64 protein-coding genes (1 of these 64 only partly in view) are annotated in these 55763 nt (G+C 69.4%); 59 read left to right on the forward strand and 5 right to left on the reverse strand.

Features of this window, described 5'->3' with window-relative positions:
• Positions 1-86 precede the first annotated feature (86 nt).
• From EDF42_RS19330 to map, 40 genes are all read left to right on the forward strand, one after another.
• Positions 87-536 (forward strand): type II secretion system protein, encoded by a 450-nt coding sequence (locus EDF42_RS19330; protein WP_301952675.1) that lies wholly within the window; start codon positions 87-89, stop codon positions 534-536.
• A 74-nt stretch (positions 537-610) separates the two neighbouring features.
• Positions 611-1987, forward strand: coding sequence for a prepilin-type N-terminal cleavage/methylation domain-containing protein (locus EDF42_RS02930; RefSeq protein ID WP_185040731.1), 1377 nt, complete (start codon positions 611-613; stop codon positions 1985-1987).
• A complete protein-coding gene (locus EDF42_RS02935; protein ID WP_185002961.1) occupies positions 1984-2694 on the forward strand; it encodes a type II secretion system protein J in 711 nt (236 codons plus the stop codon). The genes EDF42_RS02930 and EDF42_RS02935 overlap by 4 nt, the downstream gene beginning before the upstream one ends.
• Positions 2691-4532, forward strand: coding sequence for a hypothetical protein (locus EDF42_RS02940; protein WP_123339463.1), 1842 nt, complete (start codon positions 2691-2693; stop codon positions 4530-4532). The genes EDF42_RS02935 and EDF42_RS02940 overlap by 4 nt, the downstream gene beginning before the upstream one ends.
• The gene (locus tag EDF42_RS02945) at positions 4529-5371 is read left to right on the forward strand and encodes an A24 family peptidase (protein ID WP_260212652.1); all 843 of its coding nucleotides are present in this window, start codon (positions 4529-4531) and stop codon (positions 5369-5371) included. The genes EDF42_RS02940 and EDF42_RS02945 overlap by 4 nt, the downstream gene beginning before the upstream one ends.
• A 50-nt stretch (positions 5372-5421) precedes the next feature.
• A complete protein-coding gene (gene pilM / locus EDF42_RS02950) occupies positions 5422-6474 on the forward strand; it encodes a type IV pilus assembly protein PilM (RefSeq protein WP_123339464.1) in 1053 nt (350 codons plus the stop codon).
• Between the two features lie 137 nt (positions 6475-6611).
• A complete protein-coding gene (locus tag EDF42_RS02955) occupies positions 6612-7235 on the forward strand; it encodes a hypothetical protein (protein ID WP_123339465.1) in 624 nt (207 codons plus the stop codon).
• Between the two features lie 2 nt (positions 7236-7237).
• Entirely contained in the window at positions 7238-7969 is a 732-nt protein-coding gene (locus tag EDF42_RS02960) for a hypothetical protein (RefSeq protein WP_123671422.1), read from the forward strand.
• Between the two features lie 175 nt (positions 7970-8144).
• On the forward strand, positions 8145-8738 hold the full coding sequence (locus EDF42_RS18810; protein WP_185040736.1) for a hypothetical protein: 594 nt from the start codon (positions 8145-8147) through the stop codon (positions 8736-8738).
• Positions 8739-8765: 27 nt separating this feature from the next.
• Complete coding sequence (locus EDF42_RS02970) at positions 8766-9251, forward strand: DUF6121 family protein (protein WP_123671423.1); 486 nt, start codon at positions 8766-8768, stop codon at positions 9249-9251.
• Positions 9252-9287: 36 nt separating this feature from the next.
• Positions 9288-10481 carry a hypothetical protein gene (locus EDF42_RS02975; RefSeq protein WP_123671424.1) on the forward strand — a complete coding sequence of 398 codons (1194 nt, stop codon included), beginning with the start codon at positions 9288-9290 and terminating at the stop codon, positions 10479-10481.
• A 229-nt stretch (positions 10482-10710) separates the two neighbouring features.
• Entirely contained in the window at positions 10711-11079 is a 369-nt protein-coding gene (gene rpsL / locus EDF42_RS02980) for a 30S ribosomal protein S12 (protein ID WP_017885540.1), read from the forward strand.
• Between the two features lie 5 nt (positions 11080-11084).
• Complete coding sequence (rpsG, locus tag EDF42_RS02985) at positions 11085-11555, forward strand: 30S ribosomal protein S7 (RefSeq protein WP_055950927.1); 471 nt, start codon at positions 11085-11087, stop codon at positions 11553-11555.
• A gap of 87 nt (positions 11556-11642) precedes the next feature.
• Positions 11643-13760, forward strand: a complete 2118-nt coding sequence (gene fusA, locus EDF42_RS02990) for an elongation factor G (protein ID WP_111083473.1) — start codon at positions 11643-11645, stop codon at positions 13758-13760.
• A 147-nt stretch (positions 13761-13907) separates the two neighbouring features.
• On the forward strand, positions 13908-15095 hold the full coding sequence (gene tuf, locus EDF42_RS02995; protein ID WP_123293136.1) for an elongation factor Tu: 1188 nt from the start codon (positions 13908-13910) through the stop codon (positions 15093-15095).
• 205 nt (positions 15096-15300) lie between these two features.
• Complete coding sequence (locus tag EDF42_RS03000; RefSeq protein WP_123293138.1) at positions 15301-16278, forward strand: DNA topoisomerase IB; 978 nt, start codon at positions 15301-15303, stop codon at positions 16276-16278.
• A 79-nt stretch (positions 16279-16357) separates the two neighbouring features.
• The gene (locus EDF42_RS03005) at positions 16358-17185 is read left to right on the forward strand and encodes a DarT ssDNA thymidine ADP-ribosyltransferase family protein (protein ID WP_123293140.1); all 828 of its coding nucleotides are present in this window, start codon (positions 16358-16360) and stop codon (positions 17183-17185) included.
• A 510-nt stretch (positions 17186-17695) separates the two neighbouring features.
• Positions 17696-18004 carry a 30S ribosomal protein S10 gene (gene rpsJ / locus EDF42_RS03010; RefSeq protein WP_017885534.1) on the forward strand — a complete coding sequence of 103 codons (309 nt, stop codon included), beginning with the start codon at positions 17696-17698 and terminating at the stop codon, positions 18002-18004.
• 12 nt (positions 18005-18016) lie between these two features.
• Positions 18017-18673, forward strand: a complete 657-nt coding sequence (gene rplC / locus EDF42_RS03015) for a 50S ribosomal protein L3 (protein ID WP_027466731.1) — start codon at positions 18017-18019, stop codon at positions 18671-18673.
• A gap of 2 nt (positions 18674-18675) precedes the next feature.
• A complete protein-coding gene (gene rplD / locus EDF42_RS03020; RefSeq protein ID WP_111083469.1) occupies positions 18676-19335 on the forward strand; it encodes a 50S ribosomal protein L4 in 660 nt (219 codons plus the stop codon).
• Positions 19332-19631, forward strand: a complete 300-nt coding sequence (rplW, locus tag EDF42_RS03025; protein ID WP_111083468.1) for a 50S ribosomal protein L23 — start codon at positions 19332-19334, stop codon at positions 19629-19631. Before rplD ends, rplW begins: the two co-directional genes overlap by 4 nt.
• 18 nt (positions 19632-19649) lie before the next feature.
• Positions 19650-20489, forward strand: coding sequence for a 50S ribosomal protein L2 (rplB, locus tag EDF42_RS03030; RefSeq protein ID WP_111083467.1), 840 nt, complete (start codon positions 19650-19652; stop codon positions 20487-20489).
• Positions 20490-20500: 11 nt separating this feature from the next.
• Entirely contained in the window at positions 20501-20782 is a 282-nt protein-coding gene (rpsS, locus tag EDF42_RS03035; protein ID WP_017885529.1) for a 30S ribosomal protein S19, read from the forward strand.
• Between the two features lie 25 nt (positions 20783-20807).
• A complete protein-coding gene (rplV, locus tag EDF42_RS03040; protein ID WP_111083466.1) occupies positions 20808-21200 on the forward strand; it encodes a 50S ribosomal protein L22 in 393 nt (130 codons plus the stop codon).
• Positions 21200-22012 carry a 30S ribosomal protein S3 gene (gene rpsC / locus EDF42_RS03045; protein WP_017885527.1) on the forward strand — a complete coding sequence of 271 codons (813 nt, stop codon included), beginning with the start codon at positions 21200-21202 and terminating at the stop codon, positions 22010-22012. The genes rplV and rpsC overlap by 1 nt, the downstream gene beginning before the upstream one ends.
• A 2-nt stretch (positions 22013-22014) precedes the next feature.
• A complete protein-coding gene (gene rplP / locus EDF42_RS03050) occupies positions 22015-22434 on the forward strand; it encodes a 50S ribosomal protein L16 (protein ID WP_111083465.1) in 420 nt (139 codons plus the stop codon).
• Positions 22434-22754: a 50S ribosomal protein L29 gene (gene rpmC, locus EDF42_RS03055; RefSeq protein ID WP_111083464.1), complete on the forward strand. Its 321-nt coding sequence runs from the start codon at positions 22434-22436 to the stop codon at positions 22752-22754. The genes rplP and rpmC overlap by 1 nt, the downstream gene beginning before the upstream one ends.
• Positions 22754-23038 (forward strand): 30S ribosomal protein S17, encoded by a 285-nt coding sequence (rpsQ, locus tag EDF42_RS03060; protein ID WP_111083463.1) that lies wholly within the window; start codon positions 22754-22756, stop codon positions 23036-23038. The genes rpmC and rpsQ overlap by 1 nt, the downstream gene beginning before the upstream one ends.
• A gap of 31 nt (positions 23039-23069) precedes the next feature.
• A complete protein-coding gene (gene rplN / locus EDF42_RS03065) occupies positions 23070-23438 on the forward strand; it encodes a 50S ribosomal protein L14 (protein ID WP_111083462.1) in 369 nt (122 codons plus the stop codon).
• 3 nt (positions 23439-23441) lie between these two features.
• Positions 23442-23801 (forward strand): 50S ribosomal protein L24, encoded by a 360-nt coding sequence (gene rplX / locus EDF42_RS03070; RefSeq protein WP_111083461.1) that lies wholly within the window; start codon positions 23442-23444, stop codon positions 23799-23801.
• Positions 23801-24394 (forward strand): 50S ribosomal protein L5, encoded by a 594-nt coding sequence (gene rplE / locus EDF42_RS03075; RefSeq protein WP_111083460.1) that lies wholly within the window; start codon positions 23801-23803, stop codon positions 24392-24394. The genes rplX and rplE overlap by 1 nt, the downstream gene beginning before the upstream one ends.
• A gap of 153 nt (positions 24395-24547) precedes the next feature.
• Complete coding sequence (gene rpsH / locus EDF42_RS03080) at positions 24548-24946, forward strand: 30S ribosomal protein S8 (protein ID WP_017885519.1); 399 nt, start codon at positions 24548-24550, stop codon at positions 24944-24946.
• A gap of 6 nt (positions 24947-24952) precedes the next feature.
• Complete coding sequence (gene rplF, locus EDF42_RS03085) at positions 24953-25489, forward strand: 50S ribosomal protein L6 (RefSeq protein WP_111083459.1); 537 nt, start codon at positions 24953-24955, stop codon at positions 25487-25489.
• Between the two features lie 2 nt (positions 25490-25491).
• Positions 25492-25866: a 50S ribosomal protein L18 gene (gene rplR, locus EDF42_RS03090; protein ID WP_031259041.1), complete on the forward strand. Its 375-nt coding sequence runs from the start codon at positions 25492-25494 to the stop codon at positions 25864-25866.
• Entirely contained in the window at positions 25863-26729 is an 867-nt protein-coding gene (gene rpsE, locus EDF42_RS03095; protein WP_123339469.1) for a 30S ribosomal protein S5, read from the forward strand. Before rplR ends, rpsE begins: the two co-directional genes overlap by 4 nt.
• The gene (gene rpmD, locus EDF42_RS03100) at positions 26729-26914 is read left to right on the forward strand and encodes a 50S ribosomal protein L30 (protein WP_173168934.1); all 186 of its coding nucleotides are present in this window, start codon (positions 26729-26731) and stop codon (positions 26912-26914) included. The genes rpsE and rpmD overlap by 1 nt, the downstream gene beginning before the upstream one ends.
• Positions 26911-27375, forward strand: a complete 465-nt coding sequence (rplO, locus tag EDF42_RS03105; protein ID WP_027466723.1) for a 50S ribosomal protein L15 — start codon at positions 26911-26913, stop codon at positions 27373-27375. The genes rpmD and rplO overlap by 4 nt, the downstream gene beginning before the upstream one ends.
• 147 nt (positions 27376-27522) lie before the next feature.
• The gene (gene secY, locus EDF42_RS03110) at positions 27523-28845 is read left to right on the forward strand and encodes a preprotein translocase subunit SecY (RefSeq protein WP_111083457.1); all 1323 of its coding nucleotides are present in this window, start codon (positions 27523-27525) and stop codon (positions 28843-28845) included.
• A complete protein-coding gene (locus EDF42_RS03115) occupies positions 28842-29432 on the forward strand; it encodes an adenylate kinase (protein WP_123339470.1) in 591 nt (196 codons plus the stop codon). The genes secY and EDF42_RS03115 overlap by 4 nt, the downstream gene beginning before the upstream one ends.
• Before the next feature lie 60 nt (positions 29433-29492).
• The gene (gene map, locus EDF42_RS03120) at positions 29493-30272 is read left to right on the forward strand and encodes a type I methionyl aminopeptidase (protein WP_243692395.1); all 780 of its coding nucleotides are present in this window, start codon (positions 29493-29495) and stop codon (positions 30270-30272) included.
• A gap of 223 nt (positions 30273-30495) precedes the next feature.
• Here the strand turns inward: map and EDF42_RS03125 are convergent, their stop codons facing one another.
• On the reverse strand, positions 30496-31779 hold the full coding sequence (locus EDF42_RS03125) for an LCP family protein (RefSeq protein ID WP_123339472.1): 1284 nt from the start codon (positions 31777-31779) through the stop codon (positions 30496-30498).
• A 293-nt stretch (positions 31780-32072) separates the two neighbouring features.
• Between EDF42_RS03125 and infA the strand changes: the two genes are divergently transcribed.
• The 8 genes from infA (at position 32073) to EDF42_RS03165 (ending at position 39796) form a co-directional block, all read left to right on the forward strand.
• Complete coding sequence (gene infA, locus EDF42_RS03130) at positions 32073-32294, forward strand: translation initiation factor IF-1 (protein ID WP_017885509.1); 222 nt, start codon at positions 32073-32075, stop codon at positions 32292-32294.
• A 70-nt stretch (positions 32295-32364) separates the two neighbouring features.
• Positions 32365-32481: a 50S ribosomal protein L36 gene (gene rpmJ, locus EDF42_RS03135; RefSeq protein WP_071276701.1), complete on the forward strand. Its 117-nt coding sequence runs from the start codon at positions 32365-32367 to the stop codon at positions 32479-32481.
• 186 nt (positions 32482-32667) lie between these two features.
• The gene (gene rpsM / locus EDF42_RS03140; RefSeq protein WP_058728274.1) at positions 32668-33042 is read left to right on the forward strand and encodes a 30S ribosomal protein S13; all 375 of its coding nucleotides are present in this window, start codon (positions 32668-32670) and stop codon (positions 33040-33042) included.
• Positions 33043-33051: 9 nt separating this feature from the next.
• Positions 33052-33450 carry a 30S ribosomal protein S11 gene (gene rpsK, locus EDF42_RS03145; RefSeq protein ID WP_017885507.1) on the forward strand — a complete coding sequence of 133 codons (399 nt, stop codon included), beginning with the start codon at positions 33052-33054 and terminating at the stop codon, positions 33448-33450.
• A gap of 190 nt (positions 33451-33640) precedes the next feature.
• Complete coding sequence (locus EDF42_RS03150) at positions 33641-34636, forward strand: DNA-directed RNA polymerase subunit alpha (RefSeq protein WP_066656999.1); 996 nt, start codon at positions 33641-33643, stop codon at positions 34634-34636.
• Positions 34637-34699: 63 nt separating this feature from the next.
• Positions 34700-35269 (forward strand): 50S ribosomal protein L17, encoded by a 570-nt coding sequence (gene rplQ / locus EDF42_RS03155; protein ID WP_123671425.1) that lies wholly within the window; start codon positions 34700-34702, stop codon positions 35267-35269.
• 160 nt (positions 35270-35429) lie between these two features.
• Entirely contained in the window at positions 35430-36548 is a 1119-nt protein-coding gene (locus EDF42_RS03160; RefSeq protein WP_123339474.1) for a hypothetical protein, read from the forward strand.
• A 41-nt stretch (positions 36549-36589) separates the two neighbouring features.
• A complete protein-coding gene (locus EDF42_RS03165; RefSeq protein WP_123671426.1) occupies positions 36590-39796 on the forward strand; it encodes a BTAD domain-containing putative transcriptional regulator in 3207 nt (1068 codons plus the stop codon).
• 10 nt (positions 39797-39806) lie between these two features.
• Here EDF42_RS03165 and EDF42_RS03170 read toward each other — a convergent pair whose 3' ends face one another.
• Both EDF42_RS03170 and EDF42_RS03175 read right to left on the reverse strand, forming a co-directional pair.
• A complete protein-coding gene (locus EDF42_RS03170; protein ID WP_123671427.1) occupies positions 39807-40640 on the reverse strand; it encodes an ABC transporter permease in 834 nt (277 codons plus the stop codon).
• Positions 40637-41650, reverse strand: coding sequence for an ATP-binding cassette domain-containing protein (locus EDF42_RS03175; protein WP_123671428.1), 1014 nt, complete (start codon positions 41648-41650; stop codon positions 40637-40639). Before EDF42_RS03175 ends, EDF42_RS03170 begins: the two co-directional genes overlap by 4 nt.
• Before the next feature lie 175 nt (positions 41651-41825).
• Here EDF42_RS03175 and truA point away from each other — a divergent pair, with 175 nt between their 5' ends.
• The 5 genes from truA to glmM all read left to right on the forward strand — a co-directional run bounded on the left by truA (position 41826) and on the right by glmM (position 48574).
• Positions 41826-42713, forward strand: coding sequence for a tRNA pseudouridine(38-40) synthase TruA (truA, locus tag EDF42_RS03180; protein ID WP_260212653.1), 888 nt, complete (start codon positions 41826-41828; stop codon positions 42711-42713).
• Positions 42714-42794: 81 nt separating this feature from the next.
• On the forward strand, positions 42795-45878 hold the full coding sequence (locus EDF42_RS03185; protein ID WP_123671429.1) for an ExeM/NucH family extracellular endonuclease: 3084 nt from the start codon (positions 42795-42797) through the stop codon (positions 45876-45878).
• A 330-nt stretch (positions 45879-46208) separates the two neighbouring features.
• The gene (rplM, locus tag EDF42_RS03190) at positions 46209-46655 is read left to right on the forward strand and encodes a 50S ribosomal protein L13 (protein ID WP_123671430.1); all 447 of its coding nucleotides are present in this window, start codon (positions 46209-46211) and stop codon (positions 46653-46655) included.
• Positions 46656-46692: 37 nt separating this feature from the next.
• Positions 46693-47178: a 30S ribosomal protein S9 gene (rpsI, locus tag EDF42_RS03195; protein ID WP_111083442.1), complete on the forward strand. Its 486-nt coding sequence runs from the start codon at positions 46693-46695 to the stop codon at positions 47176-47178.
• Between the two features lie 22 nt (positions 47179-47200).
• The gene (gene glmM, locus EDF42_RS03200) at positions 47201-48574 is read left to right on the forward strand and encodes a phosphoglucosamine mutase (RefSeq protein WP_123671431.1); all 1374 of its coding nucleotides are present in this window, start codon (positions 47201-47203) and stop codon (positions 48572-48574) included.
• 354 nt (positions 48575-48928) lie between these two features.
• Here glmM and coaA read toward each other — a convergent pair whose 3' ends face one another.
• Positions 48929-49873, reverse strand: coding sequence for a type I pantothenate kinase (gene coaA, locus EDF42_RS03205; RefSeq protein WP_123671432.1), 945 nt, complete (start codon positions 49871-49873; stop codon positions 48929-48931).
• A gap of 105 nt (positions 49874-49978) precedes the next feature.
• Positions 49979-50464 (reverse strand): glutathione peroxidase, encoded by a 486-nt coding sequence (locus EDF42_RS03210; protein WP_111083439.1) that lies wholly within the window; start codon positions 50462-50464, stop codon positions 49979-49981.
• A gap of 70 nt (positions 50465-50534) precedes the next feature.
• Here EDF42_RS03210 and glmS point away from each other — a divergent pair, with 70 nt between their 5' ends.
• The 6 genes from glmS to tsaB form a co-directional block, all read left to right on the forward strand.
• Entirely contained in the window at positions 50535-52382 is a 1848-nt protein-coding gene (gene glmS, locus EDF42_RS03215) for a glutamine--fructose-6-phosphate transaminase (isomerizing) (protein WP_123671433.1), read from the forward strand.
• Between the two features lie 7 nt (positions 52383-52389).
• Positions 52390-52764 (forward strand): holo-ACP synthase, encoded by a 375-nt coding sequence (locus EDF42_RS03220; protein WP_123293157.1) that lies wholly within the window; start codon positions 52390-52392, stop codon positions 52762-52764.
• The gene (gene alr, locus EDF42_RS03225) at positions 52761-53864 is read left to right on the forward strand and encodes an alanine racemase (protein ID WP_123671434.1); all 1104 of its coding nucleotides are present in this window, start codon (positions 52761-52763) and stop codon (positions 53862-53864) included. The genes EDF42_RS03220 and alr (EDF42_RS03225) overlap by 4 nt, the downstream gene beginning before the upstream one ends.
• Positions 53861-55027 (forward strand): alanine racemase, encoded by a 1167-nt coding sequence (gene alr / locus EDF42_RS03230; RefSeq protein WP_185040738.1) that lies wholly within the window; start codon positions 53861-53863, stop codon positions 55025-55027. Before alr (EDF42_RS03225) ends, alr (EDF42_RS03230) begins: the two co-directional genes overlap by 4 nt.
• Complete coding sequence (tsaE, locus tag EDF42_RS03235) at positions 55024-55536, forward strand: tRNA (adenosine(37)-N6)-threonylcarbamoyltransferase complex ATPase subunit type 1 TsaE (RefSeq protein ID WP_260235030.1); 513 nt, start codon at positions 55024-55026, stop codon at positions 55534-55536. Before alr (EDF42_RS03230) ends, tsaE begins: the two co-directional genes overlap by 4 nt.
• 74 nt (positions 55537-55610) lie before the next feature.
• On the forward strand, positions 55611-55763 hold the 5' end (the start) of the coding sequence (gene tsaB, locus EDF42_RS03240) for a tRNA (adenosine(37)-N6)-threonylcarbamoyltransferase complex dimerization subunit type 1 TsaB (RefSeq protein ID WP_123671435.1). The gene runs 483 nt beyond the window's last position; the window shows 153 of its 636 coding nt (coding positions 1-153); its start codon is at positions 55611-55613; the stop codon falls past the right edge of the window.

Here is a 55763-nt window from a genome sequence, read left to right on the forward strand (position 1 = left end):
CCGAACCTCGTGTGAATACGCTCGTCACCGGCGGCCGAGCAAGCCGGACACTTTCCCCATCACATTCCCGAAAGAATGGAAACACCATGTACTTCGCTCTCATGGGCAAGCTGAACGCTCGCCGCAAGGGTCTTCTCGAAGAGAACGAGAAGGGCTTCACGCTCATCGAGCTCCTCGTCGTCGTGATCATCATCGGTATCCTCGCTGCGATCGCCATCCCGGTGTACCTGGGCGTGCAGAACAACGCGAAGGACTCCAGCGCAAAGTCGGATGTGTCGAACTTCAAGACCGCTGTGGTGGCGATCCAGTCGTCGACGGGTTCCCTTCCTGCCGCTGGTACGTACAGCGCCTCGGCTGCGCTGACCGATGCTCTGAAGTCCAACGGTGCCAGCCTCAGCGGGAACACGACCTCGATTGTCTACACGACCGGTGGCTCCGCCGCGGCCCCGACCTTCAAGGTGGTCGGTGTCAGCTCCACCACCGGCAAGTTCTGCGCTTCCGACAGCTCGGGTGTCGTCACCGGCGACGCCTGCTGACCCTCCCCGACAACGGGCCGTGACGACCGTCACGGCCCGTTGTCACAGCCATCGATCCGACAGAGAGGCAGAACGTGTTGCTGCGCATCGTCGACCGCCTCCGGGCGGCCCGTGAGTCCGAAGAGGGCTTCTCGATCATCGAGGTGATGGTCGCGATGACCGTCTTCGCGATGATCGCCGCGGGTGTCGCAGCGGGTATCGTCTCCACGCTCTACCTCACGCAGGACAACCGTTCGCGCGAAGCTGCGCTCAACCTGGCGAACCAGGCGCTCGACGCGGCACGCAGCACGAAGGACGTCTTCACGCTCGACGACGACACGACGCTGCAGTCGGTCGGCAACCAGGCGTACACGATCAAGCAGACCACCAACTGGATCAACTCGGACGGCTCCGACAACTCGTGCGGCGCGGGTTCAGGGGTCCTCGCCTACAAGCGCGTGTCGATCACCGTCTCCTGGACGAGTGGGACGTCGCCGCGCCAGAAGAACGTCGTGCTCGACACCCTGATCTCCCCTTCCGCCGCGGTGTCGAGCGCGAGCGCGTCCACGATCGTGGTCGGGGTCCGGACCGCGACGGGCGGACCGAACTCCGGCGTCGCGGTGACGATCACGCCCGTGTCCGGCGGCGCGACCGGTTTGTCGAACCCGCCAGCGGTGACCGACACGAACGGCTGCAGTTACGCGGTCGGGGTCGCACCGGGAACCTACAAGGTGACGATCGCCAAGGCCGGGAACATCGACAAGGACGGAGCGACCGCTCCGTCGTCGTCGGTGGCCACCACCGCCGGTGGCGTCGGCAACGCGACCTTCCTGTACGACCAGGCGATCACCGTCACGGCCGGCGCCCCCCTGAACCTCAAGGACGGCGTCACGGCGAAGCTGCCCACCTCGCTCCCGATGACCTACCGCTACGACGACACGGTGAAGACGTTCACCACCACGTCCACCGTGCTCTTCCCCTACCAGTGGACCGCGATCGCCGGCGCGTACACCTCGACGTGCAAGGACGTCGACCCGACGGCGTGGCCCACGGCGAGCAACCTGACGACGTCACCGAACATCTTCAACGCGGCCGACGGCTCCACCCCGGGCTACAACCCGACGACCGCGCTCACCGCCACCGCGCGAGCTCCCATGGGGGTGTTCGACGTGAAGATGGGCGGCGTGGACACCGTCCTCGTCGCGACCGTCAAGAACACGGCAGCGGTGACCAACGGTGATCCAGGGTGCGCACCGTCGACGACGTACACCTTCACCGGTATGACGCCCTCGGCCGCGACGACGATCGCGCTGCCGTTCGGTACGTGGACGCTGCGCGGGACGACCGTGCTCGGTGGCGTGTTGAGCAGCAACACCCAGACCATCGCCTCGAACCCGAGCGTGTCGAACCTCAAGGTCTCGTCGAGCGGCAACGTCGTGACGCTCGACCCGCGAACGGTGCCGACCTCGTGATCGGCAGGATCCGCCGAGTGCTGGGTCGCGCCCGGACCGACCAGCGGGGCATCACGCTCGTCGAGCTCATCGTGGGCATGAGCCTCTCACTCCTCGTGCTGACGATCGCGGGCTCCTTCCTCGTCGCATCCCAGAAGGCGTCCGTGACGGCGAGCTCGATCAGCCAGAACACCCGAGCTGCCTCGACGGCTATGAACGAGATGGGCCGCATGCTCCGGGCGGCGACTGACAACCCGGTGCCGACCGGCGATGACTCGCAGTTCGCCTTCCAGTACGCGAGCGCGACGTCGATCCGGTTCTTCGCCTACGTGAACCTCGACTCGACGCTCTCCCAGCCGGTCCAGGTCCAGCTGACGCTCGACCCGGTCACGAAGCGGATCACCGAGACGACGTGGAACGGCACCGCGGTGTCCGGGAACTCCTCGTACTTCTCGTTCCCCCTTGCCCTCGGAGCGACGCTGCCGTCGTCTCCGACGTCGAAACGCACGCTGGTGTCCTCAGCAGTGAACAGCGTCGCGTTCTCGTTCACCGACGCGTCGAACAACGTGCTCGGAACGCCGACGTCGCCGGTCGCGGTGACGGACCTGCCGAACATCCGTTCGGTCAGCGTGACACTGACGGTCGGGTCGAGTGCGACGGACCCGAACGCCGTGACCCTGACCAACAGAGCCAGCATGCCGAACATCGTGATGGGAGCCTCCTCGTGATCCGACTCCTCCGCGCGATCCGTTCCCGGGATGACGAGCGTGGTGTCGCTCTCGTCGCCGTCGTGGGGATCGGCATGGTCGTGATGATCCTGGTCGCGACGATGGTCGCGATCGCCACGTCCGGCGCGAGGGTCACCTCGACGGACCGGTCGTGGAACCGGGCGATCGCGGCGGCGTACGCCGGCGTCGCCGACTACCAGTCGCGGCTCAACGCCGACAACACGTACGGCAACTACGGGCAGTCGAGCGCGCCGTTCAGCGCCGCATCGAGCAGTACCTTCAGCAAGGGCACCGGCGGCAACGCGGCGTTCAACTACCAGTCCGGTCAGCAGTGGGTGTCCGTTCCCACCGGCGACGGCTCCGCCGGCGACTCGTCGTTCCGGTACGCCGTCGACAACAGCAAGCTCTCGTCGCAGGGTGTGATCCGGGTGCAGTCGACCGGGCGCTCCGGCACCACGACCAGGACCGTCGTTGCCAACGTGCGGCCGGACGGGTTCTCGAACTACCTCTACTTCACCAACTTCGAGTCCGGCGACCCGACCGTCACGAACGAGAAGGGCGTCGGGACGCTGCCGTGCACCTCGGTGTACCGACCGGTCGCGACGTCGGCGACCTGCGACCAGATCCAGTTCGGCGGCGGCGACGTGCTCGAGGGGCCGGTGCGGTCGAACGACCAGCTCAAGGTGTGCGGCGCGCAGTTCAAGAGCACGGTCCAGAGCGTCTACGGCGTGAGCAGCAGTGGGTGCACGCTCGGGCGGTACGCCTCGAACCCGACGACGTCCTCGACGTTGACCCCGCCGGCCACGATCGGTGACCTGCGCGACTACACGCGATCCGATCTGCCCTCGACCACCAGCACCGTCGAGGGAGCCGGCTGCGTCTACACCGGTCCGACGAAGATCACGTTCAACGGCGACGGCACGATGACGGTGCGCTCGCCGATGACCATCGCGACGCAGGTCACCGGAGCGACCGCGACACCCGGGGCGCAGATCACCGGCGTGAACAGTGACACGTCGGCAGCCGCGGCCAAGTGCGGCGCTCCCACCGACCTCCGGAGCACCAGCGGTGCTCGCGTCACGATCCCGAAGAACAACCTGATCTTCGTGCAGAACGAGCCGAGCGCACGTGCGGCCGGGACGACGCCGGACCCGAACTACTGGAAGGGCAACGCCACCCTCAAGAACGTCGCGACGGCCTGCGACGCGACCTCGGCCGCGAGCACCGCGACCACCCTGAAGCCGAACGGTGTCGGTTTCCCCCTCGTCGGTTCCTCGGCGAGCAACTCCGAGACGGACCCCACCGCTGGCGGTGGCACCTCGGTGACGGCGCCGTACGGCTGCGATCGCGGCGATGCGTTCGTGCAGGGAACGGTCGACAAGGCGGTGACCATCGCCGCCGAGAACTACCTCTACGTCACCGGCGACATCCGTTACCCGACGACCCGGTCCGCGTCCACGGTCCTCGGGCTGATCGGTCAGCGTGCGGTCTGGGTGTGGAACCCGATCAACACGAACAACGCTGCGATCCTGTCGAACGATCGCGAGATCGACGCAGCGATCCTGTCGAACACCGGCACGTTCGTCGTGCAGAACTGGACGCGGGGTTCGTCGAACGGCCGGGGGACCCTCACGGTCAGCGGATCGATCGCGCAGAACTTCCGCGGTGCGGTCGGTCTGGCGAGCGGGCAGGGCTACACGAAGGCGTACACGTTCGACTCGAGCCTGGCGACCTACACGCCGCCGAAGTTCCCGCAGCCGACCGTGACGACGTACCGCGTCGCCACCCAGGTCGAGTCGAAGACGGCGTACGACTCGAACGGAGCGCCGATCTCGTGATCAGCGCAATCCCGGCCCTCGCGGCGTTCGTCGCTGCGTTCGGAGCGGTCTTCGGGCTCGCCGTCGGTTCGTTCCTCAACGTCGTCGTCCACCGGGTCCCGGCCGGCATGTCCGTCGTCGCGCCCGCGTCCGCGTGCCCGAAGTGCGGGCGCGCGATCCGGGGGTTCGACAACGTTCCACTGGTGTCCTGGCTGGTGCTCCGTGGCCGGTGCCGTGACTGCGCCGAACCCATCTCGGTCCGCTACCCGGTCGTCGAGGCGTCGACGGCGGTGCTGTTCGTCGCGGTGATCGTCCGGTTCCTGCCGCAGGCCGGTGCGCCCGGTGCGGTCATCGCAGGCCAGACGGTCCTGCTCGTCGCCCTGCTCTTCGTCATGGCGGTGAGCGTCGCGCTGGCGCTCATCGACATCGACACGCACACGTTGCCGAACCGGATCGTCCTGCCGATGTACCCGGTGCTGGTCGCGCTGCTCGCCGCTTCGAGCGTCCTGACCGGCGATTGGGCTGCGATGCTCCGCGGGCTGCTCGGTCTCGTGATCCTCGGTGGCGTGTACCTGGTCCTCGCGATCGCGGCACCACGGGGAATGGGGTTCGGGGACGTGAAGCTCGCCGGAGCCCTGGGACTCCTGCTCGCGTACCTCGGATGGGGACCCCTCACTGTGGGTGCTTTCGGAGCGTTCCTCCTCGGCGGTACCTTCGGGATCGTCCTCCTCCTGACCAAGCGTGCGGGTCGCTCGACGGGGATCCCGTTCGGCCCGTGGATGCTCCTCGGCGCGTGGGTGGGCGCGTTCTTCGGGGTCCCGGTCTGGAACGCCTACCTCCAACTCCTCGGCCTCGCCTGACGAACCGGGCTGACACCTACTGAGCCCGGCTCGACCGGAAGGAACACGACATGACGAAGAACATCGTCGGCATCGACATCGGTGCCGAGACGATCCGCGCGGTGGAGGTCGCCGACGCCGAGAAGGCGAACCCGACGATCGTCCGTGTCGCCGAGGTGCCGGTCCCGAAGGACGCGACGAAGCAGGGCGAGGTCCTCGAAGCGAACACGGTCGCGGCGGCACTCCGTGAGCTCTGGTCGATCGGCCGCTTCCGGACCAAGGACGTCGTCCTGGGCATGGGGAACCAGCGCGTCCTCTCACGTGACCTCACCGTGCCCAAGGCGCCGCTCGCGCAGATCCGCGAGTCGCTCCCCTTCCAGGTCCAGGACATGCTCCCCGTCCCGGTCGTCGACGCGATCCTCGACTTCTACCCGGTGTCCGAGGGGGTCGGTGAGTCCGGACCGGTCGTGCACGGCTTGCTCGTCGCTGCGATCAAGGACGCGGTCCTCGCGAACGTCCGCGCTGCGGAGCTGGCCGGGCTGCGCCCGGTGGGTGTCGACCTGATCCCGTTCGCCCTTTCACGGGTCTTGGCACCCCGGGTCGCCGGCGCCGGGACGGTCGCGATCGTCGACTGTGGCGGCAACACGACGTCGGTCGTGATCGCCAACGACGGGGTCCCCACCTTCGTGCGCATCATCCCGACGGGCGGCGACCACGTGACCAAGACGATGGCCACCCGGCTCGAGGTCTCCCTCGCCGAAGCCGAGGCGATCAAGCGGCACTTCGGTCTGGTCGGACGAGCGCAGACGCCGGACGACGCCCGCGCCGTGGCCGTCACGCGTGAGACGGTCGGCGAACTGCTCACCAGTGTCCGGAACACGGTGACCTACTACGCGAACACCCGACCTGCCGATGTCGTGCGGGGCATCGTGCTCGTCGGTGGCGGTGCGGCTCTCCCCGGCTTCCGGGAGAGCCTCGGCGACGTCTCCGGCCTGCCGGTCGCCGTCGGGGACCCGTTCGTGTCCGCGCGGACCGCGCGGGGCATCACGCCGGAACTCCTCCGTGAGCGGTCGGCTTCCATCTCGGTCGCCTGGAGCCTGGCGGTCGGAGGTCGAGCAGCATGACCAGGATGATCGACACCCGCTCGACCGACCGACGTCGACCATCCCGGGCGACTCCCGGCCGCAGTGCAGACGCCACCCCCCGCACGCCGAGAGCCGGCGCGAAGACTCGCGTCCTGGTGGTCGGAGGACCGCCGCGTGTGGACCTGCTTCCCACCGAGGTCCACGTCAGCCGGCGGCAGCGCGCCACGGTCCGGCGTGCGTGGGCGGGCGTGCTGGTCGTCGCGGTCGCGGTCGGACTGGCGACGGGCTGGGCGATGACGGATCGCATGTCTGCCGAACAGGACTTGGCTGCGGCCCAGAGCGAGACGGCGACGCTCGCCAAGCAACAGGGGCAGTACCGCGACGTGCGTGTGGCCGAATCCGAGAGCGCGTTGCTGCAGAGCGCGCAGACGGTCGGCGGGTCGACGGAGATCGACTGGGCGACGACGCTCGCGTCGGTGCGGTCGAGACTGCCGGCCGGGGTGCAGATCACCGGACTGACGATCGACTCCGCCGGGGCCGAGGAAGCGTACGCGCAGTCGGATGACCCGCTGCAGGGGCAACGCATCGCGACGCTCACCTTCGACGCCACGAGCGACGCCCTGCCCTCGATCCCGGACTGGCTCACCGCCGTCGGCGGGGTCACCGGGTTCGTCGATGCGAACGCCAACTCGGTCGCACGGTCGCAGGACGGCGGCGGGTACGCGGTCAACATGACCATCCACCTCGACGAGAAGGCGTTCGACGGTCGGTACGCCGTCGACAACGCGAAGAAGGACTGATCATGTCTCGAAACCGCCTGAGCCTCTTGCTCGCAGTCCTCGCGATGGCGGTCGTCGCCGTCGGCGGGTTCTTCCTCGCGGTCCAGCCGCAGCTCGCACAGACGGCCGCGGCACACACCCAGACTGCGTCCGTCGAGCAGACGAACGACACCAGCCGGAGCGAGCTCGCACGCCTGCGCGAGCAGGCGGCGGACCTGCCAGCCATGAAGCGCGAGCTGTCGACCCGCGCGACCTCGGTACCGGACAGCGCTCGGCTGTCGGCGTTCATCGACGAGCTCAACGCGACCGCCGCGGCTGCCGGGATGCAGGTCTCCTCGTTCACGGCGAGCGACGCGACGGCGTACTCGCCAGCGGTCGCGGCGGAGCCCGCGGCTGCGGGACAGGGCGGTGCGACGCCCTCGGCATCGCCGTCCGCGACGGCCGGAGCGGCGCCGTCCGCCCCACAGGCACCGAGCCTCGTCACGGATGCGGCGGTCACCGGCCAGAACTTCTCGGTGATCCCCGTGACCGTTGCGGTCGACGGCTCGTTCGACCAGGCGCTGCAGTTCGTCAAGGGGGTTCAGAGCGGCGATCGACTGTTCCTCATCACGACCGTCTCGTCAGCAGAGAGGAGCGGGGATGACGGAGCTGCCAGCAGCAGCAGTTCATGGACCTTCGGCGGATCGATCTACGTGCTCGACCGGTCCCCTGACGCGGCTGCCGACACCGCAGCCGCGGCCTCGACCAAGGGCTGATCCGACCCCTCCCACTGGGGTGTGACGCGCCACGCCGACCCCTCTTCCGCGACACCCGTCGGTGTGCGTACGATGCTCACGACGCCGTGATCGCGGCTGTTCATCCCCCTCTCGAACGGTCGGCTCGAACCGGCCGTTCCCGTCGTGCCCGGAGTCGCGCGTGTTGGTCGGAATCGTGGAATTCCTGGGTTGGTTCGGCGCTGTAACCGTGCTGGCTGGTTACATTCTCTTCTCCACGGGGAAGCTCCCGAACGGGCCGGTCTACCAGCTCTTCAACCTCGTCGGCGGGCTGGCGGTCGCCGTCAACGTGGCCGCGCACCACGCGGTGCCGTCGACCATCGTCAACGGCATCTGGGCGATCGTGGCGGTGGTCGTCCTGGTGAAGATGGGACGCGCCCGTCGCGCGGCGAAGCGCGGCGAGCCGGCGGCCTCCGAGGCGACCGTCCTGCACGCCGAACCGGCGTCCACCACCGGCGTCCTGCCGATCATCGGCCCGGCCCTGCGGGACCACGAGCCGGAGGAGCCCTCCGAGGCGGACGCAACCCCGGGCCTCCAGGCAGAGCCCACCACCAACACGACGCAGGCCGCACCGACCACCAGCACGACGCAGGTCGCTCCGATGACCGAGACCGTCCCGATCATCACCGCGACGATCGCACTCGCCCTGGTCGCCGCAGCGCAGGGGCACGTGGAGCGCGCGGACAGCGCGGACAGCGCAGGCGCCACCGAAGGCGCCGACCACGCGGAGCGGACCGAAGCCACCCGCTGACCGTCCCGTCGGCGATACGATCACCTCATGTCCCGGTGGTTGATCGCGACGATGACGTCCGTCCTCTTCATCGCGCTCGTCGTCGCCGTCGCGGGGTTCGAAGCGCTCCTCGCCGACGTCGAGGCGATCGCGCAGCCGGACGCGACCCCGTACCTCGGCCCGGCCATGGTGATCGGCCCCGCCGTGGTGGTGTTCCTCGCGACCGCGGTCGGCGCGCGAGAGGGCAACCCCGGTGTCACCGGCCTGGTCGCCGCCGCGACCGCCTACCTGGTGATGCTCGGCGTCGGCGCCGTCGGGTACGCGGCGATCCGCCGCGACCTGACCGAGCTCCTCGTCTTCCCGGCCGGCTACGCACTCGGGCCGTTCGTGGTCGGGTCCGTCGTGGTCGCGCTCCTGTCGGTGATCGGCGGGATCTCCGTGGCCCGGCACCAGGCCCGGACGACGGACCGGACGCCCGCTGCCGGGCAGCGGCAGGAGACCACCGCCGCGGGGGACGACACCGTCGGGCGGTAGTCTTCCCGGGCACGACGCACACGCAACGGGGGAACGATGAGCGACCAGCACACGCCGGATCCGGACCAGCAGGACGGCTGGGGAGCCGTGCCGTCGGTGGCGTCGATCCGTGGGACGCAAGGAACGCCAGCGACCGCGCAGAACGCGCAGGCCGGGACGACCGCGCACGGCGCGCAGTACACCCCGACCGTGTCGCGCGCTCCGCGCCGGAAGCTCCGCCGAGGCCAGCTCATCGGGATCATCGCCGGCGGCACCGCCGTCGTGCTGCTGCTCGTCGCCGGTGTCGTCGGGTACTCCGTCGGCTCCGCCACCCACTCGGCCGACCGACCGGTGCGGGCGTTCCTCGACGACCTGACCGCGGGCAAGGTCGCCGATGCCCTCGACGCAGCGGGCATCGACCGGACGAAGGCCGACGTGCTCCTCACCGACGCCGCGTACGCGAAGGCGACCGCGAAGGTCACCGGCTACCGGGTGGCCGCGACGCGCACGGACGGCGACACCGCCACCGTCCGCGCGTACCTGCGCCAGGCCGGCCGTGACGTCGCGGCGACCTTCACGCTCGACAAGACCGGCACCGACTGGGGCGTGTTCCCGGTCTGGGAGCTGCAGGCGCCGGAGCTCGGCAGCGTCGACGTCAGCGTCCGGGGTCCGTCCGGCGCCTCGGTGCAGGTCGCGGGCACGTCGACGAAGACCCCGAAGGACGGCACGGTCGGTCTCCGCGCCCTTCCCGGCACCTACGCGGTCACGTACGACGGCGGCAAGTGGACGAAGGCCACGGGTGGCAGCGCCGTCGTGGGCGGGTTCGGTGGCAGCGCCTCGACGCCCGTGCAGATGACCGCGACGCTCACGGACGCGGGGGAGCAGGCGGCGAAGCGAGCCGTGGACGCCTGGGTGGACGGCTGCATCGCCTCGAACGACGCCGCGCCGGCCGGGTGCAGCTTCTACGCGTACGGCGAGAACCCCGCGTACACCTACACGAACGAGAAGTGGACGCTCGAGTCGCGGCCCACCGTCGCCGTCGGCAGCTGGACCACGAACGGCTGGCTCGTCTCCACCACCACCTTCGGCCGTGCCACCTTCACGGCGGACATCGCCGGCGCGGGCGGTACCGGGACGGCTACGGCCGGACCGCTCAACGTCAACGCGAGCGGGTACATCACGGGGTTCTCGAGCTCGGGTGCGACGTTCCGGTCGGCGGTCGGCAACGGGTCCTCGGACACCGGCTCATGACGGTGTCCGGCGTGGTGCCGGCCCGGATTGATTTCGTCCCGTTACGCGGGTAGTCTCTTCTGGGTGTGCGCCCTCGGGCGCGCCCGAAAAGTCCGGCGAGCGAGATCGCCCAGTCGGACCACTCCGTCCCCCCGCAGGTTCCTCCGCCGTCAGGCGGTCATCAGCGTGGGACGAGGAAGCCGGCGGATCGCGCCGGCCAGAGAGCACGAGCGAAGAACCAGGAGAACAGTTGCCTACTATTCAGCAGCTGGTTCGCAAGGGTCGTACGCCGAAGGTCACCAAGACCAAGGCGCCCGCCCTGAAGGCGAACCCCCAGCAGCGTGGTGTGTGCACCCGCGTCTACACCACCACCCCGAAGAAGCCGAACTCCGCACTGCGCAAGGTCGCTCGTGTGAAGCTCTCGAACGGCACCGAGGTCACGGCGTACATCCCCGGTGAGGGCCACAACCTCCAGGAGCACTCGATGGTGCTCGTCCGTGGCGGTCGTGTGAAGGACCTCCCCGGTGTGCGGTACAAGATCATCCGTGGCGCCCTGGACACCCAGGCCGTGAAGAACCGTAAGCAGGCTCGTAGCCGCTACGGCGCGAAGAAGGGTTGAGTTAGATGCCTCGTAAGGGTCCCGCTCCCAAGCGTCCCGTCGTCGCCGACCCGGTCTACGGTGCGCCGATCGTCAGCCAGCTCGTCAACAAGATCCTGCTCGACGGCAAGAAGGGCCTCGCCGAGCGCATCGTCTACGGTGCACTCGAGGGCGTCACTGCCAAGAACCAGCAGGATGCTGTCGTCACGCTCAAGAAGGCGCTCGACAACGTCCGTCCGACCCTCGAGGTCCGCAGCCGCCGTGTCGGTGGCTCGACCTACCAGGTCCCGGTCGAGGTCAAGCCGCACCGCGCGAACACCCTCGCGCTCCGCTGGCTGACCTCGTACGCCAAGGCCCGTCGCGAGAAGACGATGACCGAGCGTCTCATGAACGAGATCCTCGACGCGTCGAACGGTCTCGGTGCCGCGGTCAAGCGCCGCGAGGACACGCACAAGATGGCCGAGTCGAACAAGGCCTTCGCCCACTACCGCTGGTAGTCCCGGCACCGTCCGGGCACCGGTGGTCAAGAACCCCGGCGCCCGGACGGCCGCCAACCTCTCCTACAACTCTTCCGGAGGAACCCTGTGGCACAGGACGTGCTCACCGACCTGAACAAGGTCCGCAACATCGGCATCATGGCGCACATCGATGCCGGCAAGACCACGACGACCGAGCGCATCCTGTTCTACACGGGCATCACGCACAAGATCGGTGAGGTCCACGACGGCGCTGCCACGATGGACTGGATGGCGCAGGAGCAGGAGCGCGGCATCACGATCACGTCGGCCGCGACGACCTGCTTCTGGGACAACAACCAGATCAACATCATCGACACCCCCGGTCACGTGGACTTCACGGTCGAGGTGGAGCGTTCGCTCCGCGTCCTCGACGGTGCGGTCGCCGTCTTCGACGGCAAGGAGGGCGTCGAGCCCCAGTCCGAGACCGTGTGGCGTCAGGCGGACAAGTACAACGTCCCGCGCATCTGCTTCGTCAACAAGATGGACAAGCTCGGCGCGGACTTCTACTACACCGTCGACACGATCATCAACCGCCTCGGTGCGGAGCCCCTCGTGCTCCAGCTGCCGATCGGTTCGGAGAGCTCGTTCGAAGGCGTCGTCGACCTCGTCCAGATGCGTGCACTCACCTGGCGCGGCGACGCCAAGGGTGACGTCGCGATGGGTGCGAAGTACGAGATCGAAGAGATCCCGGCTGACCTGCAGGACCGCGCCGCCGAGTACCGCGAGAAGCTCATCGAGCGCGTGGCCGAGGCGGACGACGTCCTCATGGAGCGTTACCTCGAGGGCGACACCGACTTCTCGGTCGACGAGATCAAGGCCGCGATCCGCGCCCTCACCGTGAGCAGCACGCTCTACCCGGTGCTGTGCGGTTCCGCGTTCAAGAACCGCGGTGTCCAGCCGATGCTCGACGCCGTCATCGACTACCTCCCGTCCCCGCTCGACGTGCCGCCGATGATCGGCCACGACGTCAAGGACGAGGAGAAGGAGATCATCCGCAAGCCCGACGCGTCGGAGCCGTTCTCGGCTCTCGCGTTCAAGGTCGCGGTGCACCCCTTCTTCGGTCGCCTCACCTACGTCCGCGTGTACTCCGGCTCGATCGAGTCCGGCGCACAGGTCATCAACTCGACCAAGGGCAAGAAGGAGCGCATCGGGAAGATCTTCCAGATGCACTCCAACAAGGAGAACCCGGTCGCCAACGTGACCGCTGGCCACATCTACGCGGTCATCGGCCTCAAGGACACCACCACCGGTGACACCCTGTGTGACCCGACCAACCAGGTCGTCCTCGAGTCGATGACGTTCCCGGAGCCGGTCATCGAGGTCGCGATCGAGCCGAACACGAAGGCTGACCAGGAGAAGCTCTCCACGGCCATCCAGAAGCTCGCCGAAGAGGACCCGACGTTCCGCGTCGAGCTCAACGCCGAGACCGGTCAGACGACGATCAAGGGCATGGGCGAGCTCCACCTCGACATCCTCGTCGACCGCATGAAGCGCGAGTTCCACGTCGAGGCGAGCGTCGGCAAGCCCCAGGTGGCCTACCGCGAGACCCTCACGAAGATCGTCGAGCGCTACGACTACACCCACAAGAAGCAGACCGGTGGTTCCGGCCAGTTCGCGAAGGTGCAGATCGCGCTCGAGCCGATGGAGGTCACGAGCGAGAAGGTCTACGAGTTCGTCAACGCGACCTCCGGTGGCCGTGTCCCGCGCGAGTACATCCCCTCGGTCGACGCCGGTATCCAGGACGCCATGCAGGTCGGCATCCTCGCGGGCTACCCGACCGTCGGCGTGAAGGCCATCCTCAAGGACGGCGCGGCGCACGACGTCGACTCGTCCGAGATGGCGTTCAAGATCGCCGGTTCCATCGCCTACAAGGAAGCGGCCCGCAAGGCCGGTCCCGCGATCCTCGAGCCGATCATGGCCGTCGAGGTCCGTACTCCTGAGGAGTACATGGGCGACGTCATCGGTGACCTGAACTCCCGTCGTGGCCAGATCGCCTCGATGGAGGACGCCTCGGGCGTCAAGGTGGTCCGCGCGAGCGTGCCGCTGTCCGAGATGTTCGGCTACGTCGGCGACCTGCGGTCGAAGACCTCTGGTCGTGCGGTCTACTCGATGACCTTCGAGACCTACAGCCAGGTCCCGGCCAAGGTCGCCGAGGAGATCATCGCGAAGAACGCGGGGGAGTAGCGCTCAGCGCTTCTCCACAGGCGGGGGTGCCCGGCGACGGGCCCCTCGCCACCAAGTAAAGTACAGACACACACCGCGCATCAACGGTCGCGAGCCCATCCAGGGCCGGCCGGGGATGACGCTTCCGAGTCCTGAGGAGGACCCACAGTGGCCAAGGCCAAGTTCGAGCGCACCAAGCCGCACGTCAACATCGGAACCATCGGTCACGTCGACCACGGCAAGACCACGCTCACGGCGGCGATCACCAAGGTTCTGCACGACCAGTACCCGGACCTCAACGAGGCCCGTGACTTCGCGCAGATCGACAACGCTCCCGAGGAGCGCCAGCGCGGCATCACGATCAACATCTCGCACGTCGAGTACCAGACCGAGAAGCGTCACTACGCGCACGTCGACGCCCCCGGTCACGCCGACTACGTGAAGAACATGATCACGGGTGCGGCGCAGATGGACGGCGCGATCCTCGTGGTCGCCGCCACCGACGGCCCGATGCCCCAGACGCGTGAGCACGTGCTGCTCGCCCGCCAGGTCGGCGTCCCCTACATCGTCGTCGCGCTGAACAAGTCCGACATGGTGGACGACGAGGAGATCCTGGAGCTCGTCGAGCTCGAGGTCCGCGAGCTCCTCGGCTCGCAGCAGTTCGACGAGGACGCCCCCGTCGTGCAGGTCTCGGCGCTCAAGGCGCTCGAGGGCGACGAGAAGTGGGTCAAGTCGGTCCAGGAGCTCATGGCCCAGGTCGACGAGCACGTGCCGGACCCGGTGCGCGCCACCGACCAGCCCTTCCTGATGCCGATCGAGGACGTCTTCACGATCACCGGTCGTGGAACGGTCGTCACCGGTCGTGTCGAGCGTGGAACGCTCAACCTGAACGCCGAGGTCGAGATCGTCGGCATCCGCGCGACGCAGAAGACCACGGTCACGGGCATCGAGATGTTCCGCAAGCTGCTCGACCAGGCGGTCGCCGGTGACAACACCGGTCTGCTCATCCGTGGCCTCAAGCGCGAGGACGTGGAGCGCGGCCAGGTCGTCGTGAAGCCGGGTTCGGTCACGCCGCACACCGAGTTCCAGGCGAACTCCTACATCCTGACCAAGGAAGAGGGCGGGCGTCACAACCCGTTCTACGCGAACTACCGTCCGCAGTTCTACTTCCGCACCACGGACGTCACCGGCGTCATCACGCTGCCCGAGGGCACCGAGATGGTCATGCCCGGTGACACCGTCGCCATGACCGTCGAGCTGATCCAGCCGATCGCCATGGAAGAGGGCCTCCGTTTCGCCATCCGTGAGGGTGGTCGTACGGTCGGCGCCGGTACGGTCGAGAAGATCCTCAAGTAACTCCGGTTACCTGCTTCAGCGGGGTCGAGCCTTCGGGCTCGGCCCCGCTGTGTCGTTGCACCGGTCGACATGGCAGCGCTCGGAGCCACTGTCGGCCGCTCACGGCCCTGGCGGGCGGCGGACGGGAGGCCCGGGGTACGCCCGCCACGACGGCGTCCGTCCGCCCCGTACGGCGTCCCAGGCACCGGGGAGTTGGCTCGGCCGGGTGACTCGTCTGCGCCGTTCCACGACCTCCGGTCGTGGCTACCACCGTGTCCGGAGCGGCCGCGGCTTCTCGTACCGCGACCCCGACGGTGCGACCGTCACCGATGCTGCAGTGCGTCAGCGGCTCGAGGACCTCGTCATCCCGCCAGCGTGGGACGACGTCTGGATCTCGCCGTACGAGAACGGGCACGTCCTCGCGACCGGCATCGACGGAGCCGGACGCCGCCAGTACATGTACCACCCGTCGTGGCGCGAACGGATGGACCGGATCAAGTACGACCGGGCGCTCGCCCTCGCCGAGTCCCTGCCGGTCGCACGGCGCGGGGTCACGCAGGACCTCCGACGACCGGAACCCGATCGCCGCCGAGCGCTGGCCGCAGCGTTCCGGATGCTCGACCAGGGATCGCTGCGGGTCGGTTCGGAGCGGTACGCCAGCGAGCACGGCAGCCGCGGACTGTCGACCCTGCTGTGCGCGCACGCCCACGTCTCCGGTGACGACATCGAGCTCGACTTCCCCGGCAAGAGCGGGCAGGAGTGGTCGTCGTCGATCCACGACGCGGACCTCGCGACCGTGATCGCCGGCATGAAGCGCCGCGGGCCGAACGCTCGACTGCTGTCGTTCCGCGAACGCCGCGGTGACGAGTGGGAGCCGCTGTCAGCCGAGGACATCAACGCCTACGTCAAGGAGCGTGCGGGTGACGACTTCACGGCGAAGGACTTCCGTACCCTGCACGGCACGGTGGCCGCCGCCGTCGACCTGGCGCAGACCGGTCCGCTGTCCTCGCAGGCGAAGCGGAAGCGTGCGGTGTCCCATGCCGTGAAGGCCGCGAGCGACGAGCTCGGCAACACCCCGACGGTGTGCCGGCAGAGCTACATCGACCCGCGGCTGCTCGATGCCTACGAGCACGGCGAGACCATCGATCCGGCCCGGATCCACGCCGCCGAGTCCGAGGTACGGGCACTGCTCTACCGACAATGACCCCGGGAGCGTCCGGATGACGTAGCGTTGGTCGACGTGCCGGACCACCCCACACGGCACGGAAGGACCCACAACAGTCGTGACTGACGAGTGCATCCACGGTTTCCCCACCGAGCTCTGCGACATCTGCGCGCCCCGGCAGCGTGAGGAGTCGGCGATCCCAGCCGCTCCGGCGCCACGGCGGACCCGCATCACCACCAACCTGCGCGTCGACCCGCCGGCCTCCGGCCCCGGGACGTCGCTGCGTTCACCGACGTCGCTCCGGTCGTCGTCGGCCGACCTGCCCGAGGCTCGTGTGTTCGCGTCGCTGCGTGCGCACCACGTGACCCACATCGACAACCTCGACGGCATCGTCGGGTCCGGCGCCATCCTGGCGGCCGACCAGGCGGAGCCCGCCGTCGACGTCAGCAGCCCCGAGACCCGAGCCGCACGCGCCGAGGCCGAGGCGCCCGACGGCAGCACCATCGCGAGCCACGTGCCGTTCACCCTGTCGCCGGATGCCGTCCGGTGGGACGAACTCCGCACCGGCGCCGTCGGGGAGCGGTGGTCCGACGCTGCCCGACGCACGCGCGCGGTGGACTACGTCGTGCTCGTCGTCCCGGTCTCGGCGTTCGGTGACTCGGTGGTCGTCGCCGACCAGGACGCCGACGCCGACGACGTCCGGTTCGCCGTCGGCCCCGACGCCGGGACGAACCTGATCCGCCGCACCGACTTCTCCGACCCCGAGATGCTCGGACTCGAGCTCCTCGCGGGGCCGAGCGTGCCGTTCTCGTCCGTCGCGGTGATCGGTGTCCCGAACGACAAGGCCCGTCAGACGGTCCGTGCGGTGCTCGCCGACCACGGCGGCCACGCGCCGCGCGTGGCGGTCTTCCCGCCGTGGTTCGTCCCTCCGGTGACGGCCGAGTAGACGTCTCCACGAGCGCCCTCCGGACCATGTCCGGAGGGCGCTCCGCGTTGCGGCGGCGACCCGTGCCTCCAGGCCGTCCGATCCGCGTGGATCCGGGGAAGCGAGCCGGTGTCGACACGCCCGGCACATCGCGACACGCCCGGGTTGCACGTGGGCTCGGGACATGCGAGACTTGTCCGGTTCCGAATTCCCCGCGGGTGCGAGTCCGCAGGATCACTGCTCTGGCAGTGCACAACCCCCCTGTTCAGCAGGGCTGGGTTGGGCCGCAGGCAGCAGAACACGACTCCCCGAGGTCATGACGGACGCGACACTGTTGCGCCCGGAGTGCGAGGAAGTCGATTGCCCACGCTGGACGGCCAAGGTCGCCCGCGCGGTTGACAGGTGAACAGCGGTCATCCCCAGCGGATGCGGCCGGTTGGTTCAGGAAAACAGCACGGTCTGCAGCAATGCGGAGCCGAGCGGCGTCAGGCGGCCTGCGGGTGCGCGGCGCAGAGAGAGGACAAGAGACACATGGCGGGACAGAAGATCCGCATCCGGCTCAAGTCGTATGACCACGAGGTCATCGACACGTCGGCCCGGAAGATCGTCGACACGGTGACCCGTGCCGGTGCAACCGTGGTCGGCCCGGTGCCACTCCCCACCGAGAAGAACGTGATCGCAGTGATCCGTTCCCCTCACAAGTACAAGGACTCGCGCGAGCACTTCGAGAAGCGCACGCACAAGCGGGTCATCGACATCGTCGACCCGACGCCGAAGGCCGTTGACTCGCTCATGCGACTCGACCTGCCGGCAGACGTCAACATCGAGATCAAGCTGTAAGGGGGCTGACCAATGGCGAACTCAACCAAGACCGTCAAGGGCCTCCTCGGCAAGAAGCTCGGGATGACCCAGGTGTGGGACGAGAACAACAAGTTCATCCCCGTCACCGTGATCGAGGTCGGCCCGAACGTGGTCACCCAGATCCGCAACGCTGAGCGCGACGGCTACGAGGCGATCCAGATCGCCGCCGGTGCCATCGACCCGCGCAAGGTCAACAAGCCGGCCGCTGGCCACTTCGAGGCCGCTGGCGTGACCCCGCGTCGCACCCTCACCGAGATCCGGACCAACGACTCCGCTGAGTACACGCTCGGCCAGGAGCTCACCGTGGACGGCACGTTCACGGCGGGCCAGAAGGTCGACGTCGTCGGTACCTCCAAGGGCAAGGGCTTCGCCGGTGTCATGAAGCGCCACGGCTTCCACGGCGTCGGCGCCTCGCACGGTGCACACCGCAACCACCGCAAGCCCGGCTCGATCGGTGCTTCCTCGACCCCGTCGCGTGTCTTCAAGGGCATGCGCATGGCCGGTCGTATGGGTGGCGACCGCGTGACCGTCCTCAACCTCACGGTGCACGCCGTCGACGCCGAGAAGGGTCTGCTGCTCGTCAAGGGCGCCGTCCCCGGTGCTCGTGGCCGCTCCGTCTTCGTCCGCACCGCCGTGAAGGGTAAGTGATCATGGCCACCACGACCGCAACCACGATCGACGTCCTCGACGCATCGGGTGTCAAGTCCGGCACCGTCGAGCTGCCCGCAGCTCTCTTCGACGTCGAGACCAACGTCCCGCTGATCCACCAGGTCGTCACCGCGCAGCTCGCAGCCGCGCGTCAGGGCACCCACAAGACCAAGAACCGCGGCGAAGTCCGCGGTGCCGGTCGCAAGCCGTTCAAGCAGAAGGGCACCGGCCGCGCCCGTCAGGGTTCCGTCCGTGCTCCCGAGCACACCGGTGGTGGCGTCGTCCACGGACCGACCCCCCGCGACTACTCGCAGCGCACCCCCAAGAAGATGATCGCCGCAGCGCTGCTCGGCTCGCTCTCGGACCGCGCCCGCGGTGGCCGCATCTCGGCTGTCGACGGCTTCGTCGAGGCCGATGTGCCGTCGACCAAGGTCGCTCGCACGCTCCTCGAGAAGGTCGCGCCCGTCAAGCACGTGCTGATCGTGCTCGAGTCGAACGACGAGCTGACGCTCAAGTCGATCCGCAACCTGCCGAACGTCCACGCGCTCTCGTACGGCCAGCTGAACGCCTACGACGTCCTCAAGTCGGACGCCGTCGTCTTCAGCAAGAGCGCCCTCGACGCCTTCATCGCGTCGAAGACCGCGAAGGAGATCACCGCATGAGCGGCTTCAACAAGGACCCGCGCGACGTCATCATCTCGCCGGTCGTCTCGGAGAAGAGCTACGCGCTCATCGACCAGGGCAAGTACACGTTCATCGTGGACCCCCGTTCGAACAAGACCGAGATCAAGCTCGCCATCGAGAAGATCTTCGAAGTCAAGGTCGCGAGCATCAACACGCTGAACCGCCCGGGCAAGACCCGTCGCACCAAGTTCGGTCTCGGCAAGCGCAAGGACACCAAGCGCGCCATCGTGACGCTCAAGTCCGGTTCGATCGACATCTTCACGGCTGTCGGCTGAGGACCAGAGGGATAAATCATGGCTATTCGTAACTACAAGCCGACGACCCCCGGTCGTCGCGGCTCGTCGGTCGCCGACTTCGCTGAGATCACCCGTTCGACTCCGGAGAAGTCCCTGCTTCGTCCGCTGCCGAAGACCGGTGGTCGCAACAGCTCCGGCCGCATCACCACGCGTCACATCGGTGGTGGCCACAAGCGCCAGTACCGCGTGATCGACTTCCGTCGCTCCGACAAGGACGGCGTGGACGCCAAGGTCGCTCACATCGAGTACGACCCCAACCGCACTGCGCGCATCGCGCTCCTGCACTACGTGGACGGCACGAAGCGGTACATCATCGCGCCGAACAAGCTCAAGCAGGGCGACGTCATCGAGCAGGGCCCCGGCGCCGACATCAAGCCCGGTAACAACCTGCCGCTGCGCAACATCCCCGTGGGTACCGTCGTGCACGCCATCGAGCTCCGCCCCGGTGGCGGCGCGAAGATGGCCCGCTCGGCTGGCGCCTCGGTGCGTCTCGTCGCCAAGGACGGCCCCTACGCGCAGCTCCGTCTGCCGTCGGGCGAGGTCCGCAACGTCGACGCACGCTGCCGTGCCACGATCGGCGAGGTCGGCAACGCCGAGCAGTCGAACATCAACTGGGGCAAGGCCGGCCGCATGCGCTGGAAGGGCGTCCGCCCGACCGTGCGTGGTGTCGCGATGAACCCGGTCGACCACCCCCACGGTGGTGGCGAGGGCAAGACCTCCGGTGGTCGTCACCCGGTCAGCCCCTGGGGTCAGGCCGAGGGTCGCACGCGCAAGCCGAACAAGCCGAGCGACAAGCTCATCGTCCGTCGCCGTAACGCCGGCAAGAAGCGCAAGTAGGAGTTCAGAAGATGCCACGCAGTCTGAAGAAGGGCCCCTTCGTCGACGAGCACCTGCTCCGCAAGGTCGTCACGCAGAACGAGGCCAACACCAAGAACGTGATCCGTACCTGGTCGCGACGGTCGATGATCGTCCCGAACATGCTCGGTCACACCATCGCGGTGCACGACGGCCGCAAGCACATCCCGGTGTTCGTCACCGAGTCGATGGTCGGTCACAAGCTCGGCGAGTTCGCGCCGACCCGCACCTTCCGTGGTCACGTGAAGGACGACAAGAAGGGCCGTCGCCGCTAACGCGGGGACGCAGAGGAGGAACGAAATGGTGGAGTCGATCGCACGCGTGCGACACATCCGCGTCACGCCTCAGAAGGCCCGTCGCGTCATCGAGCTGATCCGCGGCAAGCAGGCCCACGAGGCGCTCGCCATCCTGAAGTTCGCCCCGCAGGGCGCTTCGGAGCCCGTGTACAAGCTGGTCGCCTCGGCGATCGCGAACGCCCGGGTGAAGGCTGACTCGACGAACAGCTTCCTCGACGAGCGCGACCTCTACGTGAGCCGTGTCTTCGTCGACGAGGGAACGACCCTGAAGCGGTTCCAGCCGCGCGCCCAGGGCCGGGCCTTCCGCATCAACAAGCGCACCAGCCACATCACGGTCGTCCTCGCGACGCCGGAAGAGGCCGAGGCTGCCGCGACGAGCAAGAAGGCGAGCAACTAATGGGCCAGAAGGTCAACCCGTACGGCTTCCGTCTCGGGATCACGACGGACCACGTCTCGCACTGGTTCACCGACAGCAAGAAGGCCGGTCAGCGCTACGCCGACTACGTGGCCGAGGACATCAAGGTGCGCGAGTACCTGAAGAAGACCCTCGACCGCGCCGGTGTTGCTCGCATCGAGCTCGAGCGCACCCGTGACCGTGTCCGCGTGGACATCCACACGGCGCGTCCGGGCATCGTCATCGGCCGCCGCGGCGCCGAGGCGGAGCGCGTTCGCGGTGAGCTCGAGAAGCTCACCAAGAAGCAGATCCAGCTGAACATCCTCGAGGTCAAGAACCCCGAGACCGAGGCCCAGCTCGTCGCGCAGGGCATCGCCGAGCAGCTCTCCGCTCGTGTCGCGTTCCGTCGCGCCATGCGCAAGGGCCTGCAGGGTGCACAGCGCGCCGGCGCCAAGGGTGTCCGCATCCAGGTGTCGGGCCGTCTCGGCGGCGCCGAGATGTCCCGTTCGGAGTTCTACCGCGAAGGCCGTGTGCCGCTGCACACCCTCCGCGCGAACATCGACTACGGCTTCTACGAGGCCCGGACCACGTTCGGCCGCATCGGCGTGAAGGTCTGGATCTACAAGGGCGACATCACGAACAAGGAGCTCGCTCGCGAGCAGGCGAACCAGCGTTCGTCGCGCCCCGAGCGTCGTGGCGGCCCGCGCGGTGAGCGTGGCGACCGTGGCGGCGACCGTCGTGGCGGCGACCGCGGTGACCGCCGCCCGCAGCAGGCCCCGCAGGACGCGCCGGCCGGCGCAGGAGTTGAGGCGTAACCATGCTTATTCCCCGTCGAGTCAAGCACCGTAAGCAGCACCACCCGAAGCGTTCGGGTCAGGCAACCGGTGGTACCAAGGTCAGCTTCGGCGACTACGGCATCCAGGCCCTCACCCCGGCGTACGTGACCAACCGTCAGATCGAGTCCGCTCGTATCGCCATGACGCGTCACATCAAGCGTGGCGGCAAGGTCTGGATCAACATCTACCCGGACCGTCCGCTCACGAAGAAGCCGGCTGAGACCCGCATGGGTTCCGGTAAGGGCTCGCCCGAGTGGTGGGTCGCCAACGTCAAGCCGGGTCGTGTGCTCTTCGAGCTCTCCGGCGTCACCGAGGACATCGCCCGTGAGGCGCTGACCCGTGCAATCCACAAGCTGCCCCTCAAGGCACGCATCATCAAGCGCGAGGAGGGCGACGCATAATGGCGATCGGTTCCAAGGAGCTCCGTCCGACGGAGCTCGACACGTTCGAGAACGAGCGTCTCGCTGACGAGCTGAAGAAGGCCAAGGAGGAACTCTTCAACCTCCGCTTCCAGTCGGCCACCGGCCAGCTGGAGAGCCACGGTCGTCTCCGTGCCGTCAAGCGCGACATCGCTCGCATCTACACCGTCCTCCGCGAGCGCGAGCTCGGCATCCGTGCCACTCCCGCGCCCGTCGAGACCGCCACCAAGGCCAAGAAGACGACGAAGAAGGCTGACAAGCCGGCTGAGTCGACCGAGGCCGAGACCGCCGAGGAGAAGTAATGGCGAACGAAGAGAAGACCTCCGCCGCCCTCACTCGCGGCTACCGCAAGACGCGTCGCGGCTACGTGACCAGCGACAAGATGGACAAGACCATCGTGGTCGAGGTCGAGGACCGCGTGAAGCACGCGCTCTACGGCAAGATCATCCGTCGCACGTCCAAGGTGAAGGCCCACGACGAGCTCGGCACCGCTGGTGTCGGCGACCTCGTCGTGATCAGCGAGACCCGTCCCCTCAGCGCTTCCAAGCGCTGGCGCCTGGTCGAGATCCTCGAGAAGGCCAAGTAGGCCTCGGCCTGCTTCGGAATAGGAGACAGCAGTGATTCAGCAGGAATCCCGCCTGAAGATCGCCGACAACACGGGTGCCAAGGAGATCTTGACCATCCGCGTGCTCGGTGGTTCGGGTCGTCGCTACGCCGGTCTCGGTGACGTCATCGTCGCCACGGTGAAGGACGCCATCCCCGGCGGCAACGTGAAGAAGGGTGACGTCGTCAAGGCGGTCATCGTTCGCACCAAGAAGGAGACCCGTCGTCAGGACGGCTCCTACATCAAGTTCGACGAGAACGCGGCAGTGATCCTCAAGGCCGACGGCGACCCGCGCGGTACGCGCATCTTCGGTCCGGTCGGTCGCGAGCTCCGTGACAAGAAGTTCATGAAGATCATCTCGCTCGCGCCGGAGGTGCTGTAAGCCATGGCGAACATCAAGAAGGGTGACCTCGTCCAGGTCATCACGGGCGCGACGCAGGAGCGTGGCGGCGACCGTGGCAAGCAGGGCAAGGTCATCGAGGTCCTCAAGGACAAGCAGCGCGTCGTCGTCGAGGGCGTGAACTTCGTCACGAAGCACGTCCGCGTCGGCCAGACCCAGCGCGGCTCGAAGACGGGTGGCATCGAGAAGCACGAAGCCTCGATCCACGTGTCCAACGTCGCCCTCGTCGACCCGAAGACGAAGAAGCCGACCCGCGTCGGCTTCCGTACCGAAGAGGTGGAGAAGGGCGGGGTCAAGAAGACCGTCCGTGTCCGCTACGCCAAGAAGTCAGGTGAAACGCTCTGATGACTGACACGACTGCAACGACTGAGGCCCCCAAGGCCCAGCCGCGCCTCAAGCAGAAGTACAAGGACGAGATCAAGGCCACGCTCACCGAGCAGTTCGGCTACGCGAACGTCAACCAGGTCCCCGGCCTGGTCAAGGTCGTCGTGAACACCGGTGTCGGCGAGGCCGCTCGCGACTCGAAGATCATCGAAGGGGCCATCAAGGACCTCACGGCGATCACGGGTCAGAAGCCCCAGGTCAACATCGCTCGCAAGTCCATCGCGCAGTTCAAGCTGCGCGAGGGTCAGGCGATCGGTGCGCACGTCACCCTCCGTGGTGACCGCGCCTGGGAGTTCCTCGACCGCCTGATCTCCCTCGCACTGCCCCGCATCCGCGACTTCCGCGGTCTCAGCGACAAGCAGTTCGACGGGAACGGCAACTACACGTTCGGTCTCTCGGAGCAGTCCGTGTTCCACGAGATCGACCAGGACCGCATCGACCGTGTCCGCGGCTTCGACATCACTGTCGTCACCACCGCGAAGACGGACGACGAGGGACGCGCGCTGCTCCGTCAGCTCGGCTTCCCGTTCCGCTCCAACGAGCAGACGGTCTAAACTACTTCGGGCGGTGCGGGCCGGAGGATTCACGTCCTCCGGCCCGCACGCACGAACACACCGATCCTGGGGAACCGCCCCGGGATCACTCGATCGCTCAGGTCGGCATTCGTGGAACGGGTGTCGAAACCAGGCGAGAAATGGACGAACATCATGACGATGACCGATCCGGTCGCAGACATGCTGACCAGATTGCGGAACGCGAACTCCGCGCACCACGACGCCGTCGCGCTCCCGAGCTCCAAGCTCAAGAAGAACATCGCCGACATCCTCAAGCGTGAGGGCTACATCAGCGAGTGGAAGGTGGAGGACGCCCGAGTCGGGCAGACCCTCACCATCGACCTGAAGTACGGCCCCGAGCGCGAGCGTTCGATCGCCGGCATCAAGCGCGTGTCGAAGCCGGGCCTCCGGGTCTACGCGAAGTCGACGGAGATCCCCCAGGTCCTCGGTGGCCTCGGCGTGGCGATCCTCTCGACCTCGTCCGGCCTGCTGACCGACCGCGAAGCCGAGCAGAAGGGCGTGGGTGGGGAAGTCCTCGCCTACGTGTGGTGATCGACAATGTCACGAATCGGACGTCTTCCCATCGACATCCCCGCCGGCGTGACCGTCTCCGTTGACGGTCAGAGCGTGGCGGTCAAGGGCCCGAAGGGCGAGCTCGCGCTCGTCATCGCGGAGCCCATCCAGGCCAAGGTCGAGGAGAACCAGGTTCTCGTCACCCGTCCGGACGACGAGCGCGAGTCGCGTTCGCTCCACGGCCTGACCCGTACCCTCATCGCCAACAACATCATCGGCGTGACCCAGGGCTACACCAAGGGCCTCGAGGTCGTCGGCACCGGTTACCGCGTGCAGGCGAAGGGCTCGAACCTCGAGTTCGCGCTCGGGTACTCCCACTCGATCACGGTCGAGCCGCCCGCGGGCATCAGCTTCGCGGTCGAGGGCAACAACAAGGTCACGGTCGCCGGCATCGACAAGCAGGCAGTCGGCGAAGTGGCGGCGAACATCCGGAAGCTCCGGAAGCCCGAGCCGTACAAGGGCAAGGGTGTCCGTTACGCCGGCGAGAACGTGCGCCGCAAGGCCGGAAAGTCAGGTAAGTGATCATGGGACTCCTCAAGACACGAGGCAAGAGCAAGGCGGCCGCCAAGGCGCGTCGTCACAACCGTCTCCGCAAGAAGATCACCGGCACCGAGGCTCGTCCCCGTCTCGCCGTCACCCGCTCGTCGCGTCACGTGTTCGTGCAGGTCATCGACGACGCGAAGGGTCACACCCTCGCAAGCGCCTCGACGATGGAGGCAGACCTCCGCTCGTTCGACGGCGACAAGACCGCCAAGGCCCGTCGCGTCGGTGAGCTCCTCGCCGAGCGCGCGAAGTCGGCTGGCGTCGAGGCCGTGGTCTTCGACCGCGGTGGCAGCAAGTACGCCGGTCGCGTCGCCGCGATCGCCGATGGTGCCCGTGAAGGAGGGCTGAACCTGTGAGCGACAACGCGAACACCAACGAAGACGCCAAGACCGAGGCCGTCGAGGCCACGGACGCCGTCGAGACCACCGAGGCGAGCACGGAGGCCACCGAGGCCACCGCTGAGGGCACCGAGGCAACTGCTGAGGGCACCGAGGCAGCCGCTGAGGGCACCGACACCGCCGCGAAGGGCAAGGAGGCGGAGGCACCTGCCGTCGCCGAGCGTCCCGTCGAGACCGCTGCCGGTTCCGCATCGAACAACCGCGACTCCGCTGACAACCGTGGCCGTCGTGGTGGCGGTCGTGACCGTCAGCAGGGCCGCGACCGCAACAACCGCGGTGGCGACAGCCAGTTCCTCGAGCGCGTGGTGACCATCAACCGCGTGTCGAAGGTCGTCAAGGGTGGTCGTCGCTTCAGCTTCACGGCGCTCGTCGTCGTCGGTGACGGCAACGGCCTCGTGGGCGTCGGCTACGGCAAGGCCAAGGAGGTCCCCACGGCGATCTCCAAGGGTGTCGAAGAGGCGAAGAAGAACTTCTTCCGCGTCCCCCGCGTCGGCAACACCATCCCGCACCCCGTGCAGGGTGAAGCCGCTGCTGGCGTCGTCCTCCTGCGTCCGGCCGGCCCGGGTACCGGTGTCATCGCCGGTGGTCCCGTCCGCGCCGTGCTCGAGTGCGCGGGCATCCACGACGTCCTGAGCAAGTCGCTCGGTTCGTCGAACACCATCAACATCGTGCACGCGACCGTCGAGGCTCTGAAGCAGCTCGAGGAGCCCCGCGCCGTCGCGAGCCGTCGTGGCCTCGACGTCGAGCGGGTCGTCCCGGCTCGTCTGCTCCAGGCCGAGGCTGCAGCACTGCGTGCCGCGACCGAGAAGGCAGGTGCGTGATGGCGACGCTGAAGATCACGCAGATCAAGTCCGTTATCAGCGAGAAGCAGTACCAGCGCGACACGCTCCGCAGCCTGGGTCTCAAGCGCATCGGCCGTACGGTCGAGCGTGAGGACAACGCCCAGAACCGCGGGTACATCGCAACGGTGGCGCACCTCGTGAAGGTCGAGGAGGTCGACGCATGAGCGACGAGAAGAACGAGCGCGTGCAGGTGCTGAAGCTGCACCACCTCCGCCCCGCAGAGGGCGCCAAGAAGGACCGCACCCGTGTGGGTCGCGGTGAGGGCTCGAAGGGCAAGACCGCTGGGCGTGGTACCAAGGGCACGAAGGCCCGTTACCAGGTCCGGGTCGGCTTCGAGGGTGGGCAGATGCCGCTGCACATGCGCACCCCGAAGCTCCGCGGGTTCAAGAACCCGTTCCGGGTCGAGTACCAGGTCGTGAACCTGGACAAGATCTCGGAGCTCTACCCCGATGGTGGCGACGTCACCGTGGCGGGCCTGGTCGCCAAGGGCGCCGTCCGCAAGAACGAGAAGGTCAAGGTTCTCGGTCAGGGTGACATCACCGTGAAGATCACGGTCACGGTCGACAAGGTCTCGGCGTCCGCCGCCGAGAAGATCGTGGCTGCTGGCGGCACCGTCTCCCAGTAACCCCCGTCGGCGGCCCGTGCGTTTGCGCACGGGCCGCCGTTACGGTTTCCTTGACAGTGGCCGGCATCCGCCAGCCTGGTCGGCCCTGCCGACCGACACCGGAACGGCCGCGATCGACGGCCCCGGTCCCAGAAGTTCGGAGTCCTCGTGTTCAGAGCGGTCGCGCGCATCATGCGCACCCCTGATCTTCGCAAGAAGATCGGCTTCACCCTCGCGATCATCGCGCTGTTCCGCCTCGGGTCGTACATCCCGGCACCGTTCGTCGACTACGCGGCCGTGCAGAGCTGTCTCGCCAGCGCCTCGTCGTCCGGCGGTCTCTACGACCTGATCAACCTGTTCTCCGGCGGCGCGCTGCTGAAGCTCTCGGTCTTCGCGCTCGGCATCATGCCGTACATCACGTCGTCGATCATCGTGCAGCTCCTGCGCGTGGTCATCCCGCACTTCGACTCCCTCTACAAGGAGGGCCAGTCCGGTCAGGCGAAGCTGACGCAGTACACGCGCTACCTCACGATCGCGCTGGGCGTGCTGCAGTCCACCACCCTGATCACGGTCGCCCGCTCAGGTGCCCTCTTCGGAACGAACGCGTCGTCCTCCTGCTCGTCGATCATCTCGAACGACAGCTGGTACGCGATCATGCTGATGGTCGTCACCCTGACCGCCGGTACCGGCCTCATCATGTGGATGGGCGAGCTCGTCACCGAGCGCGGCATCGGCAACGGCATGTCGCTCCTCATCTTCACGTCGATCGCGGCGCAGTTCCCGTCGGCGCTCTGGGCCATCGAGCAGTCGCAGTCGTTCGAGCTCTTCCTGTTCGTCATCCTGGTCGGACTGGTCATCATGATGGCCGTCGTGTTCGTCGAGCAGTCACAGCGGCGGATCCCGGTGCAGTACGCCAAGCGCATGGTCGGCCGGCGCACGTACGGCGGCAACAACACGTACATCCCGATCAAGGTGAACATGGCCGGCGTCGTGCCCGTCATCTTCGCGTCGTCGCTGCTCTACCTGCCGGCCCTGGTCGCGCAGTTCAACAAGCCCTCGGACGGCTCCGAGCCCGCAGCGTGGGTCACCTGGATCGAGAACAACCTCGTCTCCGGCGACAACCTGTTCTACATGGTGCTGTACTTCCTGCTCATCGTCGGGTTCACGTACTTCTACGTGGCGATCACCTTCAACCCCGAAGAGGTCGCCGACAACATGAAGAAGTACGGCGGGTTCATCCCCGGCATCCGTGCCGGTCGTCCGACCGCCGAGTACCTCGACTACGTCCTCACCCGGGTGACGCTGCCCGGCTCGCTCTACCTCGGTTTCATCGCGCTCATCCCGCTGGCAGCACTGGCGCTGTTCGGCGCGAACCAGAACTTCCCGTTCGGTGGCGCGAGCATCCTGATCATCGTGGGTGTCGGTCTCGAGACCGTGAAGCAGATCGACTCGCAGCTGCAGCAGCGTCACTACGAAGGGCTTCTCCGTTGAGCGCACGTCTCATCATCGTCGGACCCCCCGGAGCGGGGAAGGGCACCCAGGCCGGACGGATCGCCGAGTCCTTCGGGATCCCGGCCGTCTCGACGGGCGACATCTTCCGCAAGAACGTCGCAGAGGGCACGCCGCTCGGTGTGCAGGCCAAGGCGATCATGGACGCCGGCGACTACGTGCCGGACTCCCTGACGAACGAGCTCGTGAAGTCCCGCCTGAACGAGGCGGACGCTGCCGAGGGGTTCCTGCTCGACGGGTACCCGCGCACGGTCGGACAGGTCGAGTACCTCGACGCGCTGCTCGCTGAGCAGGGCACCGGCATCGACGCGGTCGTGCAGCTCGTCGCCGACCAGGACGAGCTCGTCGGCCGGCTGCTCAAGCGCGCCGAGCAGCAGGGCCGCAGCGACGACAACGAGGAGACGATCCGTCGTCGCCAGCAGGTCTACACCGAGCAGACCGCTCCGATCGTCGGTGCCTACGGCGAACGCGGCCTCGTGCTCGACGTCGACGGCCTCGGCGCGATCGACGAGGTCGGCGACCGCATCCAGGCCGCGCTGTCGGCTCGCGGGCTGACCGCGGGCGTCTGACCCGGCGTGGTCCGTTTCCGCAAGCCCTCGATCTACAAGACGCCGGACGAGCTCCGCTCCATGGTGCGCCCCGGGTTGCTGACCGCTGAGGCGCTCGACGCAGTGCGTGCGGCGATCCGTCCCGGCATCACGACGGGTGAGCTCGACGCGATCGCCGAGCGGACGATCCGCGACGGCGGCGGGATCCCGAACTTCCAGCTCGTGCCGGGCTACCGGCACACGCTGTGCGTGTCCGTGAACGACGAGATCGTGCACGGCATCCCCGGTGACCGCGTGCTCGCTCCCGGTGACATCGTGTCGGTGGACGCCGGTGCCGAGGTCGACGGCTGGAACGGCGACAGCGCGTTCACCACGGTCGTCCCCGGTGGTGACGCCGAGGTGTCCGCAGCGCGCCAGACCCTCTGCGACACCACGGAGCGATCGCTCTGGCACGGCATCGCGGCGCTCGCCCACGCGAAGAACCTGCACGAGGTCGGTTCCGCGGTCGAGGACGCCATCGACGAGACCGGTGCCTGGGGCATCGTCGAGGACTACACGGGGCACGGCATCGGTCGCTCCATGCACGAGGACCCGCCGGTCTTCAACTACCGCGTCCGCGGTGCCGGTCCGGCGGTGAAGCCCGGCCTGGTGGTGGCCATCGAGCCGATGGTCACCGCGGGCACGATCGACAGCTCGACGGACGACGACGACTGGACCGTCCGCACGATGGACGGCAAGGACGCCGCGCACTGGGAGCACAGCGTCGCGGTGCACGCCGACGGCGTGTGGGTCCTGACGGCCGCCGACGGCGGCGCTGCGGGCCTGGCCCCGCTGGGCGTGACGCCCGTCCCGATCCCGTAGGACGGGCCTCCAGTCCGACACGCCACTGCCGGCCGTGCACCCCGACCGGGAGGCTCGGCGCGGCTCCGTCGCGCAGCGCGCGCCTGGCGGTCCCACGTCCACGGCCGCGCGAGACGCCGTCGTCGTGCGGAGACGCCGGCAAGACGCCGAGACGCCGTCGGATTCGGCGGCGTCTCGTGCGTTCGGGGGTGTCGTGCCAGGACGACGGCGTCTCGCGACGCGGTCAGTTGCCGACGGAGCAGGTCTGCTCGGAGGCGCTCTGTCCGGTGATCGACGAGGGCAGCGGGGTCGACGTCGCCGTACTCGTGGCGGACGAGCTCGCCGAGGACGAGGTGCCCGATGGTGCCCCGCTCGACGCCGACGACGACGTGTCGGACGGCGTGGTGCCGGTCGACGGTGCCGTCGTCGCGGCGCCCCCGGCGGTCGGCGACTCCTCTGACGCGCGCCCGGTGCTCGAGTCGCTCAGCGAGGACTTCACGTCGTTCTGCAGCGCCACGTTGAGCGTGTGGGCGGTCTCCTGGTCGACGATCACCCGCGCGCTGTCGTCGGGGTCGTCGGCGACGGGGTACTGCACGAAGAGCATGTTGGCGGTGCTCATGCCGCGCAGTGCGGAAGCGAGGCCGACGAGGGTGCGGGTCTGGGCCAGGCCGTCGGACAGCGTCATGTTCGACAGGGCTGCGCCGGCGAGCTTGTAGAGCGTGATGGGGTTCGACAGGGTGCCGTCGGAGGTGACCTTGCGGAGCAGCGCCGACAGGAACACCTGCTGCGAGCTGATCCGGGCCAGATCGCTGCCGTCGCCGACGCCGTGGCGGGTGCGCAGGAACGCGAGGGCGTCGGAGCCCTCGAGGTTGTGCGAGCCGGCGGTGAGGTGCAGGCCGGTGAAGGTGTCATCGATGGGCTCCGCGACGCAGACGTCGACGCCGCCCAGGGCGTTCGACATCTCGATCACGCCGTCGAAGGTGATGAGACCGGCGTAGGGGATGCTGAGGCCGGTGAGGTTCTCGACGGTGTCGACGACGCACGAGACGCCGCCGTTGCCGAGTGCCGTGTTGAACATCGCCGAGGTCGACGCGGGGTACGTCGTGCCGGTCGCGGGGTTCGTGCACGCGGGGATCGGGACCATCAGGTCGCGGGGGAAGCTGACCGCGGTGAGCTGCTGGTGGTCCTGCGAGACGTGGATGAGCATCGTGACGTCGTTGCGGGCGCCCTCGACGTCCTCGTCGGAGTCGAACTGGCCGACGCGGGTGTCGCTGCCGATGAGCAGGATGTTCGCGCCGCCCTTGATGGCCGTGATGTCGGCGGTCTTCGCGGTGCTCTGGTCGTCGGTGCTGAGCTGCACGGTCTGCGGCGCGGTCGCCAGCTGGGCGCCGGCGATGGCGGCGACGCTCGTCCCGCTCACGAGCACGACGGCCAGCGCCGAGGCCACGACGGTCACCAGCGTGGTCCAGCCGCGACGGCGGGCCTGCTTGCCGTGTGCGGCGAAGGGGCGTCGTCTGGCGTCGGGCACGTGGTCTCCGTTCGGTGGTCCGCGCGGGGTACTGGGCGGCGGACGTGGCTGCGGAGCAACGCTACGGTCCGGGCGGGGGCGTCGGCCCTGAGCGCGCCGTCAAACCACTGTGGAACACTCAGGCACGCCCCCGGAAGCCCCAGGTGAGGGGGCGTGCCGAGCGCGCACTTGGCAATTGCGGGTTTACCACATAGGATCGATCTTTGGTGTGTCATGCCCTCTCGGGTGTGGCGACCGACCCGCAGACCGGTTCGGGGATCACACCTGTTCCACAACCAAGCGACAGTGAGGCTATGGCCAAGAAAGACGGCGTCATCGAGATCGAAGGCTCGGTGCTCGAAGCTCTGCCCAACGCGATGTTCCGCGTTGAGCTGACGAACGGACACAAGGTCCTCGCGCACATCTCCGGGAAGATGCGCCAGCACTACATCCGCATCCTCCCCGAGGACCGCGTGATCGTGGAGCTGAGCCCGTACGACCTGACCCGCGGCCGGATCGTCTACCGCTACAAGTGATCCGCGAGCTGGAAAGGAACGGCTCGGCAATCCTGCCGCGCACGAAGCCAGCGAGCACGAGGAAAGAACAATGAAGGTCAACCCCAGCGTCAAGCCCATGTGCGAGCACTGCCGAGTGATCCGCCGCAAGGGCCGCGTCATGGTGATCTGCAAGAGCAACCCGCGTCACAAGCAGCGCCAGGGCTAGTCCCGGGCGCGTGACCGGCGCCGACGCTGTCCCTCGGACAGCAGGCTGCTCGAGCACGACCCACAACTGAAGATCGACAACGCAGTACCAGAACCCGGTCGCACGACGACCGGGGGACACCTCGGGTCGGAGGCCCGGGCACCGGTACTGCTCCACACCTCCATCGACAACAGGAGCAGCCATCACATGGCACGTCTAGCAGGCGTCGACATCCCGCGCGAGAAGCGCGTGGAGATCGCACTCACGTACATCTACGGCGTCGGCCGTACCCGCGCGGTCCAGGCACTCGCCGAGACCGGTATCTCCGGTGACATCCGCGTCAAGGACCTGACCGACGACCAGCTCGTCGCCCTCCGTGACTTCATCGAGGGCAACTTCAAGGTGGAGGGTGACCTCCGCCGCGAGGTGGCAGCCGACATCCGTCGCAAGGTCGAGATCGGTAGCTACGAGGGTCTTCGCCACCGTCGTGGTCTCCCGGTGCGCGGTCAGCGCACCAAGACCAACGCGCGTACCCGCAAGGGACCGAAGCGCACCGTGGCAGGCAAGAAGAAGGCTCGATAGGAGACCCCGATGGCTACCCCCAAGACTGCCGCGCGCAAGCCGCGCCGCAAGGAGAAGAAGAACGTCGCAGTGGGCCAGGCCCACATCAAGAGCACGTTCAACAACACGATCGTCAGCATCACCGACCCGTCGGGTGCCGTCCTCAGCTGGGCGTCCTCGGGTGCCGTGGGCTTCAAGGGTTCGCGCAAGTCGACGCCGTTCGCGGCGCAGCTCGCCGCCGAGTCCGCTGCGCGTCAGGCGCAGGAGCACGGCGTCAAGAAGGTCGACGTCTTCGTGAAGGGTCCGGGTTCGGGCCGCGAGACCGCGATCCGTTCGCTCCAGGCCGCTGGCCTCGAGGTCGGTTCGATCAACGACGTCACTCCGCAGGCGCACAACGGTTGCCGCCCGCCGAAGCGTCGTCGCGTCTGACGCGAGGAGCAACCGGCCGCGCCCTGCTCGTCCCCTGACGGGGTCGGGCAGGGCCCGCGGCCATTCCTGGTCGTTCGATCGCGCACATCGGTGCGCGTGATCACAACTCAACAGACCCGTCGGGGCCCACGCGGCCCCGTCGTACCGCCAAGTGTCATATAGCGGACACTTCGCCGAAAGGAATCCCACAGTGCTCATTGCACAGCGCCCCACCCTGACCGAGGAGTCGATCTCCGAGCACCGCTCGCGCTTCGTCATCGAGCCGCTCGAGCCGGGCTTCGGTTACACCCTCGGCAACTCGCTGCGCCGCACGCTCCTCTCCTCGATCCCCGGCGCGGCTGTCACCAGCATCCGCATCGACGGTGTCCTCCACGAATTCAGCACCGTTCCCGGTGTGAAGGAAGACGTCACCGAGATCATCCTCAACATCAAGAGCCTCGTCGTCTCCAGCGAGCACGACGAGCCGATCACCGCGTACCTGCGCAAGCAGGGTGCCGGTCAGGTCACCGCAGCGGACATCTCCGCTCCGGCCGGCGTCGAGATCCACAACCCGGACCTCGTCATCGCGACCCTGAACGACACCGCGCGGTTCGAGCTCGAGCTCACGATCGAGCGCGGCCGTGGCTACGTCTCGGCCACGCAGAACCGTTCCGAGTTCTCCGAGGCCGGTCAGATCCCGATCGACTCGATCTACTCGCCGGTCCTCAAGGTCACCTACCGCGTCGAGGCGACGCGTGCCGGTGAGCGCACGGACTTCGACCGCCTGGTCGTCGACGTCGAGTCGAAGCCGGCGATCACGCCGCGCGACGCCATCGCGTCGGCCGGTCGCACGCTGGTCGAGCTGTTCGGGCTCGCTCGCGAGCTCAACACGGCCGCAGAGGGCATCGAGATCGGCCCCGCGCCGGTCGACGCTGTCCTGTCGAACGAGCTGCAGACCCCGATCGAGGACCTCGACCTGTCGGTCCGCAGCTACAACTGCCTGAAGCGCGAGGGCATCAACACGGTGTCCGAGCTCGTCGCCCTGTCGGAGACGCAGCTCATGAACATCCGCAACTTCGGTCAGAAGTCGGTGGACGAGGTCAAGGACAAGCTCACCGAGCTCGGCCTGTCCCTCAAGGACACCGTCCCCGGATTCGACGGCGCCCACTTCTACAGCGGGTACGACGAGGACGAGTCCAACAACTGATCTCGCGCTCACGCGCAAGCGCGCTGACACCGCGCGCACCACTTTCACCACTGGAGAACTGACATGCCGAAGCCCACCAAGGGCCCCCGCCTCGGTGGCGGTCCCGCTCACGAGCGCCTGCTCCTGAGCAACCTCGCCAACGCCCTCTTCACGCACGGTCGCATCACGACCACCGAGACGAAGGCCAAGCGCCTCCGTCCGGTCGCCGAGCGGCTCATCACGTTCGCGAAGCGCGGCGACCTGCACGCTCGTCGTCGGGTCATCGCGACCCTGCGCGACAAGTCCGTCGTGCACACGCTGTTCACGGAGATCGCCCCGCAGGTCGAGGACCGTCAGGGCGGCTACACCCGCATCACGAAGCTCGGCTTCCGCAAGGGCGACAACGCCCCGCTGGCGTCGATCGAGCTCGTCCTCGAGCCGGTGGCGGGCACGCCCGCCCCGGTGAAGCGCACCGCGGCTCCGGCCGCCGCCGCTCCGGTCGAGGAGCCGGCCGCCGACGAGACCACCGAGGAGGCCCCGGTCGAGGAGACCGAGACCACCGAGGAGTCCGCGCCGGTCGAGTCGGAGACCGAGACCGAGGCTGCCGCCGAGGTCGAGGCCGACGCCGCCGAGAAGAGCGACGACACCAAGTAGGACCCCGCGTCACCACGACGAAGCCCCCGCGACCCAGGTCGCGGGGGCTTCGTCGCGTTCGAGAGCGCTCCCCCTGCACCCCGACGTCCGGAGAACGCAGGACCGTCGCCTTCCCAGTGCGTGCCCCGTAGCGTGTCCGCCCGACAGGGAGAGTCACCACATGGAGTTCCAACACATCGCGGGCGTCGGTCGCCGCGCGTGGCGGTGGAGCCGCACGTCCGGCACACAGCCGCGACTGCTGCACGCAGCCAAGGCCGCCGGCGCCGCGGCACTGGCCTGGTTCATCGCCAGGCACGTGCCCGGGGTCGCGTCCGACTACCCGTACTACGCACCGCTCGGGGCGATCGTCGCGATGCAGACGACGGTCTACGCGGGGCTGCGCAACGGCATCCAGACGCTCGTCGGCATCCTGCTCGGCATCGCCGTCGCGGGCTTCACGATGCTCGTGGGCGACCCGGGGATCCTCGCCGTGGCCCTGGCTGTCGGCGTCGGCGTGCTCGTCGGCGGGTTCCGGGTGCTCGGCGAGGGCAGCACCTGGGTCTCGACGGCGGCGTTGTTCGTGCTGCTCGTCGGCGGGGCGAACGCCGAGGGCTACTCGTTCGGGTACCTGGTGCAGATGGGCGTCGGCGTCGTCGTCGGGCTGCTCGTGAACTTCCTGGTGTTCCCACCGCTGCACTTCTGGGACGCCGAACGTCGGATCGACGAGGTGAACGCCGTGTTGGCCGAGCACCTCGAGGGGCTCGCGCGCGTGCTGGAGACCGGCAAACGCGACGAGGACGCCTGGAACCGGCAGCAGGACAAGCTCGACCGTGCGATCGCCGACGTGCGCGCGCGGGTGTCCGTCGCGCACGAGAGCCGGAAGATCAACCCTCGCGGGGCGCTCCGCGGGTCACGGGCCCGGCTCCAGCAGGACGGGGCACGCTTCCGCGCGCTCGAACGGGTCGCCTGGTACACGACGGACCTCACCGAGCTCGTCGCCCGGTCGGGTCCGGTGTCGGCGAACATCGGGCGTCCGGATCCGGCGTTCACCGAGCCCCTCACGGAGGCGCTCCGTCAGCTCGCGTGCATGATCCGCGGGGAGTGCCCCGAGGACGAAGGCGACAAGGCGATCGAGCGACTCGAGCAGGCGCTCGACGCTTCGCGCGAGAACCCCTCGCACGTCGCGGTGACGGCGTCCGCGCTCGTGGCGCTCCGCGGCATCGTGGAGTCCGAGCGCCGTGCGACGGACAACCTCGACACCCGCACGGGGCCGTCGGCGTTCCACCGTCCGCGCGGCTGACACGAGGACGCCGTGACACCGGCGCTCCGTAGACTCGCACCGTGACCGTCCCGACCCGAATCAACGTCCTCGGACCGGTCACGGTGACGGGTGCGGACGGCCGGCAGTCGCCCGTGCCCGGAGCGCTCGCTCGGGCGTTCCTGACGGCGCTGGTGCTCGCGCGCGGCCACGCCCGGACCACCGAGTCCCTGATCGACGACCTCTGGCCGGACGCGCGGCCGCGGGGTGCCCGTGCAGCGCTGCAGACGCTCGTGTCCCGACTGCGCCGGAGCGTGGCGGACGGCCTCGTGGTGTCGACGAGCACCGGGTACGCGTTGGGCGGCGACCCCGAGGACGTCGACCTCGCCCGTGCCGAGCATGCGGTGGGCGAAACGGAGCCGGCAGCGGTCCGTGCGGCCCTCGACCTCTGGCGTGGTGACCCGGGCGCGGACGTCGACGGCGACCTGGGCGCGGCACTCGCAGACCGTGCGGCAGCGCTCCGGCGGACGCTCCGGCGCGCGCTCGGCGGTGCACTGCTCGACGAGGGCGACGCCGACGAGGCCGCCGCACTCTGGGCGGCAGAGGCCGTCGCCAACCCCTACGACGAGGTCGCGGTCGCCGGTTCGATGCGCGCCCTTGCCGCAGCCGGCCGCACGAGCGAGGCCCTGGCCGCCTTCGCGGCGCACCGTGACCGCCTCGCCGACGAACTCGGCGCCGACCCCTCGGCCGACCTGGTCCGCCTCAACGCCGAGTTGCTGCGCCGGTCCGGCCCCGCCACGGGCAGCGTCCGCCGCGTCGGCCTGCGTGCTGCGCCGAACACGTTGGTCGGGAGGGAGGCCGACCTCACCGCCGTCTCGGACCTGCTGTCCTCCGGACGGCTGGTCACGATCCTCGGTGCGGGTGGGCTGGGGAAGACCCGCCTCGCGCAGGCGGTCGCCGCCGGCCTGCCGCCGACACAGGGCGTCGTCGTGTTCGAGCTCGCGCCGCTCGCCACGGCTGACGACATCGTGCCGGCCCTCGGCGCGCTGCTCGGGATCGCCGAGTTCCGCTCCACCAGATCGCTCCGGGACGCCGTCGCGGCCGACCTGCGCACCCGGGTCGTGCGGGCGCTCGCCGACGGGCCGACCGTGCTCGTCCTGGACAACTGCGAGCACCTGGTGGCCGAGGTCGCCGCCTTCGCCGCGGACCTGCTCGCGACCGTGCCCGCCCTGCGGATCCTGACGACGTCGCGCGCGCCGCTCGCCATCGCCGGCGAGGTCGTGGCTCCCCTCGCGCCCCTGCCCGTCGAGGCCGACGGGGCGGCCGTCCGGCTCTTCACCGAGCGGGCGCGGGCCGCGCGACCCGGAGCCGTGCTGCCGGTGGACACGGTGCGCCGGATCTGCACGCGGCTCGACGGGTCACCGCTGGCCATCGAGCTCGCGGCCGCACGCATCCGGGGGATGAGCGCCGACGAGATCGAGCGCCGGTTGGACGACCGGTTCGCGCTGCTGCGCGGCGGTGACCGGAGCGCCCCGGAGCGGCACCGCACCCTGCTCGCCGTGATCGAGTGGAGCTGGCGCCTGCTCGACGACGGGGCCCAGGACCTGCTGACGCGCCTGGCGCTCTTCCCGGACGGACTCGCGGTCGACGCCGTCGAGGCCGTCGCCGCCCCGGACCGCAGGGCCGACGCGCTCGACGACCTCGCCGAGCTCGTGGAGCAGTCGCTCGTGCAGCTCGTCGAGCACGAGGGCGAGCCCGTGCGGTACCGGCTGCTCGAGACGGTGCGGGAGTTCGGTGCGGCCCGGCTGGGGGACCGCGGCGCCACCGAGGCCGTCCGTGCGGCCATGATCGGCTGGGGCCGGGGGTTCGCGGCCGAGCGCAACCTGCTCACGATCACGGGTTCCGCCCAGCTCGAGCGGTTCCGCGAGGTCGCCCGCGAATCCGACAACCTCGTCACGCTGCTCCGCTGGAGCCTGGCTGCCGACGACACCGCGGCGGTCGCGCACCTGTTCGCGGCCCTCGGCGGCTACTGGTCGCTGCGCGGGGCCCACGGTGAGGTCGTCGCACTCGGCCCCGAGGTCGTCCCGGTCCTGCGCCGTACCGGACCGGCGACCGAGGACCGTGCCGCGACCGTGCTCGGACTCGTCGTCACCGGCGGGTCATCCGCGTTCAGCGACAAGCGCACCGCAGCCCTCGCCGTGTCGACCCTGCGCCGCGTGATGCGCGACGGCACCACCGGGTTCGCGGTGCTCGACGCCCAGGCAGCGCTGCTGCTCACCCTGGGGCGACCGGCCGACGGGTACGCCCTGCTCGCCCGCTACCGCGACGACCCGGAGCCCGGTGTCGCCTGCCTGGCGAACATGCTCAGCGCGCCGCTCGCCGAGAACGACGGGGAGTCCGCTGTCGCCCTGCGGTACGCGACCCGCGCCGAGACGCTCTCACGGTCGAGCGACGACGCCTGGACCACCGGGTCGATCGCCGTCACCATGACCCAGCTCCTGGCGCAGACCGGTCGGCACGCCGACGCCCTGCGGTCCGCCGAGGTCGCCCGCGAGCAACTCGAACGGTTCGGGGCCGACGACGACCTGTACGAGATCGGCTGGACCGTCGGCCTCTGCGCCGCGAGCACCGGCGACGTCGTGCGCGCCCGGCAGGTCGCCGACGACCTGCAGCACCGTCCGGTCGAGGCCCGCGGCGGGTTCGACGAGGACCGGGTGCAGATCGGCGTGCTCGCGATGGCCATCGGTGCGGAGTGCTCGCGCTGGGAAGAAGCCCTCGACGACGCTGCGGCGGAGTACGCCCGCGCCTGGGACTCCGTGCTGCCCATGCGGAAGCAGACGCCGCACTGGACGCTCATGGCGGGCTCGGCGCGGATCGCGGCGCGGGACGAGGCGGCGGTGCACCGGTCCGACGGAGCCGCGCCGGGCCTCCCGGTCGACGACGTGGCGGTCGCGAGACGCCTGCGCGTCGGTGCGCTCGTGATGCTGCGCGTCCACCCGTGGTGGCTGGACCTGCCCGTGATCGGGACCGCCCTGCTCGGCCTGGCGCTCGCCGCCGCCCGTGACGGACAGCCAGAGCACGCCGCTCGCTGCTGGGGGCTGGCGACCCGACTCGGTTCGCGGCAGGACTTCGGCGTGCTCGCGCACCCACGGATGCGGTCGGTGCTGGCCGACGCCCTCGGCGACGCGGTGCTGGCCGACGCCGAGACGGCCTCGGCCGGATCGAACCGGACCGAGGCCGTCTCGCAGGCGCGGCTCCTGCTCGAGGAGCTGCGGTTCCGCGTGCGCTGACCGGCGCCCGTCAGGCCTTCCGCATGTACGCGCGGACCGTCAGCGGTGCGAACACCGCGACCACGACCGCTGCGCCGAGCAGGCTGATCCAGAGGTCGACACCCACCGTGCCGTGGTTCACGAGCTCGCGGACCGCCGTGATCAGGTGCGAGATCGGGTTCACCTCGGAGAACCAGCGCAGCCAGTCCGGCAGGGTGTCCGCCGGCACGAACGCGTTCGACAGGAACGTCAGCGGGAACAGCACCATGTTGGAGATGCCGGAGACGCTCGACGCCGTCCGCGCGACGACGCCGAAGTAGGCGAAGATCCAGCTGATCGCCCACGCGACGACGATGACCAGCAACCCGGCCAGGACGACCGCACCGAAGCCGCCGGCCGGACGTAGCCCCATGATGATGCCGACCGTGAAGGTGATCGTCGTGGCGATCGCGTACCGGACGGTGTCGGCGAGCAGCGCACCCGCGAGCGGGGCGATCCGGGCGATGGGCAGGGACTTGAAGCGGTCGAAGACGCCCTTGTCCATGTCCTCGCGCAGCTGCACGCCCGTGACGATCGACGACGTGATGTTCGTCTGCACCAGGATGCCGGGGATGATGATCGGCAGGTAACTCGCGACGTCACCCGCGATCGCACCACCGAAGATGTACGTGAACATCACGGTGAAGATGATCGGCATCAGGGTGACGTCGAACAGCTGCTCCGGGGTGCGCCGGACCTTGATCAGCCCGCGGTACGCCATCGTGAGCGACTGCCGGACGGTGGCGCCGAGGCCGGTCGCACCGACGCCGGGGCGCGGGGTGACACGGGGGGTCGAGGTGCCCGTGGTGGTGGTGATGGTGGTCATGCGATGCTCCCTGCGAGTTCGCGGTCGGTGCTGTCGTTGTCGTCGTCGGTGCCGTCGTCGTCGGTGGTCGCCGGTGCGCCGGTGATCGTCAGGAAGACCTCGTCGAGGGTGGGCTTCTGCACGCTCATCTCGGCGAGGGTGATGCCGGCCTCGCGGAACGACACCAGCAGGTCCGTCACGCGGTCGGGATCCGACATCGGCGCGGTGAGACGCGAGCCCTCGGGGCTGGCCACCGCGTCGACACCGAGGGTGTTCCGGACGATCGTGCGCGCGGCGTCGAGCCGGAGCGCATCGGTCAGGCGGAGCTGCAGCGACGAACTGCCGATCGAGGCCTTCAGCTCGTCGCTCGTGCCCTCGGCGACCACCTTGCCGTGGTCGATGACCGCGATGCGGTCGGCGAGCTGGTCCGCCTCGTCCAGGTACTGCGTCGTCAGCAGCACCGTCGAGCCCGTCGCCACGAGCTCGCGGATGGTGTCCCACATCTGCGCTCGGGTCCGGGGGTCGAGCCCCGTGGTCGGCTCGTCGAGGAAGATCAGCGGCGGCTGCGCGATGAGGCTCGCAGCCAGGTCGAGCCGGCGACGCATGCCACCGGAGAAGGCCTTGAGCGGGCGTGACGCGGCTTCGGTCAGCCCGAAGCGTTCGAGCAGCTCCACGGCCTTCCGCTTCGCATCCGCGCGGGACAGCCCGAGCAGGCGCGCGAAGATCACCAGGTTCTCGGTCGCGCTGAGCGTCTCGTCGACGCTGGCGTACTGACCGGTCACCCCGATCAGGGTGCGGACCGTCGGCGCCTCACGTCGGACGTCGTGCCCGAAGATCCGGGCCTCGCCGCCGTCCGCCTTGAGCAGGGTCGCGAGCATGGAGATGGTGGTGGTCTTGCCGGCGCCGTTGGGACCGAGCACGCCGTAGACCGTGCCGGCCTCCACACGGAGGTCGACACCGTCCACTGCGCGGTTCGTCCCGAAGGTCTTCACGAGGCCGGAGGCCTCCACCGCGAGCGGTGTCGTGGTCATCGAAATGTCCTTTCGTCGATGTCGAGGACGATGGTGCCGCGGGGCGCTCACGCGGCACTGACGTGGCGCTGACACCGGTGGACAGCGCGCGTCAGCGGCGCAGCGGCCTTCGGTTGCGCAGACGGGTGTCCGCGGACTGCCGGGAGGCGCGGTGCGGCCCCGGTACGGTGGTCGCGTGGACGAGACGGCGGGCCCGCAGAGCGGCGGCGAGGTTGCCGGGATCCGGCTGCGGCTGGACATCGCGTACGACGGCGCCGCGTTCTCCGGGTGGGCCCGGCAGCCCGGGCTGCGGACCGTGCAGGGCGCGCTCGAGGCCGCCCTCGCCACCGTCTTCACCCGGTGGGGCGAGCCGCCACTGCTCACCGTCGCCGGACGCACCGACGCCGGCGTGCACGCCACCGGGCAGGTCGCTCACCTCGACCTCTCCACCGAGCAGTGGGACGCGCTCAGCGCCAAGCGCGGCACGGGGCGCTCGCCGCTGGACGGACTCGTCAAACGCGTGAACGGCATCGCGGCACCAGAGGGCGACGTCGTCGTCACCCGGGCGTCGGTCGCGCCGGACGGGTTCGACGCCCGGTTCTCGCCGCTCTGGCGACGGTACGAGTACCGGATCGCGGACGCCGACGCCCCGCGCGATCCACGTCGGCGCGGGTACACGGTCTGGCACGGAGCGAGCCTCGACCCGGCAGCGATGGAGCGCGGTGCGCTGACGCTGTTGGGGCTGCACGACTTCGCGACGTTCTGCAAGCCGCGCGAGGGCGCGACGACCATCCGGACGTTGCAGGAGTTCCGCTGGGACCGCGAGCCGGACGGCGTGCTGGTGGCGCGCCTCCAGGCCGATGCGTTCTGCCACTCCATGGTGCGCGCGATGGTGGGAGCGACCATCGCCGTCGGCGAGGGGCGGTTCGGGCCGGAACGGCTCGAGGAGCTCCGCGTCGCCGAGACGCGGACGAGCGCGTTCAAGACGGCGCCGGCGAAGGGGCTGACCCTGACCGAGGTGGGGTACCCGGCCGACGCGGAGCTCGCGGGGCGGGCGGAGCAGACGCGGGCACGGCGGGAGTGAACGCCCGGTCCTGATGTTGCCGAACGCAATCATTTACCTCGACGCAACCTGAGGGACTCCGCAGGTCGGTAGCGTGCGTGCATGCCCAACCTCCTCGGGCGCACTCTGCTGTGCGCCACGGCTGCCGCGACACTCCTCGCGGCCCCGCTCGTCACCGTCACCGCAGCGACCGCGAACCCCGAGGGGAGTGGCCTCGTCATCGAGGAGGCCTACCTGAAGGCCGGCAGCAACGGCGCCTTCTACAACCAGAAGTTCATCGAGATCGGCAACCCGACCGACGCCCCGGTGTCGCTCGACGGCTGGTCGCTGCAGTACCGCTCGGCGACGAGCACCGGCGCCTTCTCGACGAGCGCGCTCGAGGGGACGGTGCCGGCCGAGGGCACGTTCCTGGTGTCGATGGCCGGCAACGGCGGTGCCACCCCGGTCGGAGCGGACCTGCCGACGGCGGACGACACCGCCTCGCTGAACCCGTCCGGCACCACGGGCACGCTCGTGCTGTCCGACGCCACCACGCCGGTGGCGCTCGCCGCGGGACCGGTGACGACCGGCACCGCTGGTGTCGTCGACCTGCTCGGCTACGGCGCCTCGAACACCTTCGAGGGCACCGTGCGCACCGTCGAGGGCGCGAACGCCGTGCCGAACGGCCTGGTCCGCCAGGGCGCGACGGACACCGACGACAACGGCGCGGACTTCTCGGTGACGACGACCCTGACCCCGCGGAACGCCGCGGGTGAGACCGCTGCGCCGACCGACCCGACCGAGCCCACCGACCCGACCGACCCGACCGACCCGACGGAGCCGACGGACCCCGGCGCCCCCGCCGAGGCCGTCACCATCGCCCAGCTGCAGGGCACCACGGACACCTCGCCCTACGCCAGCAAGACCGTCACCACCGACGGCGTCGTCACCGCGGTCTACGCGTCCGGCGGCTTCAACGGCTACACGATCCAGACCCCGGGGACCGGCGGCGCGGTCGACTTCGGCACCCACACGGCGTCCGACGCCGTGTTCGTCTTCTCGTCCGCGACCGCCGGGCTGGTGGCCGAGGGCGACCACGTGCGGGTCACCGGTGCGGTCTCCGAGTACTTCGGCCTGACCGAGCTCACCGTGTCGAACACAGCGTCGTTCCAGAAGCTCACCGACACCGTCGTCGCCCCGCAGCCCGCCGCGGTCGCGTTCCCGTCGTCGGACGCGCAGCGCGAGTCGCTCGAGAGCATGCTCATCGCCCCGCAGGGCTCCTTCACGGTCGCCGACAACTACACGACGAACCAGTACGGCGAAGTCGTGCTCGCCAGCGGCGCCGGCCGGCTCGTCCAGCCGACCGAGGTCGGTCGCCCCGGCAGCGCCGAAGCGAAGGCCGTCGAGGCGTCCAACGCCGCGCGCAAGGTCACGCTCGACGACGGTGCCAGCACCAACTTCCTGACGAAGGCGAACCAGGGCATCCCGGTGTCGTGGCTGACCCAGGGCCCGGTCACCGTCGGTGCGACCGCCACGTTCGAGGGTCCGGTCGTCCTCGACTACCGCAACAGCGGGTGGAAGTTCCAGCCGACCGCGCCGATCACCGGTGCGACCCCGGCGGCGGACCTGCCCGCGTCGTTCTCGAACGTGCGGCAGGCCGAGCCGCAGGACGTCGGCGGCGACCTGAAGCTCGCCGGGTTCAACGTGCTCAACTACTTCCCCACCACGGGTGACCAGCTCACCGGGTGCTCGTACTACACCGACCGCGCGGGCGACCCCGTCACGGTGAACTCCGGCTGCGACGCCCGCGGGGCTGCTGAGCAGGAGGACTTCCTGCGCCAGCAGGTCAAGATCGTCAAGGCGATCAACGGCCTCGGCGCGGACGTCGTCTCGCTCGAGGAGATCGAGAACTCGGCGCGCTTCGGCCAGGACCGCGACGCGGCGGTCGCCACGCTCGTCGACGCCCTCAACGCCGCCACCGGCGAGGACACCTGGGCCTTCGCGAAGTCCCCCGCGACCGTTCCGGCGAGCGAGGACGTCATCCGCCTCGCGCTCATCTACAAGCAGGACCGCGTCGAACCCGTCGGCGACTCGACGATCCTGCTCGACGCCGCGTTCACCAACGCCCGGCAGCCCGTCGCGGACGCGTTCCGCCCCCTCGGCGGCACCGCCGACGACGACTTCCTGGTGATCGCGAACCACTTCAAGTCGAAGGGCTCCGGCACCGGCGAGAACGCCGACCAGGGCGACGGCCAGGGCGCCTCGAACGCCGACCGGGTGCGGCAGGCCAAGGCCCTCGTGACCTTCTCCACCGACATGCAGGCGCAGTACGGCACCGACAAGGTGTTCATGCTCGGCGACTTCAACGCCTACAGCAAGGAGGACCCGGTGGTCGTCCTCGACGACGCCGGCTACACCGACCTCGGTCCGGCGCTCGACGCCACCGAGTACTCGTACGTGTTCTCCGGCCTGAGCGGGTCGCTCGACCACGTGTTCGCGTCCCCGGCCGCCACCGAGACGGTCACGGGCGTGGACATCTGGAACATCAACTCGGTCGAGTCGGTGGGCCTGGAGTACAGCCGCTACAACTACAACGCGTCGGACCTGTACACCGACGACGTGTTCCGCGCGAGCGACCACGACCCGATCCTGGTGGGCTTCGACCTCGATGCTGCGGGCACGGACCCGGGCACGGACCCCGGCACCGACCCGACCCCGACGCCGGGTGACGGCGGCACGACCCCGACCCCCACGCCGACCCCGTCGCCGACCGCTCCGATCGCCCCGGTGGCTCCCTCGGAGACCGGTCTGACCGACGCGAACCGCGGGAGCGTCTCGGCGCCGTCGTCGGCTCGTGCGGGGGAGACCATCACTGTGACCGTCGGCACGCAGTACGCGGGTGACGTCGTGAACGTGTGGCTGTACTCGACGCCGACGCTGCTCGGCACCGTGACGGTCGGCGCTGACGGCACGGTGCGCGTCACGATCCCGTCGGACACCCCCGCTGGTGCACACCGCCTCGCGGTGACGGCCGCGGACGGGAGCCTGATCGGCTGGACCCCGATCACGATCACCGCTGACGGGCAGCTCGCGTTCACGGGCGCCGAGGGCCTCGGTGCCGGTGCGCTGGTCGCCTTCCTGCTGCTCGCGGCGGGTGCCGGCGTCCTGATCGTCCGCCGCCGGAGGACCGCGGCCGCCGCGGAGTAGTCCCCAGGCCCCACGGCGGCACTTCGTGAGCAGGAATGGTCGGGTTCGCCGTGCGCGACTCGACCATTCCTGCTCACGATGCGGGGTGAAAGCGACCCACGGACGGACGGGAGGCCCGTGGCCAGGCCGCCACGGGCCTCCCGTCCGGCAGTACCTGCGTTTGACCGACGCGACCCGCGTCGGCTAGGCTCTCACCTTGGTCTGTGCGCCACGCGCGCCGGACAGTCAGATGAGCCCTCCATCCGGGCGTTCCGCCGGCTTCTGCCGCGGGGAACCCCGACCGGAGTGGGATTCACGGACTCCTCACCTCGACACGAAAGCAGCACTCCTGTGACTCGCACGTTCTCACCGAAGCCGGCAGACGTCCAGCACGACTGGATCGTCATCGACGCGACCGACGTCGTCCTCGGTCGTCTCGCCACCCACACCGCGGCGCTCCTGCGCGGCAAGCACAAGGCCACCTTCGCCCAGCACATGGACATGGGTGACTACGTCATCATCGTGAACGCCGACAAGGTCGCCCTGACCGGTTCGAAGCTCGCGAAGAAGGTCTACTACCGCCACTCCGGGTACCCGGGCGGCCTGACGGCGACCTCCTACCCGGAGATGCTCGAGAAGCACCCCACCCGCGCCGTCGAGAAGGCGATCCGCGGCATGCTGCCGAAGAACACCCTCGGTCGCGAGCAGCTCAAGAAGCTGAAGGTCTACGCCGGCGCGGAGCACCCGCACTCCGCGCAGCAGCCCAAGGCGTACATCTTCGACCAGGTCGCACAGTAGTTCCGGCCACGACGACTTCAAGGACACGAAAAAACTCATGGCTCAGATCGCTGATTCCCTCGACCAGACCCCGGAGAGCTTCACCACGGAGAGCGCACCCGCCGCTGCCGAGGCTGCTCCCCGTCAGATCCTCAACGTCTCCGGCGGTGCCGTCGGGCGCCGCAAGGAGGCCATCGCGCGCGTTCGCCTCGTTCCGGGCTCCGGCACGTTCGTCGTGAACGGTCGCTCGCTCGAGGACTACTTCCCGAACAAGCTGCACCAGCAGCTCATCAACGACCCGTTCAAGGTCCTCGAGCTCCTCGGCTCGTACGACGTCGTCGCCCGCATCACCGGTGGCGGCCCCTCGGGTCAGGCCGGCGCACTCCGCCTCGCCATCGCCCGCACCCTGAACGAGATCGACCGCGAGAACAACCGCGCGACCCTCAAGAAGGCCGGCTTCCTCACCCGTGACGCCCGCGTCATCGAGCGCAAGAAGGCCGGTCTCAAGAAGGCCCGCAAGGCTTCGCAGTTCTCGAAGCGCTAGTCGTCACCGGCTGAAGATCGCAATGCCGCGTCTGTTCGGTACCGACGGGGTTCGTGGTCTCGCCAACGGCGAGCTGACGGCCGCGCTCGCACTGGGTCTTGCCCAGGCGAGCGCGGCCGTCCTCACACACGGACACCATGCCGACGCCCGCCGGGCGTCCGGTCGACCGCGCCCGCGCGCGGTCCTGGCGCGCGACCCGCGCGTCTCCGGTGAGTTCCTCGGGTCCGCTGTCGCGGCCGGGCTCGCCTCCGCCGGCGTCGACGTGCTCGACGCCGGGGTCATCCCCACCCCCGCTGCGGCGTTCCTCGTCGCGGACATCGACGCCGACTTCGGCGTGATGATCTCCGCGTCGCACAACCCCGCCCCGGACAACGGGATCAAGTTCTTCGCCACGGGTGGTCGCAAGCTGCCGGACGAGGTCGAGGACCGCATCGAAGCGGCCATGCACGACCACTCCGCACCGACCCCCACCGGCATCGACGTCGGCCGGATCACCCGGTTCGCCGACGCCGAGGACCGCTACGTCGTCCACCTGCTCGGCACGCTGCCGCACCGGCTCGACGGCGTCCACGTCGTGCTCGACTGCGCCAACGGTGCTGCCGCGGGCGTCTCGCCCGAGGTGTTCGTGAACGCCGGGGCCCGCGTGACGCTCATCGGCGCCGAGCCCGACGGTTGGAACATCAACGACGGCGTCGGCTCGACCCACATCGACAACCTGTCCCGCGCCGTCCTGGCCGCCGGCGCGGACGTCGGCATCGCGCACGACGGCGATGCCGACCGCTGCCTGGCGGTGGACGCCGCGGGCAACGCCATCGACGGTGACCAGATCATGGCGATCCTGGCGCTGTCGCTGCAGGAGCGCGGCCGGCTGAAGGACGACACCCTCGTCGCGACGGTCATGTCCAACCTCGGGCTGAAGCGTGCCATGGCGGATGCGGGCATCACCGTGATCGAGGCCGGCGTCGGCGACCGCTACGTGCTCGAGAAGATGAACGAGGGGGACTACTCCATCGGTGGCGAGCAGTCCGGCCACATCATCTTCAACGAGTACGCCACCACGGGCGACGGCATCCTGACCGGGCTGCACCTGGTCGCCGAGATGGCGCGCACCGGGAAGTCGCTGCAGGAGCTCGCATCGTGCATGACGGTGTTCCCGCAGGTGCTGCTCAACGTCCGCGGCGTCGACCGGCACGGGCTGGCCGACCAGGGTGTGCAGGACGCCATCGCCGCCGCCAGCGAGGCGCTCGGGGACAGCGGCCGTGTGCTGCTCCGTCCGTCGGGCACCGAGCCGGTCGTGCGCGTGATGGTCGAGGCCGCCTCGCAGGACGATGCGCAGCGCATCGCCGAGGAGCTCGCCGCCGTCGTGCAGGAGCGCCTGGCGCTCGACGCCGCGTAGGCCGGAGTGCCGGGCGCGACTTCGCGCTGCGCGCGCCGCGCGCGCTCGCGCCCCGCTGCGGTCGTTGCGCCCCGACTCTTTGGGGCGCGATGACCGTACGGGGGTGCAAGCCTGCGCGCACCCGCGCACGCGACCGCGCACGCGACCGCGTCGCGCGCCGCTTGCGTCGCGCGCCGCTTGCGCCGCTTGCGCCGCTTGCGTCGCGCGCCGCTTGCGCCGCTTGCGTCGCGCGCCCGCGCGCCCGCGCGCCCTGCTGCAGTCGTTGCGCCCCGACTCTTCGGGGCGCGATGACCGTACCGGGGCGCGCACCCGCGCGCACCCGCGCGCACCCGCGCGCACCCGCGCGCACCCGCGCTAGATCTTGCGGAGCAGGACCGAGTTCACCTTGTGGTCCGCGGCCTTCTTCAGCACCAGTGTCGCGCGGGAGCGCGTGGGCAGGACGTTCTCGAGCAGGTTCGGCTCGTTGATCGCCCGCCAGACCTCGGTCGCCGTCCGGACCGCGTCGTCGCGCGACAGCGCGGCGAACCGGTGGAAGAACGAGTCCGGGCTCGAGAACGCCTCCTCCTGCAGTGCCAGGAACCGGTCGACGTACCAGGCCTCGATGTCCTTGGTCTTGGCGTCGACGTAGATCGTGAAGTCGAACAGGTCGGACAGCGCGAGCCGCCCGTGCACCGGCGGGGCGAGCACGTTCAGGCCCTCGACGATGAGGATGTCCGGCTGGCGGACGACGATCTCGGCGTCCGGCACGATGTCGTAGACCAGGTGCGAGTAGTACGGCGCCCGGACCTCGGTCGCGCCGCTCTTCACCTGGCTGACGAACCGCAGCAGGGAGCGACGGTCGTAGGACTCCGGGAAGCCCTTGCGGTCCATGATCCCGCGACGCTCGAGCTCGGCGTTCGGGTACAGGAAGCCGTCGGTGGTCACCAGTTCCACCCGTGGGGTGTCCGGCCAACGCTTCGTCAGCTCGCGGAGCAGCCGCGCGACGGTCGACTTGCCGACCGCGACGGACCCGGCGACGCCGATCACGAACGGCGTGCGTCCGGCTCGGTCACCCAGGAACGCCGATGTCGACGCGTGCAGGTTCCGTGCACCGGCGGCGTAGAGCGTCAGCAGCCGCGACAGCGGGAGGTAGACCTCCTGCACCTCCTGCATGTCCAACCGGTCGCCGAGCCCGCGCAGCTGCACGATCTCGGTCTCGGTGAGCGACAGGTGCTCCTTGGGTGCGAGCTGCGACCACTCGTGCCGCGGGATCTCCACGAACGGGGTCGGGTGCGCGACGGCGGTCTCCGGGATCGGCATGGGGACGAGCGTACAGACGGGAGGCCCGGTGCAGGTGCGCTGACCGGCTCACCTGCACCGGGCCTCCCGTCCAGTGCTCGGTGTGCGTCCGCAGGACGCGGTGCGTCAGGCGGGCAGGGCGGCCTCGATGGCCGCGATCACCTCGGGGGCGTCCGGCTTCGTGGTCGGACGGAAGCGCGAGACGGTGCCGTCGGGGGCGACGAGGAACTTCTCGAAGTTCCAGCTGACCCGTCCGGCCTTGCCGTCGGCGTCCGGGGTCTCCTTGAGTGCCTGGTAGAGCGGGTGCGCGCTCTTGCCGTTCACCTTGACCTTCTCGGACATCGGGAAGGTGACGCCCCACGTGGTGGAGCAGTACTCGTCGATGGCCTCGGACGAGCCGAGCTCCTGCAGGAACTGGTTGCTCGGGAACCCGAGGACCGTGAAGCCGCGCGGCCCGTACTGCTTCTGGAGGGCCTCGAGCTGCTCGTACTGCGGAGCGAGGCCGCACCGCGACGCGACGTTCACGACCAGCACCGCCTTGTCCGCGAACGAACCGAAGGTGGTGTCCTCGCCGTGCAGCGTGGTGATGGCGATGTCGTCGAAGCGTCCCATGGCCGAAACGTTATCCCCAGCCCTGCTGCTTCGCAGGGTCCGCGCTCAGGCAGACCGTAGGATCGCTTCCATGTGTGGAATCGTCGGCTACGTCGGCAGCAACAGCAGCCAGGACGTCCTCCTCGGTGGCCTCCGTCGCCTCGAGTACCGCGGCTACGACTCGGCGGGCATCGCCGTGGTCGACCCTGCGGGGGACCTCGTCTCCGCCAAGAAGGCGGGCAAGCTCCAGGCCCTCGTCGACGAGCTCGAGTCGTCGCCGATCCCGGACGGCACCACGGGCATCGGGCACACCCGCTGGGCGACCCACGGCGGCCCGACGGACGGCAACGCCCACCCGCACCTGGCCGACGGCGACAAGCTCGCCCTCATCCACAACGGCATCATCGAGAACTTCTCCGAGCTGCGCGCCGAGCTGCAGGCCGAGGGCATCGAGTTCCGCAGCGAGACCGACTCCGAGGTCGCCGCGCACCTGGTCGGTCGGGCGTTCCGCGAGACCGGTGACCTGACCGCCGCCATGCAGCAGGCCGTGCAGCGACTGGACGGGGCGTTCACGCTCCTCGTCGTGCACGCCGACCAGCCCGGCGTCGTCGTCGGCGCTCGGCGCAACTCCCCGCTCGTGGTCGGCCTCGGTGACGGCGAGAACTTCATGGGCTCGGACGTCGCCGCGTTCGTCGCCTACACCCAGCGCGCGCTCGCGATCGGGCAGGACGAGATCGCCACGATCCGCCCCGACCGCGTCGACGTCATCCACTTCGACGGCACCCCGGCCACCCCGAGCGAGTTCGAGGTGAACTGGGACGCCTCCGCGGCCGACAAGGGCGGCTGGTCCTCGTTCATGGCGAAGGAGATCAGCGAGGAGCCCGAGGCCGTCGCCAAGACGATCCTCGGCCGCGTGCACGACGGTGCCGTCACCCTGACCGACCTCGACCCGATCGCCGAGCGCCTGGCCACGGTCGACCGCGTCATCGTGATCGCCTGCGGCACCGCTGCGTACGCCGGCATCCTCGGCAAGTACGCCATCGAGCAGTGGGCCCGGATCCCGGTCGAGGTCGAGCTCGCCCACGAGTTCCGCTACCGCGACCCGGTGCTGAACGAGCGCACCCTCGTCGTCTCGATCAGCCAGTCCGGCGAGACCATGGACACGCTGATGGCGGTCAAGTACGCCCGCGAGCAGGGCGCGCAGGTGCTGTCGATCTGCAACACCCAGGGTGCGACGATCCCGCGCGAGTCCGACGCCGTGATCTACACGCACGCCGGGCCCGAGGTCGCCGTCGCGTCGACGAAGGCCTTCATCGCCCAGGGCGTCGCGCTGTACCTGCTGGGCCTGCACCTGGCCACCCTGCGCGGCACCATGACGGCGGAGCAGATCGCCGAGCAGGTCGCCGAGCTCGAGGGCCTCGCCCCGAAGCTGCAGCAGACCATCGACGACGCCGCCGGCATCAAGGACCTGGCGCGCTGGATGGCGGACACCCGCAGCGTGCTGTTCCTCGGTCGCCACGTCGGCTACCCGATCGCGCTCGAGGGTGCGCTCAAGCTCAAGGAGCTCGCGTACATCCACGCCGAGGGCTTCGCCGCCGGTGAGCTCAAGCACGGCCCGATCGCGCTCATCGAGCCCGGGCAGATCGTCTTCGTCATCGTGCCGTCGCCGCGTGACCCGCGGTCGCTGCACCCGAAGGTCGTGTCGAACATCCAGGAGATCCGCGCCCGTGGTGCTCGCGTGATCGCCATCGCGGAAGAGGGCGACGCCGCCGTGCTGCCCTTCGCCGACGAGGTCCTGCGCATCCCGCTCGCGACCCCGCTGTTCGAGCCGCTGCTCGCCGTGGCGCCGCTGCACATGTTCGGCATGGAGCTCGCCGCGGCCAAGGGCCTCGACGTCGACCAGCCGCGCAACCTCGCGAAGTCGGTCACCGTCGAGTAGTCGCACGATGATCATCGGCATCGGGGTCGACGTGGTGGACCTGGAGCGGTTCGAACGGGTGCTGTCGCGCACGCCGGCGATGCGTGCGCGGTTGTTCACCCCGGCCGAGCAGGTCCGCGACGGCGAACAACGGCCGATCGCGTCGCTCGCTGCGCGGTTCGCGGCCAAGGAGGCCCTGATCAAGGCGTTCGGCTCCAGCGCCGGGCTCAGCTGGCAGGACCTCGAGGTCGTGTCGGACGACCAGCGCAACCCGTCGCTGACGCTGCACCAACAGGCGCGACAGGTGGCGGATGCGCGTGGCGTGACGAGCGTGCACCTGTCGCTCTCGCATGATGGAGGGATCGCGACCGCGTTCGTGGTCCTGGAGGGAACAACGAAGTGAGTGCGTTCACCGGCATCACGGTCGATCGTGAAGCGCTGATCGAGAACTACGCGACGATCGCCGAGCAGGTCGCACCGGCCGGTGTCATCGCGGTCGTCAAGGCCAACGCCTACGGCCACGGCGCGCTCGACGCCGCACGGGCCTTCGTCGACGCCGGTGCCGAGTGGCTCGGCGTCGCGGACATCGACGAGGCCGTCGCGCTCCGGCAGGGCGGCATCGACGAGGACGTCCGGATCCTCGCGTGGTTGCACGCCCCCGACGAGGACTTCCGCCGGGCAGCGCAGTACGGCATCACCCCGGCGGTGTCGAGCGTCGAGCAGTTGTCCGCCGCTGCCGACTCCGAGGTCGGCGCCGTGCACATCTGCGTCGACACCGGCCTGAGCCGCAACGGTGCGGTCGAGTCCGAGTGGGCCGAACTCTTCGCGACCGCCGGGGCCCTCGCCCGTGGTGGCAACCGCACCCGTGTCGAGGGGCTGATGTCGCACCTGTCGAACGCGTCGCGCACGGACGACCTCGACCAGGACGCCGCACTGCAGCGCGCACTCGACGGCCTCGCCGCCAACGGCATCGTGCCCGACCTGGTGCACCTCGCCGCGAGCGCCGCGAGCATCGCCGTGCCGGAGACGCGCCGCGACCTGTCCCGCGTCGGACTCGCCCTGTACGGCCTGAGCCCGTTCACCGACCGCACGTCGGCCGACCTCGGCCTCCGCCCCGCGATGCGTGTGACCGCTGCCGTGCTCCGCACCGTCGACGTCCGCGCCGGCGAGGGCGTGTCCTACGGCTACACCTGGCGGGCGTCGACCGACACCCGCCTCGCCGTCATCGGCCTCGGGTACGCCGACGGCTTCGACCGCGACTTCGGCAACCGGGTCTCGGTCCGCATCGGCGACCGCACGTTCCCGGTGGTCGGCCGGGTCGCGATGAACGCCATGCACGTGGACATCGGCGACGCCGACGTCAGCATCGGCGACGAAGCCGTGCTCTGGGGCGACCCAGCGAACGGCGACCCCGCGGTCGAGGACTGGGCCGCCGCGATCGGCACCATCAACTACGAGGTGGTCGCCCGGGTCGGCCACAGCGTGCACCGGAGGACGACGTGAGCTCCGCACCCCTGCGCCAGGCACGGATCGACCTGGACGCCTACCGCGCGAACCTCGACCTGGTCCGCGAGTGGATGGACCCCGTCGCGGTCATGGCGATCATGAAGGCCGACGCCTACGGCCACGGTCTGGAGCCGATCGCGCTCGCCGCGGTGGACGCCGGCATCCGCTGGATCGGGGTGCTCACGGTCCCCGCGGCCCTGCGTCTGCGGTCGATCGGCGTCGGTGAGGACGTCCACCTCTTCACCTGGCAGCACGACCCCGCACTCGACTTCCGCGACGCCATCGACTCCGCCGTCGACCTCGGTGTCTCGAACGTGCCGGAGCTGCAGCGCGTCATCGACGCCGTCGACCAGCGACCCGCGCGCGTGCACCTCGGCTTCGACTCCGGGCTGCACCGCGACGGAGCGACCCCGGCGGCCTGGCCGGCGCTCGTGTCGCTCGCGCTGGACGCCCAGCGCGCCGGCCGCATCGAGGTCGTCGCGGCGTACACGCACCTGGCGGAGTCCTCGGACCAGGACGACGCCGACGCCGTGGCGCTCTTCGACGACGCCGTGGAGCAGGCCGACGACCTCGGGCTCGACCTCCCGATGGAACACGTCGCCGCTTCGCTCGCCGGGTTGGAGCGCAAGGAGTTCCGCAAGGACATGGTCCGGATGGGCGCCAACCTGTTCGGCATCCCGGGCGCGGACGGTGTCTCGGCGGCCGACCTCGGGCTCGAACCCGTGATGACCCTGACGGCGTCCGTCGCGAAGACCAAGCGGGTCCCCGTCGACACCGGCGTCTCGTACGACTACACGTACCGCACCGCCTCGGAGACCACGCTCGCGCTCGTGCCCGTCGGGTACGCGGACGGCGTCCCCCGTCTGGCGCAGGGCCGCATCGAGATCGCGATCGGCGGCAAGCGCTACCCGATCGCTGGTCGCGTCGCGATGGACCAGTTCCTGGTCGACATCGGCGACGACGACGTCCGCACCGGCGACACCGTGACCCTGTTCGGCACCGGCGAGCACGACGAGATGACCGTCCTCGACTGGGGCCGTTCGCTCGGCACCATCGGCGAGGAGATCGTCTGCCGCATCGGGCCCCGCGTGCCACGGTTCTACGAGGGCCACGACATCGAGGGACGCGTCGGGGAGTACCTGCGGGGCGACCAGTCGTGACCGGCGCCGCTCGGGTCCTGCTCGACACGGCCGTCGATGGCACCGAGGCGATGGGCCAGCTCGGGGCGCGGTTGGCCGCGGTCCTGCGTGCCGGCGACCTGGTCGTGCTGACCGGGCCGCTCGGCGCCGGCAAGACGACGCTGACCCGTGGCCTCGGCGCCGCCCTCGGCGCGCGTGGCCAGGTGTCGAGCCCGACCTTCGTCCTCGCCCGGACGCACCCCACCACCGCCGGACCGGACCTGGTGCACGTCGACGCCTACCGGCTGTCCGACCCCGTCGAGCTGGACGACCTCGACCTCGACTGGGATGCGTCGATCGTCGTGGTCGAGTGGGGCCGCGGCATGGTCGACGGCATCAGCGACAGCGTGCTCGACGTCGAGATCACCCGGGCCACCGGTGCCGACGCCTCCGGCACCACCGAGGCCGACGACCCCGACGACGTCCCCGACGAACCCCGCCGCGTCGTCGTCACCGCGACCGGCCCACGCTGGGACGGCGTCTCGCTCTGACCCCGGTGGCGCGTGCGTGCGGCACGACAGCAGCGCCGCCGTCGACGTCGCCGCACCCCGCCTACGATGGACGGGTGCTCCTCGCCATCGACACCTCCGCCGGAACGTCCGTGGCCGTCGTCGACCCGGCCACCGGCAATCCCCTCGCCACCCGCGACACCGAGGACAGCCGCCGGCACGCCGAGGTGATCGGCCCGTTCCTGGCCGAGGCGCTCGCCGAGGCCGGC

Source organism: Curtobacterium sp. PhB172 (assembly GCF_003752545.1).
GTDB lineage: Bacteria > Actinomycetota > Actinomycetes > Actinomycetales > Microbacteriaceae > Curtobacterium.

What these genes read in the sequence shown, in the direction of transcription:
- pilM (WP_123339464.1), top strand. Translation starts at nt 5,422, where the DNA reads ATGACGAAGAACATCGTCGGCATCGACATCGGTGCCGAGACGATCCGC.
- rpsH (WP_017885519.1), top strand. Translation starts at nt 24,548, where the DNA reads ATGACGATGACCGATCCGGTCGCAGACATGCTGACCAGATTGCGGAAC.
- rpmJ (WP_071276701.1), top strand. Translation starts at nt 32,365, where the DNA reads ATGAAGGTCAACCCCAGCGTCAAGCCCATGTGCGAGCACTGCCGAGTG.
- glmS (WP_123671433.1), top strand. Translation starts at nt 50,535, where the DNA reads ATGTGTGGAATCGTCGGCTACGTCGGCAGCAACAGCAGCCAGGACGTC.
- EDF42_RS02970 (WP_123671423.1), top strand. Translation starts at nt 8,766, where the DNA reads ATGTCCCGGTGGTTGATCGCGACGATGACGTCCGTCCTCTTCATCGCG.
- rpsS (WP_017885529.1), top strand. Translation starts at nt 20,501, where the DNA reads ATGCCACGCAGTCTGAAGAAGGGCCCCTTCGTCGACGAGCACCTGCTC.
- coaA (WP_123671432.1), bottom strand. Translation starts at nt 49,873, where the DNA reads ATGCCGATCCCGGAGACCGCCGTCGCGCACCCGACCCCGTTCGTGGAG.
- rplP (WP_111083465.1), top strand. Translation starts at nt 22,015, where the DNA reads ATGCTTATTCCCCGTCGAGTCAAGCACCGTAAGCAGCACCACCCGAAG.
- rplW (WP_111083468.1), top strand. Translation starts at nt 19,332, where the DNA reads ATGAGCGGCTTCAACAAGGACCCGCGCGACGTCATCATCTCGCCGGTC.
- rpsK (WP_017885507.1), top strand. Translation starts at nt 33,052, where the DNA reads ATGGCTACCCCCAAGACTGCCGCGCGCAAGCCGCGCCGCAAGGAGAAG.
- rplF (WP_111083459.1), top strand. Translation starts at nt 24,953, where the DNA reads ATGTCACGAATCGGACGTCTTCCCATCGACATCCCCGCCGGCGTGACC.
- rpsQ (WP_111083463.1), top strand. Translation starts at nt 22,754, where the DNA reads ATGGCGAACGAAGAGAAGACCTCCGCCGCCCTCACTCGCGGCTACCGC.
- rplC (WP_027466731.1), top strand. Translation starts at nt 18,017, where the DNA reads ATGGCGAACTCAACCAAGACCGTCAAGGGCCTCCTCGGCAAGAAGCTC.
- rpsM (WP_058728274.1), top strand. Translation starts at nt 32,668, where the DNA reads ATGGCACGTCTAGCAGGCGTCGACATCCCGCGCGAGAAGCGCGTGGAG.
- EDF42_RS03170 (WP_123671427.1), bottom strand. Translation starts at nt 40,640, where the DNA reads ATGACCACCATCACCACCACCACGGGCACCTCGACCCCCCGTGTCACC.
- rplO (WP_027466723.1), top strand. Translation starts at nt 26,911, where the DNA reads ATGAGCGACGAGAAGAACGAGCGCGTGCAGGTGCTGAAGCTGCACCAC.
- EDF42_RS03175 (WP_123671428.1), bottom strand. Translation starts at nt 41,650, where the DNA reads ATGACCACGACACCGCTCGCGGTGGAGGCCTCCGGCCTCGTGAAGACC.
- infA (WP_017885509.1), top strand. Translation starts at nt 32,073, where the DNA reads ATGGCCAAGAAAGACGGCGTCATCGAGATCGAAGGCTCGGTGCTCGAA.
- rpmD (WP_173168934.1), top strand. Translation starts at nt 26,729, where the DNA reads ATGGCGACGCTGAAGATCACGCAGATCAAGTCCGTTATCAGCGAGAAG.
- EDF42_RS03185 (WP_123671429.1), top strand. Translation starts at nt 42,795, where the DNA reads ATGCCCAACCTCCTCGGGCGCACTCTGCTGTGCGCCACGGCTGCCGCG.
- EDF42_RS03160 (WP_123339474.1), top strand. Translation starts at nt 35,430, where the DNA reads ATGGAGTTCCAACACATCGCGGGCGTCGGTCGCCGCGCGTGGCGGTGG.
- rplR (WP_031259041.1), top strand. Translation starts at nt 25,492, where the DNA reads ATGGGACTCCTCAAGACACGAGGCAAGAGCAAGGCGGCCGCCAAGGCG.
- rplV (WP_111083466.1), top strand. Translation starts at nt 20,808, where the DNA reads ATGGTGGAGTCGATCGCACGCGTGCGACACATCCGCGTCACGCCTCAG.
- rplE (WP_111083460.1), top strand. Translation starts at nt 23,801, where the DNA reads ATGACTGACACGACTGCAACGACTGAGGCCCCCAAGGCCCAGCCGCGC.
- rpsJ (WP_017885534.1), top strand. Translation starts at nt 17,696, where the DNA reads ATGGCGGGACAGAAGATCCGCATCCGGCTCAAGTCGTATGACCACGAG.
- EDF42_RS02975 (WP_123671424.1), top strand. Translation starts at nt 9,288, where the DNA reads ATGAGCGACCAGCACACGCCGGATCCGGACCAGCAGGACGGCTGGGGA.
- rpsC (WP_017885527.1), top strand. Translation starts at nt 21,200, where the DNA reads ATGGGCCAGAAGGTCAACCCGTACGGCTTCCGTCTCGGGATCACGACG.
- EDF42_RS02960 (WP_123671422.1), top strand. Translation starts at nt 7,238, where the DNA reads ATGTCTCGAAACCGCCTGAGCCTCTTGCTCGCAGTCCTCGCGATGGCG.
- rpmC (WP_111083464.1), top strand. Translation starts at nt 22,434, where the DNA reads ATGGCGATCGGTTCCAAGGAGCTCCGTCCGACGGAGCTCGACACGTTC.
- rpsI (WP_111083442.1), top strand. Translation starts at nt 46,693, where the DNA reads ATGGCTCAGATCGCTGATTCCCTCGACCAGACCCCGGAGAGCTTCACC.
- EDF42_RS19330 (WP_301952675.1), top strand. Translation starts at nt 87, where the DNA reads ATGTACTTCGCTCTCATGGGCAAGCTGAACGCTCGCCGCAAGGGTCTT.
- rplD (WP_111083469.1), top strand. Translation starts at nt 18,676, where the DNA reads ATGGCCACCACGACCGCAACCACGATCGACGTCCTCGACGCATCGGGT.
- EDF42_RS03220 (WP_123293157.1), top strand. Translation starts at nt 52,390, where the DNA reads ATGATCATCGGCATCGGGGTCGACGTGGTGGACCTGGAGCGGTTCGAA.
- rplX (WP_111083461.1), top strand. Translation starts at nt 23,442, where the DNA reads ATGGCGAACATCAAGAAGGGTGACCTCGTCCAGGTCATCACGGGCGCG.
- map (WP_243692395.1), top strand. Translation starts at nt 29,493, where the DNA reads ATGGTGCGCCCCGGGTTGCTGACCGCTGAGGCGCTCGACGCAGTGCGT.
- glmM (WP_123671431.1), top strand. Translation starts at nt 47,201, where the DNA reads ATGCCGCGTCTGTTCGGTACCGACGGGGTTCGTGGTCTCGCCAACGGC.
- rplB (WP_111083467.1), top strand. Translation starts at nt 19,650, where the DNA reads ATGGCTATTCGTAACTACAAGCCGACGACCCCCGGTCGTCGCGGCTCG.
- rpsG (WP_055950927.1), top strand. Translation starts at nt 11,085, where the DNA reads ATGCCTCGTAAGGGTCCCGCTCCCAAGCGTCCCGTCGTCGCCGACCCG.
- EDF42_RS03210 (WP_111083439.1), bottom strand. Translation starts at nt 50,464, where the DNA reads ATGGGACGCTTCGACGACATCGCCATCACCACGCTGCACGGCGAGGAC.
- rplQ (WP_123671425.1), top strand. Translation starts at nt 34,700, where the DNA reads ATGCCGAAGCCCACCAAGGGCCCCCGCCTCGGTGGCGGTCCCGCTCAC.